The following is a 57,254-nucleotide window of genomic DNA, read 5'->3' on the forward strand; positions in this document are numbered from 1 at the left end:
TCGGGCACCGGCTCGCCGTCGGTCGCGAGCACGCTGCCGTCGGGGGCGAGGAGGCGGGCGCCCGTCATGCCGAACGCCTCGCGGGCGCGGCTCACGAGGGCAGGGACCGCGCTCTGCCCGCGCAGGACGCTGCCGGCGACCGTCGCGAGCAGCTCGGACTCGGCCGCGGCGCGCTGCGCGACGCGCGTGCGGCGCGCGGCCTGGTCGACGATCCAGCTCACGAGCACTGCGATGACGACGTAGAGCAGCACCGAGAGGGCGTGGTCGGGGTCGGCGATCGTGACGGTGTACAGCGGCGCGATGAAGAGGTAGTCGAGCGTGAGGCCTGACAGCACGGCGGCGAACACGGCCGGCCAGATGCCGCCCACGAGCGCGACGACGACGACGAGCAGCTGGTACGCCAGGACGTCGGTCGTGATCGAGGCGGGGCTCGACACGGTCACGAGCAGCCACGACAGAAGCGGCCCGCCGACGAGTGCGAGCGCGAAGCCGAGGAGCCGTCGCTTCGCGCTCAGGGCACCGCCCGTGATGCGAGGGAGATGGATGCCGCCGCCCGCCGCCGCGTGCGTCACGATGTGCACGTCGATGTCGCCGGATTCGCGGACGACGGTCGCGCCGATCCCCGCGCCCGTCAGGAGCGCCGCGATGCGGCCGCGCCGGCTGGCCCCGATCACGAGCTGCGTCGCGTCGACGGAGCGGGCGAACTCGACCAGGGCGCGCGGGACGTCGTCGCCGACGACCTGGTGGTAGGTGCCGCCGAGCGACTCGACGAGGGTGCGCTGCGCCGCGAGGGCGCCGGGCGTCGAGGAGCGCAGGCCGTCCTGGCTCGACACGTGCACCGCGAGCAGCTCGCCGCCGGCCGAGCGCGCCGCGATGCGGGCGCCGCGGCGGAGGAGCGTCTCGCCCTCGGGTCCGCCGGTCAGCGCGACGACGACGCGCTCTCGCGCCTGCCACGTGCCCTGGATGCCGTGCTCGGCCCGGTAGAGCTTGAGGGCGCTGTCGACCTCGTCGGCGAGCCAGAGGAGGGCGAGCTCCCGCAGCGCCGTCAGGTTGCCGAGGCGGAAGTAGTTCGACAGCGCCGCGTCGATGCGCTCCGCCGGGTAGACGAGCCCGGCGGAGAGCCGGTCGCGGAGCGACTGGGGCGCGAGGTCGACGACCTCGATCTGGTCGGCGCCTCGGACGACAGCATCCGGAACCGTCTCGCGCTGCGCGACCCCGGTGATCTGCTCGACGACGCTTCCGAGGGACTCGATGTGCTGGACGTTGACCGTCGTGATGACGTCGATACCATCGTCGAGGATCTGCTGCACGTCCTGCCAGCGCTTGGCGTGCGGCGAGCCCCCCGCGTTGGTGTGGGCGAGCTCGTCGATGAGCGCGATCTCGGGATGCCGCTCGATGACCGCCTCCACGTCGAGCTCGCTCAGCTCGACGTCACGGTGGCGGACGACGCGGCGCGGGACGACCGGCAGGCCGCGCGCCTGAGCCGCCGTCGCGTCGCGGCCGTGCGTCTCGAGCAGCCCGATGACGACGTCGCGCCCCTCCTCACCGAGGCGGCGCCCCTCCTCGAGCATCTCGTACGTCTTGCCGACGCCCGGAGCGGCGCCCAGCAGCACCCGGAGCTTTCCGCGCTTCATCTCCACCACCCGCGAGACTTCACGAATGTCACCATCCGCGGGCGAAAAGCGTGCATATGTGAAGTCTCGCCTGTCTTTCAGTCGAGCGCATCGAGCGCGTCGAGCCCTCGCGGAGACGGTGACCGCCGGGGCGCAGGTGACCGCGGGGTGCGGGTGCCGGTGGGGCACAGCATCCGATGCAACACCTCGCCGGTGCGCGGGGCGCCCGTCCTCACGCTTCGCATACGGTCCGGGCCGCCGCCCCTCACGGTTTCTGCGCGCGACCTAGGATGAGGCCCGAGGAGGGGCCATGGACGCGGATGCCGAGTCGGCGGCGCCGACGGATCCCGGTGCCGGACGGGCGAGTCCCGGCGCTGCCGCAGCGCACGCGGCGCCTGGCGCGGCGCCCGGTGCCGTCGTCGAACCCGTCGCGCCGCGGACTCAGCCGGATCGCCTCGTGGTCCCGGATGTCCTCCGCGGGATTGCGATCCTCGCGATGCTCATCGCCCACGCGGCACCGCTCGTGCGGTCGCTCCCGGAGCCCGTGCTGCTCGTGCAGGCGAACATCAACGACGTGGCATCCCCGCTCTTCGCGCTCGTCATGGGCATGTCGACGGCGATCGTCGTGCGCAAGGCGGGCCCGTCCTCACTGGAGCGGAGCCTCGTCGTCGGCCAGAACGCGATCCGCGGCCTCATCCTCGTCGGACTCGGTGTGTGGCTCAGCGCGTGGGGGTCGTGGATCGCGATCGTCCTGTCGTTCCTCGGCCTCGTCCTGATCATCGGCACCCCGCTCCTCCTGCTGTCGACCCGCTGGATCCTCGTGATCGCCGCCGCCGTCGTTCTGCTGAGCCAGCCCGTCAACGCGCTGATGGCTTCGCTGTTCACGACGTTCGACGGTGCGGTGCCGGAGCTCCTGCCCATCGACTGGCTCTTCACGAACTCGCACTACCGCGTGACGAACCTGCTGCCCTTCTTCCTCGTCGGGGCGGCGCTCCTGCGACACGGATTCCGCCGCGACACCGTGCTCCTCGGCATGGTCGGCGTCGCCCTGATGGCGTATCCGCTGCGGCCCCTGTACGAGGCCGGCGTCGCGCCGGCGCTCGGCGCGGACCTGCCGACCGTCATGGCCTGGACGCGCTCGGGCACGTGGCTCGACACGCTGCACGACGTCGGGCTCGTGTTCCTCGTGTACGCCGCGGTCGTCGCGCTCGCCGACGTGCGCTCGCCGCGGGCGGCCCGGATGATCGGGGCGGCGTTCGTCCCGTTCCGTGCGCTCGGATCGGTCTCGCTGTCGGTGTACGTGCTGCAGGTCGCGGTCGTCGCACTGATGGCGGCGCTGTCGCCCCTGGGCCAGGACAACCGCTGGCTCGAGTGGCTCGTGCTCGTCGTCGGAGTCAGCGCCGCCGGCATCCTGTGGTGGCGCTTCGTCGGCAAGGGTCCGATCGAGTGGGCGATCGGCATCGCCTCGGGGCGCTATCGGCTGCCGCGGCGGGCCCGGTAGGCCGGGGTTGTGCGCCCTGGGTCAGGCGCGGGCGAGCGCGTCCTCGAACGCGACCCACGCGAGCATCGCGCACTTGACCCGCGCGGTGTAGCGAGAGACGCCGCTCAGGGCTGCGGCATCCGAGAAGGTCTCCTCGTCGAGCTCGATCGTCCCGCGCGATCGCAGCGCTTCGCGGAAGCCGTCGACGAGGGCGGATGCCTCGGTCCGCGGCATCCCGTTCTCCTCCGCGACGAGCGACGCGAGCATCGAGGCCGACGCCTGCGAGATGGCGCAGCCGGCGCCCTCCCACGTGACGCCGCTCACGCGGTCGCCCTCGACGCGGACGCGCAGCGTGATCTCGTCGCCGCAGATCGGATTGCGCTGGTACGACGTCGCGACGCCCGGGCCCTCATCGACGAGGCCGAAGCCCACGCGTCGCTTCGAGTGGTCGAGGATGAGCTCCTGGTACAGCGAATCGAGGCCGCTCATCGGCCCGCCCCGAAGTACGCGCGCACGCCGGCGACGGCGTCGAGGAACGTGTCGACGTCGGCATCGGTCGTGTAGAGGGCGGCGCTCGCGCGGACGGATGCTGTCAGCCCGAAGCGGCGATGGAGCGGCTGGGCGCAGTGATGCCCGACGCGCACCGCGATGCCGCGGTCGTCGAGGAACTGGCCGACGTCGTGTGCGTGCACGCCGTCGACGTCGAAGGCCGAGAGGGCGACGCGCTCGACGCGCGGGTCGGCCGCGTCGCCGAGCAGGCGGATGCCGGGGATCGAGCGCAGGCCGTCGCGCAGGCGCCGCTCGAGGTGCCGCTCGTGCGCGTGCACGGCGTCCATCCCGACGGCCTCGAGGTACTGCACGGCGGCGGCGAGGGCGATCGCCTGCGAGACGGGTTGCGTCCCGGCCTCGAAGCGCTGCGGCGGCGGGAGGTACGAGGCTTCGTCGAGGGTCACGGTCGTGATCATGGAGCCGCCCGTGAGGAACGGCGGCAGCGCCTCGAGGACCTCGGGGCGGCCGTAGAGGCCGCCGATCGCGTAGGGGCCGAGCATCTTGTGCCCCGAGAACACCGCGAGGTCGACGCCGAGCGCCGGGAGGTCGAGCGGCAGGTGCGGCGCGGACTGGCACGCGTCGAGCACCGTGATGGCGCCGGCCGCCTGCGCGAGGGCGACGAGCTCGGCGACGGGATTGACGATGCCCAAGACGTTCGAGACGTGCGGGAAGGCGACGATGCGCGTGCGCTCGCCTATGAGGGATGCCGCGGCCTCGAGGTCCAGCATTCCGTCGTCCTGAACGGGGATGTGGCGCAGCGTCGCACCCGTGCGGAACGCGAGCTCCTGCCACGGGATGAGGTTCGCGTGGTGCTCGGTCTCGGTCACGACGATCTGGTCGCCGGCTTCGAGAGCGAAGCGGTCGGAGCCGCGGCCTGCGCTCGCGTTGCCGATGGCGTACGCGACGAGGTTGATGCCGGCGGTGGCGCCGCTCGTCCAGACGAGCTGCTCGGGCCGGGCGCCCACGAAGCCCGCGACCGTGACCCGCGCGTCTTCGAAGAGCTCGGTCGCCTCGGCCGCGAGGGTGTGCGCGCCGCGGTGGACGGCGGCGTTGGCGCCCGTGAGGAAGGCGACCTCGGCGTCGATGACGGCGCGGGGCTTCTGGCTCGTCGCCGCGGAGTCGAGGTACACGAGCGGTGCGTCGCCGATCCGGCAGCTCAGGATCGGGAAGTCGCCGCGGAGCGTCTCGGGCGCGAGGGTCGTCGTGGGTGCCGTGGTCACTGTTCAAGGCTACGCGTGACTTCTGGGCGCGGGGCGGGTCGGTCCGGGGCCCCTGCGGACTGGAACCGCTACGCGTGACTTCTGGGCGCGGGGCGGGTCGGTCCGCCGGCCGATCGCGCAACCAGCGCTACGCGTGACTTCTGGGCGCGGGGCGGGTCGGTCCACTCGCGGCCTCGATGGGCGGGGGCCTGGCTCCTAGGCGGCACCGCGAGAACGCGCGTATGTCCTCAATTCGGGGTCGGATGAGGACATAAGGGCGTTCTCGCGAGGGGTGCGGGAGGCGGACGGGGGTCAGCGCCGTCGGCGGACCCGGGGTCCGGTCTGGTCGGGCCGCTCGAGGCTCGACTTCTCCACGACGGGGACGCTCTCGGCCGACGGCTCGAACGGCCGGCCGGCGCGCTCCTGACCAGGGACGGGGCGGGAGCGGCGCCCGTAGATGAGCTCCGATGAGTCCAGCAGCCACGGCACGAGGGTGATCGTCACGCCGTGGATGAGCATGAGCTGCTGTCCGATGCGGCTCGCGCGGCGGTTGTGCAGGAGGCTCTCCCACCAGTGGCCCACGATGTACTGCGGCAGGTACACCGTCACGACCGAGGCGCCGTGCTTCTCGCGGTACTGCTGGATGAAGTCGGCGACGGGGCCGGCGTATGTGCGGTACGGCGACTCGATCACGACGAGCGGGATCGGCATGCGGTGCGCCTCCCACTCCTTCTGGATCGAGTCGGCCTCCTCCTTCGTGACGGCGACGTGGATCGCGAGCGTCTTGTCGTGCTTCGCGGCGAGGGCGTAGTCGATGGCCTTCGCGACGGGCTTCTGCAGCCGGTTGACGAGGATGAGCGCGATGTCGCCCGCCGCGCCGAAGTGGGCGTCGTCGTCCATGCGGATCTCGTGCTCGACATCCCGGTAGTACCGGTTGACGCCGACCATGAGGATCGCGAGCACGGGGATCGCGATGAAGACGAGGTACGCGCCGTGCGTGAACTTCGTGATCGTGACGATGACGAGCACGAACACGGTGAGCGTCGCGCCCAGGGTGTTGATGACGAGGCCCTTGATCGTCGACCTTCGCTCGGCTCCGGCCTTGGGGTCGCGCCGGGCCTCGATCCGCGTCGTCTCGCGCAGGAGGCGCCGCCAGTGCCGCACCATGCCGATCTGGCCGAGCGAGAACGACACGAAGACGCCGATGATGTACAGCTGGATGAGCGTCGTGAGGTTCGCCTGGTAGAGCACGATCACGCCGATCGCGACGATGCCCAGGATGATCATGCCGTTCGAGAACACGAGCCGGTCGCCGCGCGTGTTGAGCGCTTTCGGGGCGTAGCCGTCGCGCGCCAGGACGGCGCCGAGGAGCGGGAAGCCGTTGAAGGCCGTGTTCGCCGCGAGCAGCAGGACGGCCGCGGTCGCCGTCTGGATGATGAAGAACGGGATCGACCCCATGCCGAACGTCGCGGCCGCGACCTGGGCCATGAGGCTCGGCTGCGGCGTGGTGTCGCAGTCGAAGCCGATGAGGTTGCAGGGGTCTTCGGCATAGTGCACGCCCGAGATGAGCGCGAGGGCCGTGAGTCCCGCGAAGAGCAGGACGGCGATCGTGCCCATGAGCGCGAGCGTCGTCTGGGCGTTGCGGACCTTGGGCTTGCGGAATGCCGGGACGCCGTTGGCAACCGCCTCGACACCGGTCAGCGCCGAACAGCCGCTCGAGAACGCGCGGAGGATGAGGAGCAGCACCGCGGCCTGCGTGAGGGACTCCGCCTGGACGGCGTACTCCGCGCTGGAGGCGACGGGCGGGTTGCCCAGCAGGGTCTCGACGAGTCCGACGACGATCATGACGGCGACCGAGCCGATGAAGACGTAGGTCGGGATCGCGAAGAAGAGCGACGCCTCGCGCACGCCGCGCAGGTTCACGACGATGATCAGGATGACGAAGCCCACCGCGAGCTCGACGCGTGCAGGGTTGAGGAACGGCAGCGCCGAGATGATGTTGTCCACGCCCGACGACACCGAGACGGCCACCGTCAGGACGTAGTCGACGAGCAGGGCGGATGCCACGACCACGCCCGGGATCTCGCCCAGGTTCTTGCGCGCGACTTCGTAGTCGCCGCCGCCCGACGGGTACGCCTTGATGAGCTGGCGGTAGCTGACCACGACGACGATCAGGAGGACCACGACGGCTGCGGCGACCCACGGGCTGAACGCGAGGAAGGCCAGCCCTCCCGTCAGGAGGATCATGAGGAGCTCCTGCGGCGCGTAGGCGACCGACGAGAGAGCGTCGGAGGCGAAGATCGGCAGCGCCATCTTCTTGGGAAGCAGGTGCTCATCCATCGCCTCGGACGACAGCGGGTCGCCGATGAGGATGCGCTTGGCGATCGGGGATTCAGCTGCGCCGGGCTCGCGTCCGTCGGTTGTCACGGCGGGCGATGTTACTCGCATGGATACCGTGAACCCGCATCAGGAGGGGCATCCTTACGCTTTCCTCACGCCCCGTCGGCCCGACCCGCCGGCCGCGAAACTTCACGAACGAGGCCGGATTCCGGCGTGTCGAGCACCGTTCGTGAAGTCTCGCGAACGGTGGACCGGGTCGGCTCAGCCGAGGAACTCCCGTGCTGCGACGACGAGGGCGTCGACTCCGCGCTCGATCGTGGGGTGCAGGACCGGCGCGAAGAAGGGGGAGTGGTTCGTCGGGATGTCGCGCTCGAGCGTGCCGCCCGCGAGGGCCGCGGCGAAGGCCTCGGGGTCGACGCCGCCCCAGAACCAGTACACGAGCGGGACGCCGGCCTCGCGCGCGAACCACGAGACGTCCTCGCTGCCCGTGAACATCCCCGGGTCGACGACCGTGCCGTCGCCGAACGCCGCGTCGAACGCCTGTGAGAGGCGCGCCGTCGCCTCGACGTCGTTGATCGTCGGCGGAAGGGAGTGGTCGACGACGATCTCGGGATGCTGCTCCGCACCGGATGCCGCGGCCTCCGCGCGCACGATCCGCTCGACCTTCTCGAGCACGCGTGCACGCGCGGCGTCGTCGGGGTAGCGCAGGCTCAGCTCGAGCTTCGCCTCGGCGGGGATGATGTTGTTCTTCAGCCCCGCGTGGATCGAGCCGACGGTGACGACGGCGACGTCCCGCGGGTCGGTCTCGCGCGACACGATGGTCTGCAGGCGCATGACGGTCGCGGCGGCCATGACGACGGGGTCGATCGTCGAGTGCGGACGCGACCCGTGTCCACCACGGCCGAACAGGGTGACCGTGATGCCGTCGGAGGCCGCCATCTGCGTGCCGGAGCGCACGCCGATCGTGCCGGCCGGGAGCGGAGTGAGGTGCTGGCCCAGCACGATGTCGGGCTTCGGGAAGCGCTCCAGGACGCCGTCGGCGATCATCGCGTGAGCGCCGGCGCCGTACTCCTCGGCGGGCTGGAACACGGCGACGACGGTGCCCGACCATTCGTCCCTCGACCCCACGAGCCGCTCGAGGGCGCCGAGCAGCGCCGTCACGTGCATGTCGTGGCCGCACGCGTGCATGACCGGCACGTCCTGACCGGAGGGGTCCACACCCCGCGCCTTCGAGGCGTACGCCAGCCCCGTGCGCTCCTCGACCGGCAGCCCGTCCATGTCGGCGCGCAGCCAGACGACCGGTCCGTCGCCGTTCGCGATGACGGTCGCGACGCCCGTCTTGCCGAGGCCCTCCTCGAACTCCAGGCCGAGCTCGGCGAGCTTCTGCGTGACGATCCCCGCCGTGCGCGTCTCCTGGAACGACAGCTCGGGGTGCCGGTGCAGGTCGGTGTACAGGGCCTCGAGGTCGATCGTCATGCGGTCGAGCCTAGCGATCGGGCGCGGGCCCCTCCCCTGAGGCCGGCATCCGTTCGCGAACCCACCCCTTCGCCGCGACCCCACCCATTCCGGTGCGCAGAATCCGGTGGGTTCGCCAGGAAAGGGTGGGTTCGCCGGGAAAGGGTGGGTTCGCCGGGAAAGGGTGGGTTCGCCGGGAAGGGTGGGTTCGGGAGCGGAGGTGCCGGTCAGGGCGAGGGGAGGCGGGCCGTCGAGCCGCGGACGATGAGCTCGAACGGCAGGTCGGCCCGCGCCTGGCGCACGCCGGCCGCGGGACTGTCGAGCTCAGCGAGGATCGCGCCCGCCGCCCGCTCGCCCTGGCGGAGCGGGAACTGGTCGACCGTCGTGAGGCGGAAGAACGCGCCGAGCTCGTGGCCGTCGATGCCGGCGACCGAGAGGTCCTCCGGCACGCGGTAGCCGAGCTCGCGCGCCGCGAGGATCGCTCCGATCGCCATCTCGTCGGATGCAGCGACGATGGCCGACGGATTCGCGCCGGGCCGCCCCAGCAGCTGCTTCGCGGCCCGGAACCCGCCCTCGATCGTGAAGTCGGCCGGCTCGTACAGCTCCGGGCGGGCGGGGATGCCGGCATCCGCCAATGCCTGCTCGAACCCCCGCCGCCGGTGCGTCGGGATGTGGAAGTCGAGGTCGTACTCGGGACTCGCGCCGATGTGGGCGATCGCGCGGTGGCCGAGGGCGATCAGGTGCTCCGTCGCCAGCCGCGCGATCGCGACGTCGTCGACTGTGAGCGTCGTCAGGCGCGGGTTCGGCCCGCCGATCGCGATGACCGGCAGGTCGAGCTCGACGAGACGCTCGGTCTCCTCCTCGCCGAGCTCGATCGAGATCGCGATGACGCCGTCGACGCGCTGGCGCCGCAGGAACGTGTCGAAGATCTCGCGACGCTGATTCGGGTCGGCCGTCAGCTGGTACAGCGTGATGTCGTAGCCGAGGCGCTGCAGCGCCGTCGCCGTCCCGCTCAGGACCGTGCTGAAGAACCAGCGGTCGAGGAACGGGACGAGGACGCCGATGTTGCGCGTGCGCCCCGACGCGAGGCTCGACGCGGATGCCGAGACGACGTACCCGAGGCTCTTGGCCGCCGCCTCGACGCGCGCACGGGTCGGCTCCGAGACGTTGCCGCGTCCGCTCAGCGCCCGCGAGACGGTCGCCGTCGAGACGCCTGCCTCGCGAGCGACCTCGTCGATGCTGACCACGTCACCACACCCCTTCGCCGCCGAGCGGCGTGCCGATCAGTCGTCGGCGAGCCAGACGGCCGTGTCGGCCGGGAGCGTCTGCCCGGCGAGGGGGCCGCTCGACGCGATCACGATACCGTCCGGCAGTGCGACCGGCGCGTCACCGGTGTTCGCGACAACCGTGATCGTGCGGTTGCGGAACGCCAGGACGCCGTCGCGGCAGCCCTCAAGCCATTCGACGTCGCCCGCACCGAGGCCGCGTGCGCGTCGGGCCGCCAGCAGCGAGCGGTAGAGCGAGAGGGTGGATGCCGCGTCCCCCGCCTGCGAGTCGCGCGCGAGCGACGACCACTCGGCCGGCTGCGGCAGCCAGGACTCGCCCGACGGGCTGAAGCCGTACGCCGGCGCGTCGGACGTCCACGGGATCGGCACGCGGCAGCCGTCGCGGCCGTAGCGCTCGCCGCCCGTGCGGAACCACGTCGGGTCCTGGCGCGTGTCGTCGTCGAGCTCGATGACCTCGGGAAGACCCAGCTCCTCGCCCTGGTACAGGTATGCCGAGCCGGGGAGGGCGAGCATCACCGTCGTGGCGGCGCGGGCGCGCTGCAGGCCGAGAGCCGCGATGGGCTTGCCCGGCGACTTCGGCCCGATGCCGTGACCTTGCGGGTTCTCCGCCGTCAGCGCGAGGCGCGACGCGTGCCGCACGACGTCGTGGTTGGACAGGACCCACGTGCTCGGAGCGCCGACGCCGCGGTAGATGCGGAGCGACTCAGTCACCACCTCGCGCAGCGCCGCGGCATCCCACGGCGTCTCGAGGTACGCGAAGTTGAACGCCTGGTGCATCTCGTCGGGGCGCACCCACAGCGCCGTCTTCTCGGCCGTCGGCAGCCACGCCTCCGCGCACAGCGCACGGTCGCCGTCGTACTCGGCGAGCAGCTCGTGCCAGTCGCGGTAGATCTCGTGGACGCCGTCCTGGCCCCAGTAGGGCACATCGTCCTCGTCGCCGCCCATCGATCCGCCCTCGGGGTCGTGCTCGTGGTCGGGCAGGCCCTCGGCCTTGATGAGGCCGTGGGCGACGTCGACGCGGAAGCCGTCGACGCCGCGGTCGAGCCAGAAGCGCAGGATGCGGCGGAACTCGGCGCGCACCTCTTCATTCGTCCAGTCGAAGTCCGGCTGCGACGAGTCGAACAGGTGCAGGTACCACTGGCCGAGGGTCCCGTCGGCCTCGATGACGCGCGTCCAGGCCGGCCCGCCGAAGACCGACTCCCAGTTGTTCGGCGGCACGTCGCCGTCGAGACCCTTGCCGTCGCGGAAGAGGTACCGCGCGCGCTCCGGGCTGCCGGGCGCGGCCGCGAGCGCCTGCTGGAACCAGTCGTGCTGGTCGGACGAGTGGTTCGGCACGAGGTCGACGATGAGTCGGATGCCGCGGCCGTGCGCCTGCGCGAGCATCTCGTCGAAGTCAGCCAGCGTGCCGAAGAGCGGGTCGACGTCGCAGTAGTCCGAGACGTCGTAGCCGGCATCCTTCTGAGGTGAGCGCTGGAACGGGCTCAGCCACAGCGCGTCGACGCCGAGGTCCTTGAGATCGTCGAGCCGCGCCGTGATGCCGGGCAGGTCGCCGACGCCGTCGCCGGAGCTGTCCGAGAACGAGCGGGGGTAGATCTGGTAGATGACGGCCGTGCGCCACCATTCGGCTCCGGACGCGGCCGGGCGCGCGTCGACGAGGTCGATCTGGGTCGAAGTCATTCGTACAGGGTACTGCAAGCGCTTACATTCGCCATCCAGCACCCGTTCGGGCACAGGACGGACTTGTAGGGTGGCGCCGTGGCCGCTTCCGATCTCGCCCGCGCCGAGTCGCTCATCCGGACGATCCCGGACTACCCCGAGCCGGGTGTCCTGTTCCGCGACATCACGCCTCTGCTGGTGGATGCCGCGGCCCTCCGCACCTGCATCGACGCCCTCGTCGAGCCCTTCGCGGGCGAGTTCGACGTCGTCGCGGGGATCGAGGCGCGCGGCTTCCTGCTCGCGGGAGCCATCGCGATCGCCTCCGAGGTCGGCCTCGTGCCGATCCGCAAGGCGGGCAAGCTGCCCCGGCCCGCGGCATCCGTCTCCTACGCGCTCGAGTACGGCACCGCGACGATCGAGGCCCACGACGACCTGCACGAGGGAGCTCGCGTGCTTCTCGTGGACGATGTGCTCGCGACCGGCGGCACGCTCATCGCCGCGCACGAGCTCGTCGCCGCCCTCGGCGGCACGGTCGTGGGGACCGCCGTGCTCATGGAGCTCGACGCGCTCGGCGGGCGGGATGCCGTCGGCGACGTGCACTCGGTCTTCCACGCCTGAGGACAGCATCCGGGTCTCTCAGGCCCCTCGCTCAGGGGGTTCGTCTCCGTCGAACGCGCGCTCGGATGCTGTGAGATCCCGCATTCCACGGAGATGAACGTGAGCGCGCGAGGGGCCGGCCGCCCTCGGGAGGCGCGTTGCGGGCTCGTGACGGCGCGGTAAAACCCCGGCGACAGGCCTTTTGCGGGTGCGGTTGCATGCCTTAGCGTCGGCGCACGCCCGAATCGCAAAGCTGGGGACGAGGCGTCTCCCGGAAGCGCGGGGGACGTGCATCCGCAGACCTGCCAACAGGGCCAAGGACCGAGGGCAGTGTGCCCGGCGCCCCTCGGATGGACGGCGGCGGGGGCCCGGGAGACCGGATCAGCCCGGGCCCCGCCGACGCGGAGGGCCCCGCGTCTACCGGTCGTTGAGCGAGGAGCGCAGCGACGAGACGAAACGCGTCAGACGAAGGTCGGCAGGTCGAGCCACGCGTCGGGAGCGGCATCCGCTCCGTCTCGCGTGATCGTGCCCTCGATCAGGCCGTAGGGCCGGTCCGCCGCGTAGAAGACCTCGTTGGGGTTCTCGAGGCCGAAGGGCGACAGGTCGTAGACGAAGTGGTGCTTGTTGGGCATCGCGAACCGCACCTCGGCGATCTCGGGACGCGCCTCGATCGCGGCCTTGCCCATCGCGAAGAGCGTCTGCTGCAGCGCGAGCGAGTGCACGGTCGCGAAGGTGGACAGGAGCACGGCGGACACCTCGGCGTACAGGCCGTTGTAGTCGATGCCCGCCTCGACGGCCTCCGGCAGGAACCGCCACCGGCCCGTCACCGAGGTCGCCATGATGCGGTCGTCCGTCTCGAGGAGCGTCGTGTAGCGGTCGCGCGGGAAGCCGGCGAACTCGCTGCCCGTCGACTTGAGCACGGTGAGGTCCTTGATCCCGCCCGTGACGTGCGTCTGTCCGTCCACGACCTGTACGGCCGCCAGGCGCGTGCCCTGGCCGTTGCGGACGAAGGAGTGGTCGTGCGGCCTCCCGTCGACGAGGATCCGCTCCCACTCGTACTGCTCGGCCTGCCACAGGCCGCCCTCGATCCAGTCGAACTCGCTCGTGAAGTGGCCGGCGAGCGTCAGCAGGAACTCCTCGGGGGAGGTGATGCCGTGCTCCTTCGCGAACGCGAACACCGTGTTCTTCTGGGTGTCGGTCGCGACGACCTTGCTGTTGTCGCCCGTCAGGTACGAGTCGACGAGAGCCGCACCGCGCAGCTGCGACGTCACGCTCAGGTCGACGATCTCGTGCCGCGGGGTGTCGCGGACGATCCGCACGACGCGGTTCTCGGCCTTGCCGTACTTGTTGGCTCCGAGGCTCACCGAGACCATGACTAGCTCCCTCTGTAGGTCGAATACGCGAACGGGCTGAGCAGAAGGGGCACGTGGTAGTGCCGGCTCGATCCGTCGTCCGCGGCTTCGACGATGAAGGTCACGATGACGTAGGGGTAGAAGGTCGGGCTCCCGCGCTCGGCGAAGTACTCGCCCGTCAGGAACGTCAGGGTGTAGTCACCGGGCTCCAGCCGGTCGGGGCCGATCGCGAGGCGCCCGTCGGCGTCGGTCGTCCCGTGCGCGATGATCGTGCCGGGCGACTCGGCGAGCACGGCATCCCCCGAGGCCGCGGCGAGCACGACCCCGACCCCCGCCGCGGGCTCGCCCGTCGCGGCGTCCAGGATGTGGGTCGTGACGTGCGTCATGCGGGACTCCTCGTGGTGGCGGCATCCGTCACGGTCGCGCGGAGGCGCAGGACCGCGATCTCGGCGAGCTGGCCGAGCGCTTCGGCCGCTTCCGTCTCGTCGTCGTTGCCGAGTCTGCGCTGCAGCTCGGCGAGCATCTCGGCGGGCGAGCGGCCCGCCGCGCGGATGAGGAAGACGCGCCCGAACCGCTCCTCGTACGCCGCGTTGCCGGCCGCGATGGCCGCCGTCACGTCGTCCCCGGCCGTCGCCATCGACGCCTGTTCGCGACGGGATGCTGTCGCCTCGGCACCTGCACCGGCGGCGCGCTCGCCGATCCGCGGGTGGTGGGCCAGCGCCGCATCGAGATCCGCGCGGGTCCAGGCGGCCGCGGCCGTCGTGGCCGTTTCGGCGAGGTCGTCGACGGAGGCGTACGGGCGGCGGGCGATGACAGCATCCGTCCATGCCGGGATCGCCGCCCACACACCGACCGTCGCGGCGGCATCGGCCGCCTCGAGCGTGTTGAACTCGGCGAGCTCCATGACGTCACGCTAGTCGCCCGGCGTTTCCCGGGGGTTACGGCGTCAGCGCTCGGCGTGGACGATGAGCCACTGCGCGACGGCCGGCTCGCCGCCCGTGTTGTGGATGCGGTGCGGCCGGGAGCACGGGAAGCTGATGGCGTCGCCGGGGCGGAGGATGACGCGCTCCTCGTCGAAGTCGATCGTGAGCTCGCCCGAGATCATCGTGCCGACCTCGTAGCCGTCGTGCCGGAAGAGGTCGTCGTCGGCGTGGGCCGTGCTCCCCGGCGGATACGTCGACTCGAAGTAGTCGACGCCGGGGGTCCGGCCGGGGGAGAGGCGGCGGAAGGTCACCCCGCTGTCCAGGACGACGTTCGAGGCGTGCTCGGCGCGCTGCAGCGCGAAGCCGGATGCCGTCGCAGCCACCTCGGCCACGACGTCGTCGCGCGCGTCGAAGACCGCCGCGAGCGGCACGCCGAGCGCGTCGGTGATCGCGATGAGCCGCGAGACGCTGGGGTTGAGGACGCCGCGCTCGATCTGCGACACGGCGCTCGGCGAGATGCCCAGCGCGTCGGCGAGGGCGCGGGCCGACATCCCCTGCTGCTTGCGCAGGCGGCGCAGGCGGGACCCGACGTCGGACAGGGAGTCGACGCCCACCGAACCGGTCGCTGGAGCCATGCCTTGCATCCTAGGGCGGGTTCGGGCGGGCCTCCCAGAAGTGCGCACCGTCGGTAGTGCGTGAAGGGCCAACTTCACAAGGGTGTTACACGAACGAAACCAGGAGCGGGGCATGAAGCAATAGCTTCACTTCAGCACCACCAGGCCGCGGACTCCACGTCGTGGTCATGTTCATTGACCCGGGCCTCCGCCCGCTTCTCCTGGAAGGTACCCCCCATGACCCCTCCCGAAGAGTCCGCGCCCGTCGCGGCTCCGCCCACCAAGCCGCAGGACATCGTCGAAGCGGCAGGACACCCCGTCGGCTCCGGCAACATGAAGCCCGAGTACGACCCGCGCCTCGCGAACGAGGACCTCGCGCCGCTGCGCAAGCAGAAGTGGAACTGGTACAACATCTTCGCGTTCTGGATGTCGGACGTGCACTCCGTCGGCGGCTACGTGACCGCCGGCTCGCTCTTCGCCCTCGGCATCGCGGCGTGGCAGGTGCTCGTGGCCCTCGTCGTCGGCATCGTCATCGTGCAGGTGTTCGTCAACCTCGTCGCGAAGCCGAGCCAGAAGACGGGCGTCCCCTATCCCGTCGTCAACCGCGCGATCTTCGGCATCCGCGGCGCGAACATCCCCGCCATCATCCGCGGTCTCATCGCCATCGCGTGGTACGGCGTGCAGACCTTCCTCGCGGCCGAGTCGCTCAACATCATCTTCCTGAAGTTCGTCCCGGGCTCGGAGGCCCTGCTCGAGCCGTCGTTCCTCGGACTGTCGGCACTCGGCTGGATCTCGTACTCGATCCTGTGGGTCGCGCAGGTCGCCCTGTTCTGGAACGGCATGGAGGTCATCCGCCGGTTCATCGACTGGGCCGGCCCTGCCGTCTACGTCGTCATGATCCTGCTCGCCGGGTACCTCGTGACGCAGGCGGGCTGGGAGAACATCGACTTCAACCTGTCCGAACCCGGCTCGGAGCCCGCGACCTTCTGGGGCACGATCGGCCTCATGGCGATGGCGATCGGCATCGTCGTGTCGTACTTCTCCGGGCCGATGCTGAACTTCGGCGACTTCGCCCGGTACGGCAAGTCGTTCAGCCAGGTCAAGCGCGGCAACTTCTGGGGCCTGCCGGTGAACTTCCTGTTCTTCTCGCTGCTGACGGTCATCACGGCGGCGGCGACGGTGCCGGTGTTCGGCGAACTGATCGTCGACCCCATCCACACCGTGCAGGCGATCGACACGCCCTTCGCGATCCTCCTCGGCGGCCTGACGTTCGTCACGGCCACGGTCGGCATCAACATCGTCGCGAACTTCATCTCGCCCGCCTTCGACTTCTCCAACGTCGCACCGCACCGCATCTCGTGGCGCATGGGCGGCATGATCGCCGCGGTCGGCTCGGTGTTCCTCATGCCGTGGAACTGGTACTCCAACTCGACGGCGATCCACTATTCGCTGGGCCTGCTCGCCGCGCTCATCGGCCCGCTGTTCGGCCTGCTCATCGCGGGGTACTACGTCGCTGCCCAGCAGCGGATCAAGACCGACGAGATGTTCACGATGTCCGACAAGGGCGCGTACTGGTACCGCAAGGGCTACAACCCGAACGCGATCAAGACGCTGCTGTGGGCCGGCATCCCGACGATCATCCTCGCGATCTTCCCGAAGATGTTCGCCGACATGGGCCTGTTCGACATCTCGTGGATCGGCAACTTCACGTGGTTCATCGGGTGCGGCCTCGGCTACGGCTTCTTCGTCCTCTTCGAGAAGCTCGACCCGCGGGTCCCCACGTTCGCGGGCGAGACGGAGGCCATCTCGGACGGCACGCTCGACGGCGCCGCCGCCACGGCGGCGTCCGAGCCGGCTGCGGTCTCGGCCGAGATCCCCGTCGTGGCGGATCGCCCGTGAGGATCACCCTCCTGAATCCCAACACCTCCCGGGCGATGACCGCGAAGATCGCGGCCGCCGCCCGGGAGGTCGCGGGGCCGGGCGTCGAGATCGACGCGGTGTGCCCCGAGGCCGGAGCCGACGCCATAGAGAGCCACGTGGACGAGGTCTACGCCGCGCTCGCCGTCGTCGAGCTCATCGAGCGGGATCAGCGGCGCGGCGGCAGCGACGCGTACGTCATCGCGTGCTTCGGAGACCCGGGCCTGGATGCCGCGCGCGAACTCGTCGACGTGCCGGTGGTCGGCATCGCCGAGGCGGCGATGCACGTCGCCGCGATCTCGGGCAGGTCCTTCGGCGTCGTGACGACCCTGAGCCGGACGCTCGGCCGCGCGCAGGATCTCGTCGTCAGGTACGGGATGACCTCGGCCTGCGTCTCGCTCGCGGGCTCCGGCATCCCCGTCCTCGACCTCGAGGACACGACCTCAGCGGCATTCGAGACGATCGCGGGACTCTGCGCCGACGCCGTCGCGGGCGGCGCGGACGTCGTCGTGCTCGGCTGCGCCGGGATGGCCGACCTGTGCCATGAGCTCTCGGCGCGGGTCGGGGTGCCGGTCGTGGACGGCGTCGCCGCGGCAGTCGGGCTCGCGACGGGCATGGCGCGGATGGGCGCGGGCACGAGCAAGCGCGACGAGTACGCCGAGCCGCCCCGCCGCCCGCGGGCGGCCGCCGCGCGCGACTGGGCGGAGCGGGCCGGAAGCGAGGAGATGCTCGAAATCGAGGAGCGAAGAGCGGGTTCCCCTCCTCGTTTCGCACCATCTCCTCTGTTTCGCGCATGACGGGGCGCGAAAAGGCCCGGGGCCGGGACGCGGATCGGGTAACACCCGGGAAACGCTGCCGGTCTAGCGTGAGCGCATGACCGGATCCACGACCCTCGCCGCCCGGCGAGCCTTCGTCGACGGCGCCTGGACCGCGGCCACGGTGCGCATCGAGGAGGGCGTCATCGCCGCGATCGAGCCGTTCGACGCGGCAGCCGCCGACCTCGTCCCCGACGACGCCGTCCTGCTGCCCGGGCTCGTCGACTCGCACGTGCACCTGGACGAGCCGGGCCGCACGGAGTGGGAGGGGTTCGCGACGGGGACGGCCGCCGCGGCGGCCGGCGGGGTCACGACCGTGCTCGACATGCCGCTGAACTCCGTCCCCGTCACGACGACCGTCGCCGCGGTCGCGGCCAAGCGGGCCGCTGCGGCCGGCAAGCTCGCCGTCGACCTCGGCTACTGGGGCGGCGCCGTGCCGGAGAACCTCGGGAGCCTCCGGGCGCTCGCCGACGCGGGAGTCGTCGGCTTCAAGTGCTTCCTCTCCCCGTCCGGGATCGACGAGTTCGGGCACCTCACCTCGGCCCAGCTCGAGGAGGCGCTCGCCGAGATCGCCGAGTTCGACAGCATCCTCATCGTGCACGCGGAGGATCCGGCGCACCTCCACGGCGACGGGCCCCTCGGCCGGAGGTACGCCGACTTCCTCGCCTCGCGCCCGCCCGCGAGCGAGGACGCCGCGATCCGCACCGTGATCGAGGCATCCCGCCGCACGGGCGCCCGCGCGCATATCGTGCATGTCTCGGACGGCACGGCGCTCGACGCCGTGCGCGCCGCCAAGGCCGACGGCGTGCGCCTCACGGTCGAGACGTGCCCGCACTACCTGACGCTGCGCGCCGAGGATGTTCCGGACGGGGATGCTGCCTTCAAATGCTGCCCGCCGATCCGCGACGCCGCGAACCAGGACCTCCTCTGGGCAGGCCTCCTCGACGGCACGATCGACGCGATCGTGAGCGACCATTCACCGTCCACCCGCGCACTCAAGGAGCAGGGCGGCGGCGACTTCGGCCTCGCGTGGGGCGGGATCGCGGGCCTGCAGACCGGGCTCGCCGCGGTGTGGACCGAGGCGCGCACGCGCGGCATCCCGCTCGAGCGGATCCTGCCGCTCTTCACGAGCGGGCCTGCGCGGATCGGCGGACTCGGGACGCGCGGGACGCTCGCCGTCGGCGAGCCGGCACACCTCGCCGTGTTCCGGCCGGATGCGCCGTGGACGGTGCGGGCGGCCGACCTCGAGTACCGCAACAAGCTCTCGCCGTGGGACGGCGCGACGCTTCATGGCCGTGTCGAGGCGACCTGGGTGCACGGCGCGCTCGCGTACGACGGTGCTGTCGTGGCCCGGAACGGGCGTGAGATCCTGGCGTCCACCGCCGCCGAGGCTGGCGCAGCCGCGACCACCGCGGCAGCGGCACCCGGCACGCAAGCCGCCGGGGCGCCCGGCGCGCAAGCCGCCGGGGCGCCGGGCGCCGAAGCCCTCGCCGAAGAAGGAGCACTGTGACCGTCGAGATCCTCCAGCCGGGCACGGGCGAGGTGCCGGGCGACCACTACCTGCGCTCGACGCCCGAGACGGTGCTGTGGGGCCGACTGCCGTGTGCGACGGATGCCGCCGTCCTCACGATCACGCCGGGCGCGACCGTCACGGTCGACACCGTGAGCCACGAGGGCATCCTCGAGGACCAGGGGAAGGACCCCCTGGCCTATTTCGGCCGGCACGGCGTGGACGCGGCATCCGTGCTCGAAGACGCCGTCGAGATCGCCGCGGCGGTCTCGCGCGACCCCGCGGCGGACGGGCCGCACATCGTGACGGGGCCGATCCGCGTCGAGGGAGCCGAGCCCGGCGACCTGCTCAGGATCACGGTCGAGCGGCTCGTGCCGCGCGTGCCGTACGGCGTCATCTCCAACCGGCACGGCAAGGGCGCGCTCGTCGGTGTGCTGCCCCGCAGCGAGGGCAGCGTCAGCGTCTTCACCCCGGTCGAGGAGCGCGGCGGCGCGCTCGTCGGCGTCCTGCCGATCCAGGACGGCGGCGAGCGGGTCGTCGAGTTCCCGCTCGCGCCGTTCCTCGGCACGATGGGCGTCGCCGTCGCGTCGGACGAGCGGCCGCACTCCGTGCCCCCGGGGTCGCACGGCGGCAACATCGACATCAAGCTCCTGACCGAGGGCTCCGTCCTGTACCTGCCGGTCCAGGTGCCGGGCGCGCTCGCGTACCTCGGCGACCCCCACTTCGCGCAGGGCGACGGCGAGGTCGCGCTCACGGCGCTCGAGGCATCCCTCCGCGCGACGCTGCGGTTCGACGTCGTCCCCCGCGCGCAGGCGCTCGCGGCCCTCGGCGACGTCACGGGACCGCTCGTGCGCACGGCTGAATACCTCGTGCCGACGGGGCTCGACCCCGACCTGAACGTCGCGATGCGCAACTGCGTGCACGCGGCGATCCGGCTCATCTCGGCGCGCTGGGGCATGGAAGAGCACCTCGCGTACGCCTATCTCAGCGCAGCGACGGACTTCGACATCTCGCAGGTCGTGGACATCGTGTGCGGCATCCATGCCCGCATCCGCCTCGCCGACTTCGCCGGCGTGGCCCGCCCCGGGGAGGCCACCGATGTCTGACGCGAACGCCCTCCCCGACGACCTGTTCACCGCCTTCGAGGACTATGAGCGCGCCATCCTGTCCAACGACCTCGACGCGCTCGACGCCGCCTTCGCACCGGGACCCGACACGATCCGCGGCGACGGTGCGGGCCTGCTCGTGGGCCACGACGCCATCAGTGCGTTCCGGGGCGTGCGGGGCGGCGTGCCCCCGCGGACGATCGAGCGCGTCGAGTACCGGCCGCTGAGCGAGGATGCCGCGCTCATCGTGTCGGTGTCGCGCTACCTCGGCGGCGGCACGGGCCTGCAGACGCAGCTGTGGGAGCGCATCGCCGGGCGCTGGCTCATCACGGCAGCGCACGTCACGCCGCGCGCGCAGGCGCTGGACCGATCGGTGTGGCGCACGGTCGGGGATCCGCTGTACCAGGGCGCCTGGGAGGGGCCGCTCGCCGGACTCACCGTCGCGGTCAAGGACCTCTTCGCGATCAAGGGCTACCGGATCGGCGCGGGCAACCCCGCCTTCCTCGCCGAGGCGCGCGCGGAGTCGACGACCGCGCCCGCCGTCGGCGACCTCCTGCGCGGCGGCGCGTCGCTGCGGGGCATCGCGCGCACGGACGAGTTCGCGTACAGCATCGCGGGCGACAACGTCCACTACGGCACTCCGCCCAACGGCGCGCTGCCGGGTGCGCTGCCCGGCGGCTCCTCGAGCGGACCGGCCTCGGCCGTCGCGACGGGCCAGGCCGAGATCGGGCTTGCGACCGACACGGCGGGGTCGGTCCGCGTGCCGGCCTCGTACCAGGGGCTGTGGGGGCTGCGCACGACGCACGGCCTCGTGCCGCGGCAGGGCCTCCTGCCGCTCGCGCAGTCCTTCGACACTGTCGGCTGGCTCACGCGCGACGGCGCGACCCTGCAGCGGGTCGTGGACTGGTGCCTCAGCTACGACGGATCCGAGTCGACCGAGAGCGTGTACGGCGAGTCCGGCGCGGACCTGCCGTGGCGCCTGTTCGTCCCCGAGGAGGTGCTCGCGGCCGTCGAGCCCGAGACGCGCGCCGCCTTCGAGGGGCTGATCGTCAGGGTCGCGGCATCCGACGACCCGCCCTTCTTCGCCCGCGTCGCGCTCGGGAGCCTCGACGAGTACTTCGAGCCCTTCCGCACCGTCCAGGCGGCGGAGGCCTGGCGCAACAACGGCGAGTGGCTCCGCGAGCATCCGGATGCTGTCGGCCCCGCCGTCGCCGAGCGCTTCCGCCTCGCATCCGCGGTGACGCCCGAGGCCGAGGCATCCGCTCGCCGCGCGCTCGAGCCGCTGCGCGAGCAGGTGCAGGGGCTCGTGGCGAACGCCGTGCTCATCATGCCGACCGTGCCCGGGCCCGCGCCGCTGCGCACGCACGGCGGAGAGCACGTCGACGCCGTGCGGCAGGCGACGCTGCGCATGACGACGCCCGCCGCCGTCGCGGGCCTGCCCGCCGTCTCGGTGCCGCTGCTCACCGTGCCGTCCCGCCTGGGGCCGGCTCCCGTCGGCGTGTGCCTCGTCTCGCGCGCGGGCACCGACATCGCGCTCGTGCGCCTCGCCCGCCGCCTCGCGCGCATCGTCGCCGACCCGACCCTGCCGGAGCTGTCATGAGTCGCATGTCCACCCCGCCCGCCCGTCGAACCCACCCGCTTCTGCCGAGCCCACCCGTTTCCGCTGCCCGGAGCGGGTGGGTTCGGCGAGAAGGGGTGGGTTCGGCATCGCTGCGGCGCGCCCAGGAGAGAGAGGTCTCATGAACATCCCCGGACCGATCGATCCGCCCGCGCGGCTGCTCATGGGGCCCGGGCCCATCGGCGCCTACCCGAGCGTCCTGCGCGCGATGTCGGCGCCCCTCGTCGGGCAGTACGACCCCTTCATGACGGCGACGATGACCGAGACGCAGGAGCTGTACCGCGGCGTGTGGGCGACGGCGAACGACGCGACGCTCCTCATCGACGGCACGTCGCGCGCCGGCATCGAGGCTGCGCTCGTGTCGCTCATCCGTCCCGGCGACCGCGTGCTCGTGCCCGTCTTCGGACGCTTCGGCCACCTCCTCGCCGAGATCGCCGAGCGCGCGATGGCCGAGGTGCACACGATCGAGACGGACTGGGGCCAGGTGTTCCCGCCCTCGGTCATCGAGGAGGCGATCGTGCGGGTCCGCCCGGCGCTCCTGGCCCTCGTGCAGGGCGACACCTCGACGACGATGAACCAGCCGCTCGACGAAGTCGGCGCGATCTGCGCGAAGCACGGGGTGCTGTTCTACACGGATGCGACAGCATCCCTCGGCGGCAACGCGTTCGAAGCCGACGCGTGGGGACTGGATGCCGCGACGGCAGGCCTGCAGAAGTGCCTCGGCGGGCCGTCAGGATCGGCGCCCCTCACGCTCTCGGACCGCGCCTTCGAGATCGTCCAGGCGCGCAAGAAGATCGAGGCCGGAATCCGCGAGCCCGGCGACCCCTCGGCGCCCGACTTCGTGAGGTCGAACTACTTCGACCTCGGCATGATCCTGGATTACTGGGGTCCGCGCCGCCTCAACCATCACACCGAGGCCACGTCGATGCTCTACGCGGCGCGCGAGTGCGCGCGCGTGCTCCTGCTGGAGGGGCGGGATGCCGTCATCGAGCGGCATCGGGTCGCCGGCTCCGCGATGCTCGCGGGCGTGCAGGCGCTGGGTCTCACCGTCTTCGGCGACCTCGGCCACAAGATGAACAACGTCGTCGCGGTCGAGATCCCCGAGGGCGTGCCGGGGGACGCCGCGCGCGCCGCGCTCCTCGACGACTTCGGCATCGAGATCGGGACTTCCTTCGGCCCGCTCCACGGCCGCGTGTGGCGCATCGGCACGATGGGCTACAACGCCCGCAAGGACGCCGTGCTCACGACGCTCGCCGCCCTCGAGGCGACGCTCGCGCGCTTCGGCGTCGCCGTGCCTGCAGGCGCGGGCGTGGATGCCGCGACCGACATATACGCGGGTGCAGCGTGAGCAGCGGCTGCGCGTGGGGCCCGGAGGCCGGATGATCCCCCGCCTCGATGCCACTCCCGACCAGATCGCCTCGGCCGCCCGGCGGGTCATGGCGCGCTGCGACGAGCTCGCGCGCGTCACGTCGACGCCCGGTCGCATCGAGCGCGTGTACCTCTCGCCCGAGCACGCGCGCGTGAACCGCCTCGCCGCCGAGTGGATGCGCGAGGTCGGCATGACGACGAGGCAGGATGCCGCGGGCAACCAGGTCGGACGGCTCGGGCCGCCCGACGCCCCGGCGCTCCTCCTCGGCTCGCACCTGGACACCGTCCCCGATGCGGGCCGGTACGACGGCATCGCGGGCGTGCTCATGGCGCTCGAGGTCGTGCGCCTCCTGCGCGCGCCCGGTCCGGACGGCACGTGGCTCTCGCCCTTCCCCTTCGCGCTCGAGGTGGTCGCCTTCTCGGACGAGGAGGGCACGCGCTTCGGCAAGGCCCTCCTCGGCTCGTCGGCCGTCGCGGGGTCGTGGTCCGACGAATGGTGGAGCCTGACGGATGCCGAGGGCACGACCGTGCGCGAGGCCTTCCTCGACTTCGGACTCGACCCCGGGCGCATCGACGAGGCCGCCCGGCGCCCGTCCGACCTCGTCGGCTACCTCGAGGCGCACATCGAGCAGGGGCCCGAGCTCGACCGCCGCGGCGAGTCGCTCGCCGTCGTGTCGTCGATCGCGAGCGCGCGGAGGTTCCAGCTGCTCGTCGAGGGCGAGGCGCGGCACGCGGGCGGCACGCCCTACGACATGCGTCGCGACGCGCTCCTGGGCGCATCCGAGGCGGCGCTCGCCGTCGAGACGATCTGCCGCGCCGAGCACCACATCATCGGCACGGTCGGGCAGCTCGAGGCCTTCCCCGGGGCGGTCAACATCGTGCCCGGCGAGGCCCGGTTCAGCCTCGACCTGCGCGGCGAGTTCGACGGCGAGCGAGACCGCGTCTGGAACGCGATCGCGCGCGAGCTCGACGCGATCATGGGCCGCCGCGGCCTGCGCTGGAGCGCGCGCGAAGTGCACAGCGCCCCCGCCGTCTTCTGCGCGCCGCTCCTGCAGGAGGTCATCGGCGCCGGCATCGCCTCGACCGCGCCCGTCGCGCCTCCCGTGACGCTCTTCAGCCCCGCGGGGCACGACGGCATGGCGATCGGCGCCATCACGGACGTCGGGATGCTGTTCCTCCGCAACCCCGACGGCATCAGCCATCACCCCGACGAGGCCGTCTCGACCGATGACGTGGGCCTCGGCATCCGGGCCCTCGCCGAGGCCGTGCTGCACCTGGCCGCCGAGCCGACCTGACCCGAAGGGCCAGCGCGTTTCGTCTCGGTCGCTTCGCTCCCTCGCTCAACGACCGTGATCGGTCGTTGAGCGAGCGAAGCGAGACGAAACGCCGGCGCCGGGCGCACACGTTCAACGTCCCATCTATCGATTCCTTTGCATTACCGATCGATAAACGATAGATTCCTGCTGTTACTCGACGGAGGAGGGTGTGATGGGAAAGGCAACCGTGGTGATCCTGCAGGTCGTGATCGCGCTGGCGCTCGCCGGTTCGCTCGTCGTGCAGACGTTGATCGTGCCGGCCGTGTGGCGGGACCTCGAGGGAACCGCCCAATGGTCCCGGATCACCTTCGTGACGCTCCTCGTGGCGGCCGTCCTCACGATGCAGGTGTTCGCCGTCTGCATCTGGATGCTGCTGACGAGGGTTCGCAAGGGCTCGGTGTTCTCGGAGTCGTCGTTCCGGTACGTCGACGTCATCGTCTGGGCGTTCGCGGCCGCCGCCGTCATCGTGTTCGCGATCGCGGTCATGCTCGCGCCGGGCGGGGCGGCACCCGGCATCGTCGGCCTCATCTGCGGTGCCGCACTCGTGCTCGGGGGCATCGCGCTGCTCGTGGTCGTCATGAAGACACTCCTCAGGCAGGCGATCGAGCGCGGGAACGAGGCCCGGGCCCTGCGTGCCGAGCTGGACGAGGTGGTCTGAGTGCCCATCGTCATCGACGTGGACGTCATGCTCGCGCGCCGAAAGATGGCCGTCGGCACGCTCGCCGAGCGGATCGGCATCACGCCCGCCAATCTCGCGGTCCTCAAGAACGGACGTGCGAAGGCCGTGCGCTTCACGACCCTCGACGCCCTGTGCGAGGTCCTCGACTGCCAGCCCGGCGACATCCTCCGCTGGGAGCCCTCCCCGCCTGCGCAGGAGGTCTGACGGGCCCTTCCCAGTGGCGCGGTCGCGGCACGTCCCCGTTCGCAACTCAGGCTGGATCGACCCCGCCGGCTCTCAGAGGCGGTTTCGCGGCGTGTCGCCGCTGGCCAGCCTGAGTTGCGAACGCAGTCCGGCCCCTACCGAGGCAAGGTGGCGGGCGGTGGCGTTTCGTCTCGGTCGCTTCGCTCCCTCGCTCAACGACCGCAAACTCCCGGTCGTTGAGCGAGCGAAGCGAGACCAAACGCCACCCCGAGCCCGCCGTCAGGTCAGGCGGGTCGACATCCCGAGCTGGGCGAGCACGGCGTTCTCGACGATCTGGACGACGTTGTAGAGCACGAGCGTCAGCAGTGTGATGACCGCGACCGATGCCCACAGGTCGTCGAAGCGCGCGGAGGCGCTGAACTTCTGGATCATCCCGCCGATGCCGGTGCCCGTCGACAGCCACTCCGCCAGGAGCGCGCCCGTCACGGCGCCGGGCACCGACACGCGCGCCGCCGCGAACAGCGACGGCGCCGCGCCGGGGAAGTTGACCTTCCGCATCGCGGTCGCCCGCATCCCGCCGTACACGTGCACGAGGTCCAGGCTCTGCGGCGTCGCGCGGCTCAGGCCGTACAGGACCGACGCGAGCGCGGGGAAGAGCACGACGATGCTCCCGATGACGGCGACGGATGCTGTCGACCCGCGTCCGGTGATGAGGATGATGACGGGGGCCAGGGCCACGAGCGGGACGCTGCGCAGCAGGAGCGCGAGGGGCATGACGCCCGCCTCGACGGCCTTGGAGAGCGAGAAGGCGATCGCCAGCGCGATGGCTGCCAGCATCCCGACGACGAAGCCGATCGCGGCATCCTGCATCGTCTGGGCGAGCAGGGGCGCGAGCTCCGCGCGGTTCTCCGCGGCATCCTCACCCGTGAAGAGATGCTCGAAGACCTGAAGCGGGCCCTTCGCGACGTAGGGCGAGATGCCCGTGAGGCTCACGACCGCCTGCCACAGGAGCAGGATCACGACGATGCTCACGAGGGAGTAGCCCGTCGAGCGGAGGACGGTCCGCTGGATTCCGCGGCTGCGCATCAGGCCGCCCTCCCCGAGACCCACGGCGTCACGGCACGTGCCACCAAGCCCACGACGAGATACCCCGCCAGGGCGATGAGAGCCGTCAGGAGGAAGACGGCCCACACCCGCGCCGAGTCGAGGTCGCCCTGCAGCTTGATGAGGGTGATGCCGACGCCGCGGTCGATCGCACCCATGTACTCGCCGAGCACGGCGCCGAGGAAGGCGCTCGGCACGGCGATCTGCAGGGCGTTGAGGATCGACGGGAGCGCAGCGATGAGCCGGACTTTGCGCAGCTGCATGAAGCGCGAACCGCCGTAGACGCGCACGACGTCGAGGCTCGCCCTGTCGGCGGCCTTGAAGCCGAGCACGGCGCCGACGACCGTCGTGAAGAACACCGCGAGGGCCGCGAGGAAGATCGCCGTCGAGCTGGGGTCGCCGGGCCGCTTCGCACCGCCCAGCGTCACGATCGCGATGCCGCCGACGGCGACGACGGGAAGGCAGTAGCTCACGACCGCGACCTGCATCACGATCGGCTCGATCCGCGGGATGACGAGCACCGTGGCCGCGAGGAGGAGCGCGACGCCGTTGCCCCACGCGTACCCGATGATGGCCTCCGAGATCGTGACCTGGAAGACCGTCCAGTAGGGCGCGAGCCCGTCCGAGACGATCGTCTGGAGCACCGTGAGCGGCGAGGGCACGGGCGTGTAGTCGGTGCCCGCGGGGGGCGTGAAGACCGTCGCCGCGAAGATCCACCACGCGACGACGAGCACGACGGCTCCGATGACGGCCGCGAGCCAGGTCGGCATCGCCCGGCGGCGCATCAGGCCTCCGCGGCGGCGCGGCCGTCGGCGCCGAAGAGCAGCTCGGACGCGCGGTCGACGAGCTCGTGGAACTCGGGCGTGCGCTGCATCTCGGGCAGGCGCGGGCGGGGGAGGTCGATCTCGATGATCTCCTTGACGCGGCCCGGCCGCGGCGACATGACGGCGACGCGGTCCGACAGGAAGATCGCCTCCGTGATGCCGTGCGTCACGAGGAGCGTCGTCGCGGGCTTCTCGGTCCAGATGCGCAGGAGCTCGAGGTTGAGGTTCTGGCGCGTCATGTCGTCGAGCGCGCCGAAGGGCTCGTCGAGGAGGAGGACGGAGGGCTTGAGGGCGAGCGCGCGGGCGATCGAGACGCGCTGGCGCATGCCGCCGCTCAGCTGCGCGGGGCGGGACTTCTCGAAGCCCGTCAGGCCCACGAGCCCGATGAGCTCGTCGATGTACGCCTTGTCGACGCTGCGGCCGGCGACCTCGAACGGCAGCCGGATGTTGCTCTCGACGGTCCGCCACGGCAGCAGCGCGTGGTCCTGGAACGCGATGCCGAGCTCACTCGCGGCGCGCAGCTCGTGCGGCGTCTTGCCGTCGACCCGGACCTCGCCCGACGACGGCGACTCGAGGTCGGCGAGGATCCGCAGGATCGTCGACTTGCCGCAGCCCGAGGGGCCGAGGAGGGCGAGGAACGATCCCTGGTCGGTGTGCAGGTGGGTGTCCTGCAGCGCCGTCACGGTGCGACCGCGCCCCGTGCTGAAGGTCTTGCTGAGACCGTCGATCCGGATGCCGGTGCCCGTCTGGACACCGGCATCCGGCGCGGTGGTGCGCTCGATCATGATCAGGGGAGGTAGTCGATCAGGTCGGGGTTCTCGGCGTAGATCTCATCGATGATCGTCGTGTCGAAGAGGTCCTCGACGTCGACGTCCCAGCCGGCTGCGGCGAGCGAGTCGATCGTCTGCTCCTTGAGCTCGTCCGAGATCGTGAAGAGGCCGCTCGCCTCGGTCTCCTCGGTCGAGATGAGCAGCTTCTCGGCCTCAAGGCCGAGGGCCGTCTTCTCCGGGTCGAGGTCGCCGAACACGGCCTCGAGACCGTCCGCCGACTCATCCGCCGCCTGGTTGTAGTACTTCGTGATGAGCGACACGGTCTCGTCGGTCGACTCCGTGAAGACGTCGCTCCAGCCCTTGATCTCGGCGATGAGGAACGCCTTCAGGAGCTCCTTGTTCTCGGCGAGGTACTGGTCGGTGACGCTGTAGGTCTCGGCGACGTACGGGACGCCGTTCTCGGCGTAGGCGAGGTTCGTCGTCTCGTAGCCCGCGAGTTCCACGGTGATGGCCTCGTTGGTGAGGTACGCCATGAAGCCGTCGACATCGCCGTTCATGAGCGGCGTCGGGTCGAAGTCGACGGGGACGACGGTGACCTCCGACGGGTCGATCCCGTTGGCGTTGAGGAGCGCTGCGAAGACCGAGGCGTTGGAGTCCTGCACGCCGATCTTCTTGCCGATGAGGTCCTCGGGCGTCTGGATGTTCCCACCGTCGGCGAGGGACAGGATCGTGAACGGGTTCTTCTGGAACGTCGCGCCGATGATCTTCAGCGGCGCATCCTGCTCGGCGATCGCCGCGCCGATCGAGGCGGCATCGCTCAGCGCGACCTGGACCGTGCCGGACAGGAGCTTCGCGACGCCCGTGTCGGGGCCCGAGATGCCGATCACGTCGGAGAAGCCGGCCTCGTCGTAGTAGCCGTTCTCGTACGCGTAGAACTCGCCGGCGAACTCCTCGTTCTTGATCCACGAGTACTGGACGCTGATCTCGCCGTAGGAGGCGGCCTCGCCGTCGCTCGATCCGGGCTCGGAGGTCGCGCCGGACGACGCGCACGCCCCGAGGGCGAGGCTCGACGCGGCGAGGCCGACTGCGAGGGCGAGGAGGCGACCGCGGATGCCGCGGCGCGCTGCTGTGCTGTGTGATGCCATCGGGAACCCTTTCAGGGTGGGAGCTGTCCGCCCGACGCTATTCCCCGCACGTTTCCGCACGTGCGCACACGTGTTTCCGCGGTGTGACACTCAGACCGAGGGGATGTCGGACTCAGGGTCGCGGCATCCCGCGGGTGTTCCGCGCAGCCCGCCAGACCCGATCGCGGGAGAACGGCTGCTCGAAGACCCGCGTCCCGAGCGCGCGCGAGATGGCGTTGCCGATCGCGGGCGCGACGGGGTTGTACGGTGACTCGCTCATCGACTTCGCGCCGAAGGGCCCCAGGTCGTCCGACGTCTGGGCGAAGTACACCTCCGTCACGGGCACGTCCGCCATCTGCGGCACGCGGTACTGCCGGAACACGGGGTTCAGCACCTGGCCGTCCTCGACGAAGACCTCCTCGTACAGCGCGCTGCCGAGGCCCTGCGCGGCCCCGCCCTCGACCTGGCCGCGGCACTGCGCCGGGTTCATGACGAACCCGGCATCCGCGGCCTGCACCGACTGCAGCACCCGCACGGTCCCCGTCTCGGGCTCGACGGCGACCCGCGCGGCGTGCACGTTGAAGACGAGGGATCGGACGTCGCCGAACTCCCGCCCGTCTGCGACGAGTCCGTCGGCGCTGCGCTGGGACTCGGGGGCGGCCTCGACGATCCGCGCGAACCCGACGAGGCCCGCGGGCGTGCGCACGCCGTCCTCTGCGAGGACGCACTCCTCGGCGGGGGCTCCGGACAGCTCGGCCGCGATCGTGACCATCCGCTCCCGCAGCGTCGTGCACGCGGCGTGCAGCGCCTTGCCCGCCACCGTGATCCCGGCCGACGCGAACGCGCCGGTGTCGTGGCGGACGGCATCCGTATCGGAGCTGCGCAGGTCGAGGCGGTCGAAGGATGCCGCCAGCACCGTGGACGCGATCTGGCGGTGCACCGTGGTGGTGCCGTTGCCGAACTCGGCCGTGCCGGCTGCGAGCAGGTAGGTGCCGTCGGGGCGGAGCGTCGCCGTCGTGTGCGAGATGTGGCCGCCGGGGGCCATGGTGGACAGCATCCCGAGCGCCATGCCCTCGCCCGTGAGCCAGCCGGACGGCGCCGACACGCCGTTGCCGCGGCGCAGCGCCGCCTCGGCGAGGTCGAGGCACTGGTCGAGGCCGTAGCTGCCCCACACGAGGTCGTCCTCGTAGTCGTCCTCGGTCTCGTGGAGCGAGTCGCCCTCCTGCACGACGTTGAGCCGTCGGATCTCGAAGGGGTCCATGCCGAGGCGCTCGGCGAGCATGTCCATCGCCGATTCGACGCCGAGCATGACCTGGCCCAGGCCGTAGCCGCGGAAGGCGCCGGAGGGGACGTTGTTCGTGTAGACCACCTCGGCGTCGACCCGCTTGACGGGGCTCTTGTACACGGCGATCGACTCGGCGCAGCCGTGGAACATGACGCCGATCGCGTGATTGCCGTACGCGCCCGTGTCGCTCAGGACGTCGACCTTCATGGCGGTGAGGAGTCCCTCGGCGGTCGCGCCGAGCGACACCGAGACGCGCATGGGATGCCGCACCGACGCGCGGCGGAACTCGTCGGTGCGCGAGAACTCGTACGCGACAGGCCGGCCCGTGCGCAGCACCGCGAGGGCGACGAGGTCCTCCGCGAAGATCTCCTGCTTGCCGCCGAACCCGCCGCCCACCCGCGCCGCGAAGACGCGGACGCGATCGCGGTCGAGGTCGAACAGGTGCGCGAGCTCGTTCCGCGTGAGGAACGGCACCTGCGTGCTCGATCGGATGACGAGCCGCCCGTCGTCGTCGAGTCGGCCGATCGCGCCGTGCGTCTCGAGCTGCGCGTGTGTCACGCGCTGCGTCTGCCACGTGCCGCGCACCGTGACGGCGGACTCCGCCAGCGCCTGGTCGACGTCTCCGCCGAAGCCGTCGTGGAGCGTCGCGATGACGTTGCGGGATGCCTCGGCGACTCGATCGGCGGGGGTCAGGTGCGGGTGCACGAGCGGAGCGCCCGGCTGCCGGGCCTGCTCAGGGTCGAACACGGCGGGCAGGACGTCGTACTCGACGCGGATGCGGCGCAGAGCCTCCTCCGCCGCGGCGCCCGTCTCTGCCACGACGGCCGCGACCCGCTGGCCGATGTGCCGGACGACGTCGTCGAGCAGGCGGAGGTCGTCGGGATCGTCCTCGCGGTGCTCGTGGCGGGCCGAGGAGTAGCGCTTGGCCGGGGCATCCTCGTGAGTGAAGACCGCGACGACTCCGGGGACGGCAAGGGCTTCGGCGGTGTCGATGGACGTGATGCGGGCGTGCGCGTGGGGCGACCCCAGGACGCGGAGCACGAGGGCGCCGGGCACGGTCGTGTCGAACGTGAAGGGCTCGAGGCCCTGCACGACGCGCCGGGCGGCCTCGGGGACGACCGAGCGGCCGACGCCCTGGTCCGGACTGCCGGGCGTGGGCGCCGCGCTCGCGCGTTTCGTCTCGGTCGCTCCGCTCCCTCGCTCAACGACCGGAGGGTTCGACCCCGCCGATCCGGTCTCGTGGACAGGCCCGAGGACCGATTCCGTGATCGCATCGCGGATGGGGCGGTAGCCCGTGCAGCGGCACAGGCTGCCCTTCATGCGGCGGTCGAGGTCGGGCAGGTCGTCCGCGGTGAGGCTCGATGCGGTGACGCTCATGCCGGGCGTGCAGAACCCGCACTGGAAGCCGAAGTGCTCGACGAGGGCCTCCTGCACGGGGTGCAGGGCGTCGCCGGGCGCGAGGCCCGCCGCCGTCGTGACGCTCGCGCCTTCTGCCCGAACGGCGGGGATGATGCACGAGTGCACGGGCTCGCCGTCGAGGATCACGGCGCACGCCCCGCAGTCGCCCGCGTCGCACCCCTTCTTGACCTCGAACCGGCCGTGCTCGCGAAGGAGCGTGCGCAGGCACTGACCCGGGCGCGGCTCGGCGTCGAGGGGCTCGCCGTTGACCTCGAGCCTCATGCGGCGGGCCCTTCTGCGAGCTCGGCCCGGATCCGCTCCGCGAGCACCTCTGAGACGGCGCGCCGCCAGTCCGCTGCGCCGAGCGGGTCGGTGTAATAGCCGGGTGCGGCCTCGACGTCTGCTGCGAGAGTCTCAGCATCCGGGAGCGACGCGTAGCGCAGCACGACCGGCCGCAGCGTCGCGGCCGTGACGCCGAACACCGCGGACCCGTCCTCGTCCACACGCCCTGTGACGACCGCCCCGGACCGGCCGAGTTCCGCGAGCGCGATCTTGCGCAGGACCGCCCGCGAGCGCAGTGCCGCCGCGGGCAGCTCGACGGCCCGCAGCACGTCGCCGGCCGCCAGGCCGTTCGTGCCGTTGCCCGTCACGAGGTCGGCCACGGGGAGGCGGCGCTCGCCGCCGTCGGGCGTCCAGACGACGGCGACGCCGTCCAGGGCTGCCGCCAGCGAGACCATCGCGCCGGCGGCGAACGACCGGCACACGTTGCCGCCCACCGTCGCCGTGTTCCAGATCTTGAAGGATGCCAGGAGGGCGTTCGCGGCATCCGGGATCATCGCCGTCGCGGTCCACTCGGGCGGTCGGGGCGGATGGGCGGCGCGATCGCGGGACCACGCGACCAGGCGCGCGATCGTGCATGTCGCGCCGATCCGCAGTCCCGCGTCGGCGACCTCGAGGTCGGGCCAGCCGAGCGTGGTGAGGTCGACGAACCCCGTCGTGGCGGGCTGAGGCTCGCTCATGAGCCACGTGCCGCCCGCGATCAGGGTCTCGCCCGGGGCGAGCGCGAGGTCGTCGCGCGTACGCGCTCGCCGGTAGGTCGTGACGGTGTCGATGTCCACGGATGCCTCGCTACAGCCGGGCCGCGAGCTCGCGCGAGGCGGCCGCGACCTCGTCCGCGATGATGGGCTCCTCGGCGGTCGCGAGCTCGCCGTCGACGACGATCGCCCGGCCGCCGACGAGGAGCCGGTGGAGGGGCGGCATCGCGCCCAGGCCGAGGGCTGCGACCGGATCGAGGATGCCGGCGTGCTCCACCCCGTCGACGCGCCAGACGGCGATGTCGGCGAGCTTGCCGGGTTCGAGTGAGCCGATCTCGGCGTCCCGGCCCAGCACGCGCGCGCCCCCCATCGTCGCGACGCGCAGGCCGTCGCGGACGCTGAACGAGTCGGCGCCCGTACGGAGGCGGTTCATGAGCACGGCCTCGCGGATCTCGATGCCCAGCTGCCCCGACTCGTTGGAGGCGGCGCCGTCGACGCCGAGCCCGACGGGCACGCCCGCGCGCAGCAGATCGCGCACGGGCGCGATGCCGGCCGCGAGACGGCCGTTGGACGAAGGGCAGTGCGCGACGCCCGTGCCGGTCGCGGCATATCTCTCTATCGCGCGCTCGTCCAGATGCACGCAGTGCGCCATCCAGACGTCGTCGCCGAGCCAGCCGAGGTCTTCGAGGTACTGCGTCGGGGTCTTGCCGAAGCGCTCGGCGCAGTAGGCGTCCTCCTCGACGGTCTCGGACGCGTGCGTGTGCAGCCGCACGTCGAGGCTCCGCGCGAGCATGGCGGCTTCGCGCAGGAGGTCGGCCGTCACGGAGAACGGCGAGCACGGTGCGATCGCGACGTGCACGAGCGACCCGAACGACGCGTCGTGCCATTGCTCGACGGAAGCCTCCGAGGCGCGGAGCGCGGCATCCGTCGTCTCGACTGCGAAGTCCGGCGGCAGGCCGCCCTGCGAGGCACCGAGGTCCATCGACCCGCGCGTCGCGTGCAGGCGCACGCCCACGCGCGCCGCGGACTCCACGATCGCTCCGACGATGTCGCCCGAGCCCTTGGGGAAGATGTAGTGATGGTCGCCGACCGTCGTGCAGCCGGACCGCGCGAGCACCGCCATGGCTCCCGCCGCTCCCGCACGGGTCAGATCCGCGTCGATGCGCGACCACAGCGGGTACAGAGCAGTGAGCCAGTCGAAGAGGATCGCGTCCTGCGCGTAGCCGCGCGTGAGCCACTGGTACAGGTGATGGTGCGTGTTGATCAGGCCGGGCGTGACGAGGCATCCGCGCGCATCGATGATCTCGGCATCCTCGCGCTGCTCGGCCGCTGTCGGCCCTGCCCCGACCGTCGTGATGACGCCGTCGTCGATGACGACGTGCCCTGCCCTGTGCTCGGTGCCGACGGGGTCGACGCTTGCGACGAAGCCGCCTTCGATGATGGTGCGCACGTGGATCCTGTCGGTCTCGGTCAGCGTCGGGGCGTCGTCGTGGTCTGCGGGTTCTGGGATGTCGAGCAGTATGCCGCTGGGGGAATGTCCGGGATCTCGTTGCGGCGGTGCAGCGGTCCCGCCGTCTCGCGCAGCGGCAGGCCGGACCCGCCGTGGCGCGAGGCGACGATCTCGGCGACGACCGACACGGCCGACTCGAGCGGAGCCGCACCGCCGACGTCGAGTCCCAGGGGGGAGTGCAGGCGAGCCTGCGTCACGTCGTCGACCCCGGCCTCGCGCAGGAGCGCGGCGCGATGCGCGACCGTCGAGCGCGCACCCATCGCTCCGACGAAGCCGACGGGCAGCGCGAGGGCGGCCCGGATCGCCGGCACGTCGATCCGCTCGTCGTGCGTCAGGATGCAGACCGCCGTGCGTGCGTCGAGGGTCTCGGGGTCGAGCGCCGCGAGGTATTCGTGCGGCAGGGCGACGACGACCTCGTCGGCCTCGGGGAAGCGCTCGGGTGTCGCCATGAGCTCCCACACATCGCACACCGAGACCGCGAAGCCCGCCGCCGAGCCGACGCGGCACAGCGCCGCGGCGTGCTCGCCCGCGCCGAGGATGATGAGCCGCGGACGCGGCGCGTGCGAGAGCACGAGCACGCCGTCCGCCGTCAGGACGCTCTCGCGGTACGCGACGGCGTGTCCGACGGGCTGTCCGACGGGCGAAGCGGGATCGCCGCCAGGCGCGACGATGCGGACGCGCGGATCGCCCGCGACGTCGAGTGCGATCGTGACGGGGAGATCGGATGCCGCGGCCTCGAGCGCCGCGCGGGCGGCGGCGTCCGCCGGCGAGAGGCGGTAGCCCACGACGTCGACGGAGCCGCCGCACGCGAGCCCCGCTGCGTGCGCGGTCTCGTCGCTGAAGCCGAAGCTCGCCGTGCGGGTCGATCCCGTCGCGAGGACGGCGAGGGCGAGCGCGACGGCCTCGGACTCGACGCATCCGCCCGAGATCGACCCGATGACCCGCCCGTCGCGCGTGACCGCCATCGACGCGCCGACACCGCGCGGCGCGCTGCGCGCGACCCGGATCACCGTGACGACTGCGACGTGCTCGCCCGCCGCCAGGACGGGGAGCACTTCGCCTGCCAACTCGAGCATGCAGTCACGCTACGCCCGACGTGTTTCCTGCGCGCTACGCTGTCGTGACCATGAGCGAAGCCGCCCCGGTCGCCTCTGGGCTCGTGCTCGCCGCGGGCGCCGGCACGCGCTTCGGCGGCCCGAAGGCGCTCGCCCGACTGCCCGACGGAACGCCCTGGGTGGCCCGTGCCGTGCAGGCCCTGACGGATGCCGACTGCCGCCGCGTCGTCGTCGCGCTCGGCGCTGCCGCGGTCGAGGCGCGACTTCTCGTGCCGGAGGATGCCGAGATCGTCGAGGTGCCGGACTGGGCAGAGGGACTCAGCGCGACGCTCCGCTCGGGGCTGCGCGCCGCGAGCATCGAGGGGACGGATGCTGTCGCCATCGTGCCCGTCGACACCCCAGCCATGCCCGCCGCCGCTGTGCGCCGGGTGCTCGCCGCAGGTACCGGCGGCCGCGCGGCGGTCGTGCAGGCCGTGTATCGGGGCGTGCCGGGGCATCCCGTCCTGATCGGCGCCGACCACGTCGAGCCGCTCCTGGCGACCCTGTCAGGTGACCGCGGCGCCCGCGCCTACCTCGTCGCGCAGGGCGCGCTCGAGGTCGAGTGCGCCGACCTCTGGTCCGGCGCCGACATCGACACCCGCTGATCCGGGCCGCGCTCACCCGGTCCCCGGGCTCGTCGACGGGCCGGAAGAGGATCGAGGTGCCCGGTCGTTGAGCGAGGCCGCCGAAGGCGCCCGAGACGAAACGCTCGAGCCCGGCGTGCGCGCCGCGTCGGAGGCGTTTCGTCTCGCTCCGCTCGCTCACCGACCGGGCAGCCGCGCGTCAGCCGATCACGACGTTCTCGGGCTCCTCGCCCCGCGCAAGCCGCTCGATCTGGCTGCGGACGAGCCGGGCGATCCGCGGGCGCATCGCGCTGGACGCGCCGCCGACGTGCGGCGAGATCAGCACGCCCGGCAGCCCCCACAGCGGGTGCCCCTCCGGGAGCGGCTCGGGGTCGGTGACGTCGAGCGCGGCGCGGATGCGGCCACGCTCGACGTGGTCGACGAGCGCATCCGTGTCGATGAGCGGGCCGCGGCCGACGTTGACGACGAGCGCCCCGTCGGGGAGGGCGGCGAGGAACGCGTCGTCCACGATGTGCCGCGTCGCGTCGCCGCCCGGCAGCGACACGATGACGATGTCGGTGCGGGGGAGCAGCTCGGGCAGCTCGCCGACGGCGCGGACCAGCATCCCGTCCTCTTCGCGCGTGCGGCTCGCTACGGGCGTGAACTCGACTTCGAAACCGGACAGGCGTGCCGCGATCGCCTTGCCCACACCGCCGTAGCCGAGGAGCAGGATGCGCCGGTCGGCCAGGCTCTCGGCGAAGACCGGAGACCAGCGCCCGTTCGCCGTGTCGACAGCGAAGGCGTCGACCCGCCGCTGCGAGGCGAGCGTGAGGGCGACGGCGAGCTCGGCCGTCGACGTCTCGTGCACCGAGGCCGCGTTGGCGAAGCGCAGGCCCTCGGGCAGCACGTCCTCGACGCCCTCGTACCCGATGGACTGGCTCTGCACGAGGCCGACACGCACGCCCTCGAGCCGCTCGAGGACCGTTGCCATCTTCATGTACGGCGGCACCACGAGGTCGAACGCATCACGCGGGCTCGGATCGTCCATCGGCCACACGACCACCTCCACGCCCTCGGGAAGAGGGTGGATGTCGCGGACGAGCTCTTCGGTCGGCACTGAGACGATGAGCGGGCGGATGCTGTCGGTCACGCCTCAACGCTAGCGGCGCGGCGCGGCTCCGGACGCCCGTCGCGGGCCGGCGATAGCCTCCACCCAGCGGACCACCCAGCCCGGGACGCGGCCGCAGAGGAGGCGACGATGCTGGTTCCCGAGATCAACTACTGGGCCGTGCTCATCGCGACGGCGTCGAGCATGGTCGTCGGATCGATCTGGTACACGCCGAAGGTGTTCGGCACGCGGTGGGCGAAGCTCGCGAACGTCGACATGGATCGCCCCGGGGCGAGCGCCGTGGTGCCGATCATCGTGACGGTCGTCGTGAGCTTCGTGACGGCATGGGTGCTCGCCGGAGCCGCCGCCATCGCGTGGCACTTCTACGGCGGCAGCTGGCTGTGGGGCGCGGTCGTCACGGCCGCAACGCTGTGGGCCGGCTTCACCGCGGCCAGGTTCATCACGCACGACGCGTTCGAGGGCCGCCCCGCCGCACTCACGACGATGAACATCGCGCACGAGCTCGTGACGGTGCTCGTCATGGCGCTCATCATCGGCGTCTGGCCGCCGGCCGGCACCGTCTGACCCGATCCGAAATCAGGCGATTCTGCAGAATCAGGCGATCGGATCGATCCAACGTCCTGATCTCGGCCGATACGCCTGAATTCGGGCCCCACGCGCCCGAACCCTCGACGGGAGGGGCCGAGCCGAGAGGCGAGACGGGATGCTGTCGCGCTACGCCGCCGCGCCGACGACGGCCGCGATGGCCGACGTGAAGAACGACAGGCCGTCGACGCCCGAGCGCATCGCGGCCGCGGTGTCGGGGCCGAAGCCCGGCTCGACCGCGTGCTCGGGGTGGGGCATGAGGCCCACGACGTTGCCGCGCTCGTTGGTGAGGCCCGCGATGTCGTCGACGGAGCCGTTCGGGTTGATCCCGACGTAGCGGAAGGCGATGAGGCCCTCGCCCTCGACGCGCTTGCGCGTCTCGTCGTCGGCGATGTAGCCGCCGTCGCCGTTCTTGAGGGGGATGACGATCTCCTGGCCCTCGGTGAAGTCGCTCGTCCACGCCGTCGAGGCGTTCTCGACGCGCAGGCGCTGGTCGCGGCAGATGAACTGCTGGTGCGCGTTGCGGATCAGGCCGCCGGGGAGGAGGTGGGCCTCGACGAGCACCTGGAAGCCGTTGCAGATGCCGAGGATCGGCATGCCCTTGGCCGCGGCATCCTTCACCTCCGACATGATCGGCGCGAGGGCCGCGATGGCGCCCGCCCGCAGGTAGTCGCCGTAGCTGAAGCCGCCGGGTAGCACGAGGGCGTCGACCCCCTGGAGGTCGTGGTCGCCGTGCCACAGGGCGACGGGCTCGCCGCCGGCCACGCGGATCGCGCGCTGCGCGTCGCGGTCGTCGAGCGAGCCGGGGAAGGTGATGACGCCGATGCGGGCGGTCACTCGACCACCTCGATGCCCACGACGTCCTCGATCACCGAGTTCGACAGGACGTCGTCCGCGACCTGGCGGACGGTCTCGAGGAGGGCCTCGTCGACCTCGCCCTCGACGGCGAGCTCGAAGCGCTTGCCGATGCGGACGCCGTTGAAGCCTTCGATCCCCAGACGGGTGAAGGCGCCGGCGACGGCCTTCCCCTGCGGGTCCAGGAGCTCGGCCTTGGGCATGACGTCGACGACGATGGTGGGCATTGGGGGATCCTCCTGGCGGCCGCCTGCGGGCCGCAGCTGTCGGTCAGGGGGCGACGGGCGCAACGAGGACTCGAGACGCCGGATGTCGCGGGAGGGTGTGCCACTCCAGTCTACGGCCCGTCGCCGCCCGCCCTTCCCCGCATGTCGCCGAGCACCGTGATCCGGTCGTGACCGAACCGTGACCAAACCGTGGGAGCGCTCCCTTGACATCCATGGGAGCGCTCCCGTAACGTCCCGTGACAGATGTGAGAGCGCTCCCACGCAAAGCCTCCTCGCATCCTCTGGGGGCACCTGTTCCATGCCCTGTACCCGCACCGCAACACCAGAAAACACAAAGGAGTGACCGTGAGTTCACACGCGTTCCGGCGGACCCTGACCGCCGTCGCAGCAGTCTCCGCGTCGGCCATCGTCCTCGCCGGCTGCAGCCAGGGCGGAACGCCCGAAGCGACTTCGGACGAGCCCACCGAGCTGACCCTCGCGACGTTCAACGACTTCGGCTACACGGACGAGCTGCTCGCAGAGTTCACCGAGGAGACCGGCATCGAGGTCGTCCACAACAAGGCCGCGACGTCGAACGACGCCCGCGCGAACTTCTTCCAGAAGCTCGGCAAGGAAGGCCTCGCCGACGTCGAGGCGGTCGAGATCGACTGGTTCGCCGAGATGATGCAGTACGCCGACCTGCTCGCGCCTGCCGGTGACGACGTCAAGGGCCGCTGGCTCGACTGGAAGGAGGCGTCGGCCACCGACGCCAACGGCAACCTGGTCGCCTACGGCACCGACATCGGCCCGCAGGGCATCTGCTACCGCAAGGACCTCTTCGAGGCGGCAGGGCTCCCGACCGACCGTGCCGAGGTCGCCGGGCTCTTCACGACGTGGGACGACTTCTTCGAGGTCGGCGCCCAGTACAAGGAGGCCACCGGCAAGCCCTTCATCGACTCGGCGAACGCCGTGCTGCAGGGTCTCGTCAACCAGATCGAGATCACGTACGAGGAAGAGGACGGCACGATCGTCGCGACCGAGAACCCCGACGTCCGCGAGGCGTACGACACGGTCGTCGAGAAGGCTGTCCCGATCGCGGCCTACTCGGGCCAGTGGAGCGAGGACTGGTTCGCATCGCTCGCGAGCGGCGAGTTCGCCGCCATGCTGTGCCCCGGCTGGATGCTCGGCGTGATCTCGGGCAACGCGCCTGACACGACCGACTGGGACATCGCCGACGCGTTCCCCGGCGGCGGCGGCAACTGGGGCGGCTCGTACCTCGTCGTGCCGGCCAACGGCGCCAACACCGAGGCTGCGGCGAAGCTCGCCGCGTGGCTGACCTCGCCTGAGACGCAGATGAAGGCGTTCGCCAACGCCGGCACGTTCCCGAGCCAGATCGAGGCCCTCGAGAGCGACGAGCTCGCGGCGGCGACGAACGACTACTTCCAGGGTGCCCCGACCGGTGAGATCCTCACCAACCGGGCGAACGCGATCACGGTCGCGCCGTACAAGGGCCCGAAGTACTTCCAGTACCACGACGCTCTCCAGAACGCTGTGACCCGCGTCTTCGACGGTCTCGAGGACCAGGAGACCAGCTGGAACACCTGGGTGACCGAGGTCTCGGCCTTCTAAGGCCCGCCCTCACCGGGGTGCGGGGCGCGCAAGCGCTCCGCACCCCCGCCATACCCGACCTCTTCCCGAAGGACGTCAAGTGACCACCACAGATTCGCGCCCCGCGGCGCGGGCCGAGGCATCCGATCTGCCGCCCCGCCAGCCCCGCGTGCTCTCGTTCTCGCAGCGACTGAGCAAGTGGGATCTGAGGATCTCGCCCTACCTCTACATCTCGCCGTTCTTCATCCTCTTCGCTCTCGTCGGGCTCTTCCCGATCGGCTACACGGCCGTGATCTCGTTCATGGACTGGGATCTCGTCCGCAACTCCGGGACGTTCGTCGGCTTCGACCAGTACATCTGGATCCTCACGCAGCCCCACTTCTGGACGGCGCTGCGCAATACGTTCAGCATCTTCCTGCTGTCGACGATTCCGCAGCTGATCGCGGCCCTCTTCATCGCCGCAGTGCTCGACCGCAACCTCCGCGCCAAGACGTTCTGGCGCATGAGCGTCCTGCTCCCCTTCGTCGTCGCGCCTGTCGCGGTCGGCCTCATCTTCACGGCGATCTTCGCCGACAACTTCGGACTCGTGAACACGTGGCTGGGCAACCTCGGGCTGCCCGGCATCCCGTGGCACAAGGACCCCTTCTGGAGCCACGTCGCGATCGCGACCATGGTGAACTACCGCTGGACCGGCTACAACACGCTGATCCTGCTGGCGGCCATGCAGGCCGTGAACCGTGACTACTACGAAGCTGCGACCGTCGACGGCGCCGGACCCGTCCGCCAGTTCTTCTCGATCACGCTGCCCTCCCTCAAGCCGACACTCATCTTCGTCATCATCACCGCGACGATCGGCGGCCTCCAGATCTTCGACGAGCCGCGCGTCTACGACCAGTTCGGCCGCGGCGGCGCGGGCCAGCAGTGGCTCACGATTGCGCTCTATCTCTACGACATCGGCTGGGGCCAGTGGAACTTCGGCCGCGCGGCCGCGATGGCCTGGATCCTCTTCCTGATCATCGTCCTCGTCGGTGTCGTCAACCTGCTCCTGACCCGCACCTTCGTCCGTGACGAGGGGCTGCGCTCGGAGCTCACGAAACGTCAGCAGAAAGAACTCGCCAAGCAGGCCAAGAAGGAGGTGTCGGCATGAGCCTCAGTGCACCGCCGCCCGTCGCGATCGTCGAGAGCATCCCGAACGAGCCGAAGCGCCTCCGCAATGAGCGCCGTGCCACGCGGATCCGCGGCTCGCGGCCGACCTTCTGGACGTACCTGATCCTCACGGTCGTCTTCCTCGTCGGCATCTTCCCGCTGTACTGGTCGTTCATCATCGGGTCGGGGGATGCTTCGAGCCTGCGCCGCCCGTTCGGCTGGGTGCCCGGCGCGAACTTCTTCGCCAACGTCGCCGCTGTCGCGGGCAACGAGGCCGTCAACTTCTGGCCGGCGCTGTGGAACTCGATCTACAGCTCCGCCCTCATCGCGGCGGCCGTCGTCATCACATCGACACTGGCCGGCTGGGCGTTCGCGAAGCTGAAGTTCCACGGTGGCCCGGCCCTGCTCGTCTTCGTCGTCGCGACACTTGCCGTGCCGGCGCAGCTCGGCGTCGTCCCGCTGTACATCCTCTTCTCCGACCTCGGCTGGACGGGTCAGATCGGTGCCATCATCCTGCCGGCCATCACAAGCGCGTTCGGCGTGTTCTGGATGACGCAGTACCTGCGCCAGGCCGTGCCGGACGAGCTGATCGAAGCCGCGCGCGTGGACGGGGCATCCATGATCCGCACGTTCTGGACCGTCGGCGTCACCGCCGCCCGTCCGGCCGCCGCGATGCTGTTCCTCTTCACCTTCGTGGGCGCGTGGAACAACTTCTTCTGGCCGTTCATCGTGCTCGACCGGCAGAACCCGACGCTCCCGGTCGCGCTCTCGCTCCTGCAGTCGAACTACTTCGTCGACTACTCCGTCGTGCTCGCCGGCGTCGTGCTCGCGACGATCCCGCTGCTCCTGCTCTTCATCTTCGCCGGCAAGCAGCTCGTGAGCGGCATCATGGCAGGTGCGGTCAAGGGATGACGTCGCTGACCACCTCCTCGCCGCTCGCGGCGCACGGCGCAACGCCGGAAAACGACACCTCTGTGAACAAGGACCCCCAGCCCATGACTGAGACCGACGCTCGCTCCTTCCCGACCGACTTCCTCTTCGGCGCGGCCACCGCCGCGTTCCAGATCGAGGGCGCCGCGCTCGAAGACGGCCGCCGCGCCTCCATCTGGGATGCGTTCTGCCGAGTGCCGGGCGCCGTCATCAACGCCGACAACGGCGATGTCGCGTGCGACCACTACCACCGGTACCCCGAGGACGTCGCGCTCATGAAGAGCATGGGCCTGCAGACGTACCGCTTCTCGACGTCGTGGTCGCGCGTGCGGCCCGACGGCGGTGCGCTGAACCCCAAGGGCGTCGACTTCTACAAGCGCCTCGTCGACGAGCTGCTCGGCGCCGACATCCTGCCGTGGCTGACGCTCTACCACTGGGACCTGCCGCAGGCGCTCCAGGACAAGGGCGGCTGGGCCGACCGCGACACCGCCGACCTGTTCACGGAATACGCGCTCGACATGCACGACGCGCTCGGCGACCGCGTCAAGGTCTGGACGACGCTCAACGAGCCGTGGTGCTCGTCGTTCCTCAGCTACACCGCGGGCCTGCACGCCCCCGGCCACTACAGCGTCGAGGAGGGCCTCCTCGCGTCCCACCACCTCCTGCTCGGACACGGCCAGGCTGTGCGCGCGCTCCGCGAGCGGGATGCCTCGCTCGACCTCGGCATCACGCTCAACCTGACGGTGGCCGAACCCGCCGACCCGTCCAAGCCCGAGGACCGCGAAGCCGCGCGGCTCATCGACGGCCAGTTCAACCGCTGGTTCCTCGACCCGGTGTTCCTGGGCGCCTACCCGGCCGACATCGTCGAGGACATCCGCGCCGTCGACCCCGACGCGATCGCGGCGCTCGAGAGCGCCATCCGCCCGGGCGACCTCGAGGCCATCGCGACCCGCATCGACGCGCTCGGCGTGAACTACTACCACGGGGAGCTCGTGGGCGGCACGCCGTCCCCCAACCCCCCGACGGGAGGCGACGCGCCGACAGATCGACCCGGACGCTCGCCGTACCCCGTCTCGGAAGGCGTCCACTGGTACGACCGAGGTCTGCCCCGCACGTCGATGCACTGGGAGGTGCAGCCGGAGGGCCTCACGACGCTGCTCAAGCGGGTGTCGGACGAGTACGCCGCACCGGCCGGCACCGTCCTGTACGTCACCGAGAACGGCGCGGCCTACGACGACGAGCCCGTCGTCGAGGACGGCGAGACGCGCGTCCACGACCGCGAGCGCGCCGACTTCCTCCGGGGCCACGTCGGGGCGATCCTCGACGCGATCGAGCAGGGCGTGGACGTCCGCGGCTACTTCTACTGGTCGATGCTCGACAACTTCGAGTGGGCCTGGGGTTATGAGAAGCGGTTCGGCATCGTCCGCGTCGACTACGAGACGCAGGAGCGTGCGCTGAAGGACAGCGGACGGGAATACGCTCGAATCATCGCCGCACGGGCGATCGACGCGGAGCTTTCCGAAGCCCGCCTGTAGCCTCCGGGGGGAGCTGGTCGTATGAGCACTGAAGCGCGGCACGGGCCCATCACGATCGAGGAGGTCGCCGCCGCCGCGGGGGTCTCGCGGTCCACCGTCTCTCGCGTCGTCAACGGCTCGACCTCGGTGAGCCCGAGTGCGCTCGAGTCGGTGCAGCGCGCCATCGCCGATCTGCACTACGTGCCCAATCGCGCGGCGCGGTCGCTGGCGAGCCGTCAGACGCAGGCGATCGCGCTCGTCGTGCCCGAGGACACGACGCGGTTCTTCGGCGACCCGTTCTTCGCGGCGATCGTGTCCGGCATCAACGCGCGGCTCACGCGGTCGGACTACGTCCTGAACCTCTTCATCGCGAGCGACGACCCGGGCGACAAGACGACGAGCTATCTGCGCAGCGGAGCCGTCGACGGCGCCATCATCGTGTCGCACCACACGAGCGACACGTTCATCGACCGCATCGCCGCCGCCGTCCCCGTCGTCTACGGCGGCCGGCCCGTCCGCGAGCGCGAGCGCGACTACTACGTCGACGTCGACAACGTGAGCGGGGGGCGGGATGCTGTCACCCACCTGATCGAGCGGGGTCACCGCCGCATCGGCACGATCACCGGACCACTGACGATGCCCGCGGGCGTCGACCGCCTGGAGGGGTTCCGGCAGGCTCTCGCGGCGGCCGGGCTCGAGGAGGGACCCGTCGAGGAGGGCGGCTTCACGGCCGACGGCGGAGCCGACGCGATGCGGCGCATGCTCGAGCGCGGCCCCGTGCCGGACGGGCTCTTCGTCGCGAGCGACCTCATGGCGCGGGGTGCGCTGTCGGTCCTCGCGGCCGCGGGCCTGCGCGTCCCGGAGGACGTCGCGATCATCGGGTTCGACGACTCGCCCGTCGCGACGTCCGTCACGCCGCAGCTCACGACGATGCGCCAGCCCTCGTTCCAGCAGGGCGAGGTCATGGCCAGCACGCTGCTCGACATCCTCGCGGGAGGAAGCCCCCGCCACGTCACGATCCTCGACACGGAGCTCATCGTCCGCGACTCCGTCTGACGGTCTGCGGGCGGCCGGGATCCGCGCCACCAGCGACCCGATCCCCGAGCGTGTCGAGGGGTCGAACCCGAGTCCGCGCTCCTACCTGAGGTACGTTCCCCGAGCTCGTCGAGGGGTCGATCCCGAGCCCGCGCTCCTACCTGAGGTACGTTCCCCGAGCTCGTCGAGGGGTCGATCCCGGGTCCGCGCTCCTACCTGAGGTACGTTCCCCGAGCTCGTCGAGGGGTCGAACCCGAGCCGACGAGAACCCCGGGTGCACGTTCGACGCCTCGACAGGCTCGGCGACCGCGTCTGCACGGGCGTCGGGTTGCGGTCCGGCCGATTCTCCGACGCCCATGCCACTCGGGGCACAATGGCGTCATGACGCCGACGCCGGAGGCCCCCCGATGAGCCATCACGTGCGGGTGGTGTACTGCACGCAGTGCGCCTGGATGCTGCGCGCTGCGTGGGTCGCGCAGGAGCTGCTCACGACCTTCCAGGACGAGCTCACCGGCGGCGGCGCGACGCTCGTGCCGGGCACCGGAGGGATCTTCGAGGTCTACGCCGACGACGAGCGCGTGTGGTCGCGCACCGCCGACGGCGGGTTTCCCGACATCGTCGAGCTCAAGCGCCGCGTCCGGGACCGCATAGCACCCGGCCGCGCGCTCGGTCACGCCGATCGCGCGGCGCGTCCCCGGACCTGACGCCTCAGCGTCCCGGCGAGGTCGCGAGGATCGCGTTGTTCCACGGGTCGTCGAAGGCGAGCGTCCGGCCGTCGTCGCGCACGGCGAAGCCGTGGTGGCGCAGGCGCTCCTCGAGCGCTCCGAGCGCGTCGCCGTCGGGCAGGGCGAGGTCGACGCGGCCGAGTCCCAGGGCGGGCATGCGCGGGCCGGCGCCGCGCGAGTTCCACACGTTCATCGCCATGTGGTGGTGGTATCCGCCGGCGCTCACGAAGACGGCCTGGCTGCCGAGCGCCGCCGTCTCGTCGAACCCGAGCGCATCGACGTAGAAGGCGCGGGCGGTCGCGACATCCCCGACAGACAGATGGACGTGACCGACGGATGCCGCGTCCCCCGCCGTGTCGCCCGCCAGCGCGCGCTCGGTGAGGTGCTCCTGCAGGAAGCCGTTCGGGTCGAGGAACAGCGTGTCCATCTCGACCCGGCCGTGCGTCCACGACCACGCCGTCCGGGCGCGGTCCCAGTAGAGCTCGATGCCGTTGCCCTCGGGGTCGGTGAAGTAGAACGCCTGGCTCACGAGGTGGTCGGCGCTGCCCGTGAACGTGCCCGGGGCGTTCCGCGCGACGGAGTAGAGGGCGGCCGCGAGTGCCTCCTGCGTCTGGAAGAGGATCGCCGTGTGGAACAGCCCCGCCGAGCCGGGCGTCGCAGCGCGCAGGGCGGGCTCGTGGCGGAGCACGACGACGGGTCGGCCGGCCCGGCCCAGCTCGACCGTGTCGCCCTCCGCACTGAGCACGTCGAGCGTCACGACGTCGCGGTAGTACCGCGTCATGCCGTCGAGGTCGCCGACGAGCAGCGTCACGGCGCCCATCGCGGTGTCGGCGGCGAGCCGTTCGCCCGAGGTTGCGGTCACTTCATGCATGTGAATACACAACGCGACAGCATCCGCCGTTCTTCCCTCGTCGGCGCGGAGGAGATCGTCAGCGGACGTCGATGCCCTGCGGGTCGCCGCCCAGCGGGCCGACGGCGGGGATGGGGCCGCCGTCGTCGGCTCCGGTCTTGCGCCAGCGGGCGATCGCGTTGCCGAGGTGATAGATCAGCAGCGCCGCGCCGGCTGCGATGACGATCGCGCCGAGCTGGAAGTCGCCCCACTGGATCGAGAAGCCCGCGATCGCCATGACGAGCGCGACCGCGCCGGTGTACTGGTTGACGGGGCGAGAGAAGTCGACGCGGTTGTCGACCCAGATCTTGATGCCGATGATGCCGATGAGCCCGTAGAGGGCTGTCGTCACGCCGCCGAGCACTCCGGGCGGCACCGAGTTGAACACGGCGCCGATCTTGGGGGAGAGGCTCAGGAGGATCGCCGTGGCGCCCGCGACCCAGTACGCGGCGGTCGAGTAGACGCGCGTCGCGGCCATGACGCCGATGTTCTCGCCGTAGGTCGTCGTGCCCGAGCCGCCGAAGAAGCCGGCGACGGTCGTCGCGACGCCGTCGGCGATGAGCGCCCGGCCGGTGTGCTGGTTGACGGAAGGGTCCGTCATCGTCGCGACCCCGCGCACGTGGCCGACGTTCTCGGCGATGAGGACGAGCACGACGGGCAGGAACATCGCGATGACAGACCAGGTGCCGGGCGACACGAAGTCGGGGAACTGGAAGGTCGGCAGCCCGATCCACGCGGCCTCCTCGACCGCCGAGTAGTCGATCTCGCCGGCGATCGTGGCCGCGATGTAGCCGACGATGACGCCGAGCACGATCGAGATGCGGCCCAGGAACCCGCGGAACAGGACGCTGAAGAGGATGACGGCGACGAGCGTGATGGTGCCGGTGAGCGGCTGCTGCTGGAAGTTGTCCCACGCGACGGGCGCGAGGTTGAAGCCGATGAGCGCCACGATCGCACCGGCGACGACGGGCGGCATGAGCTTGTCGATCCAGCCCATGCCGGCGAACTGCACCACGAAGCCGATCGCAGCGAGCAGGATGCCGACCGCAACGATTCCCGCGAGCGCGGACCCCGTGCCCGCGATGGCCGTCGCCGCGGTGACGGGCGCGATGAACGCGAACGACGAGCCGAGGTAGCTCGGCAGCTTATTGCGGGTGATGAGGAGGAACAGGATCGTGCCCACGCCGGAGAACAGCAGCGTGGTGCTCACGGGGAAGCCGGTGAGCACCGGCACGAGGAACGTCGCGCCGAACATCGCGACCACGTGCTGCACGCCGACCGCGACGGTCAGGCCCCAGCTCAGGCGCTCGTCCGGCTTCACCACCTTGCCGGGTGCGACGGTGCGGCCGTTGCCGTGCAGAGACCAGGTGGGCATGGCGGACTCCTCGAGGTGTCGAGCTGGGATCGCTTCACGATACCTGGGAGTTCGCTGGGAGCGGGGCGACCCCGCGGCGCGGCAGCATCCGTCTTGCGCCGTGATGTCGAGATCGCCGCATCGCAGGACGGAGGGGCGGGGATGCTGTGGCGTCGCGGTCATCTGCGACGTCACGGCGCGGCAGCCCAGCGCCCGCCGCGGACGTCAGGCCGAGGTCAGCAGCTCGAGCAGCTCGCGGTAGCGCGCAGCCGTGCGCTCCACGATCTCGGGCGGGAGCTCGGGCGGCGTCCCGTTCTTGTCCCACTTCGCGGCGAGCCAGTCGCGGACGATCTGCTTGTCGAAGCTCGCCATGCGCTCGGCCGGGGTCGTCCCGGTGCGCCAGGCCTTGGCATCCCAGTACCGTGACGAGTCGCTCGTGAGCACTTCGTCGGCGAGCGTCAGGACGCCCGCGCCGTCGACGCCGAACTCGAACTTGGTGTCGGCGAGGATCAGGCCGTGCGCCTCGGCGGTCCGGGCCGCGCGCGCGTAGATCTCGAGCGACAGGTCGCGCAGCTGCGCCGCACGGTCGGCGCCGACGAGCTCGACGGTCTGCTCGAACGAGATGTTCTCGTCGTGCTCGCCCATGGGCGCCTTGTAGGCGGGCGTGAAGAGCGGCTCCGGCAGCCGGTCGCCGTCGCTCAGGCCCTCGGGAAGCGGGATGCCGCACACCGTGCCCTGCGCCCGGTACTCCGCCCAGCCGGAGCCCGTGAGGTATCCGCGCACGACGCACTCGACCGGGAGCATCTCGAGGCTCCGCACGACCATCGCGCGCCCGCGGACGGCTTCGGGGATGAGCGGCTGCAGGTCGTCCGGGGTGTTCGGCCCGCCGTCGGGGCCGTCCGTCAGCACCGCGGACGCGGCGAGGTGATTCGGGATGCTGCGCCCGCCGTCGCCGCCGGCGAGCCGGTCGAACCACCACAGGCTGAGGGTCGTCAGCAGCACGCCCTTTTCGGGGATACCGGGGGAGAGGACGTGGTCGAAGGCGCTCACGCGGTCGCTCGCGACGACGAGCATGCGGTCTCCGCCGTCCTCGGGGACGTAGAGGTCGCGGACCTTGCCGGAGTAGACGTGCCGCCAGCCGGGAAGCTCGAGGGGGGATGTCACCTGGCCATTATCCCGGGCGCGGACCCGTGGCCGATCCCCGCGCGTGTCGGGGGGTTGAACGAGAGCCGCCGCGCCACGATCCCGGAGCGTGTCGAGGGGTCGAGACTCGGCCCGCCGCGGCAGGCCGGCTACGGGGTGATCTCGTCGAGGTAGGCGAAGGCCTCGGCCATGAGCGGGCCCCAGTTCTCGGCGGCCGAGGTCGGCACGACGAGCCACTCGCGCGCGGGGCGGCCGCGCATCTCCATGCGGGAGGCGACTCCCGACGCCTCGATCTCGTCGGCGCGCGCCTCGGGCACCTTGACGACGAGGCCCCCTGCGAAGCCGACGAAGGCGAAGACCTTGCCGCGAATCCGCAGTCCCTCGCTCCCGAACATCGCGCCGATGTCGACGCCGTCCCGCGTGAGGTACTCCTCGGCGAGCGGATCGAAGATCGCGAAAGCCCGTTCGCGCTCGGCGTCGTCCTTCATGGGGCTCACGGTAGTCGCGGGGAGCGACATCCGGTATCGGACCAGCGGGAGCGTCACAACCCGCGCACGGCATCGCGACGGCTCGTATCGTGATCGGCATGAGCCGAACGCACATCCGGGACTTCCACGACGACGATCTCGACGGGATCGTGCGGCTGTGGGAGGCCGTCCACGATGCCGTGACGACGCCCGTCTACTCCCTCGCCGAGGTCATCGCCTCGTGCCAGGCGGACCACGCCGTCGTCGCGGTGCGCGGCGACCGGATCGTCGGCGCCGCGGTCGGCCGTGCGGCTCACGCACAGGGCTGGATCGTCTTCTTCGGGACCATCGAGCAGGATGCCGCGAACCAGGTGGGGGCCGCGCTGCTGGACGCCCTCGAGCGGCGCATGGCGACGCTCGGCCTGTCGAAGCTGTCGGTGCTCGTCGCGGGCGACGGCGGGGGCCTGGACGCGCTGACGCAGAACGGGTTCGGCCTGCAGCACCGCCTGCGCTACCTCGAGCGTCAGATGCCCGTGCAGCGGCGCGAGCTCGATCTGCTCAAGGAGGTCGGCGGCCGCATCATGCCGAGGCACCTGTGGGAGGCCGTCGCCGGCATGCGGCACGAGAAGGACCTGCTCGAGGAGCGGCTCGTCACCCCGCTCGCGCGTCCCGACCTCGCCGAGCGGTTCGGCGTCGTACCGCCCCGCGCCGTCATGCTCTTCGGCCCGCCCGGCACCGGCAAGACGACCTTCGCCAAGGCGGTGGCATCGCGCCTGGACTGGCCGTTCGTCGAGGTCTTCCCGTCACGCCTCGGCGATTCGCCGAAGGGCATGGCCGCGGGCCTGCGCGCCACGTTCGAGAGCATCGGCGAACTCGAGCACGCCGTCGTCTTCATCGACGAGGTCGAGGAGATCGCCTCCCGTCGCCGCGGCGATCCGCCGTCGCCGACGCAGGGCGTGACGAACGAGCTGCTCAAGCTCGTCGCCGAGTTCCGCGAACGCGAGGGCCGGCTCCTCATCTGCGCGACGAACTTCGTGCGCTCGCTGGACGCCGCATTCCTCCGCCACGGGCGCTTCGACTACGTCATCCCGATCGGGCTGCCGGACGCCGAGGCCCGGCGTGCGATCTGGACCCGGTACGTCCCGGCCGACGTGGCCGCGACGGTCGCCTTCGACCGGCTCGTCGAGGCGAGCGCGGGGCTCACGCCGGCCGACATCGAGTACGCCGCCCGGCGTGCGTCGCAGAGCGCACTGGCCCAGGCGCTGCGAGACCCGAGCGGTGCCGAGGGCGAGGCGCTCGCGACGTCCGACTACCTCGAGGCTCTCGGCGCGACCCGCGCGACCGTGTCGGACGAGACCGCGGGCGAGTTCGTCGACGACATCGACTCGTTCGCGCGGCTCTGACCTCGATGCGTGACGGTGCCTCGGATCGGCTCCACCCCGTCGCCGAGCCTGTCGAGGCGTGAACTCGAGCGCGGTCGGCGGGCCCGGCTCTAACGACCCCGGCCGCGCTCGTGCGCCCAGATCGCGAGCTCGACGCGGTTGCGGGCGCCGAGCTTGGCCATGATGCTCGCGAGATGCGTCTTCACGGTGCTGAGCGAGATGTGCAGCTCCGTCCCGATCTCGGTGTTGCCGAGGCCGCGGGAGACCGCTTCGAGCACCGCCTCCTCGCGATCGGTCAGCGGGCTCGAGGGCTGCACGACGGCCTCGCGCGGCGTTCCCGAGAACGCCTCGATGAGCCGCACCGTCACGGTCGGGTCGATGAGCGCGTCGCCTCGTGCCGCGGCGCGCACCGCCTCCGCGAGCATCGTGGCGCCGGCATCCTTCAGCAGGAAGCCCCGCGCTCCCGCCCGCAGCGCCGCGTAGACGTACTCGTCGAGATCGAACGTCGTGATGACCACGACCGGGATCGGATCGGCCACACCCGGGCCCGCGAGCGCGCGCGTCGCTCCGAGACCGTCGAGGGCCGGCATCCGGATGTCGACGAGGCACACGTCCGGCCGGATGCTGTGCGCCAGCGCGACCGCCTGCGCACCGTCCGCCGCCTCACCGACGACCTCGATGTCCGGCTGTGCGTCGAGGATCATCCGCAGGCCCGTGCGCACGAGGTCCTGATCGTCCGCGATGAGGACGCGCACCGTCACGTCGTCCAGGCCTTCCGTGGCAGCAGCGCCTCGACCGTCCAGCCTCCTGCGGCGTCCGGCCCCGCCTCGCAGGAGCCGCCGAGCAGTGCGGCGCGTTCGCGCATTCCGCGGATGCCGAAGCCGGGGCTCGCCGCGCCGGCAGGTGCGCCGTCGTCGTGGACCCGCAGTCGCACGCCCTCGGTGCCGACCCTGACGTCGACGTCGACCTGCGTCGCGTTGCGCGCGTGCCGCCGCGCGTTCGTCACGGCCTCCTGAGCGAGCCGGAACGCCGCCGCCGCGACGGCGGGAGGCACGAGGCCGGCGTCGCCCTCGATCCGCACGCCGACGGCCGGGGCATCCGTCCGCTCGAGCGTCCTGATGTCGGCGAGTCCGGGTGTCGGTGCGAGCTCGGCGGCGTCGGTGGTCCGCAGGACGCCGACCATCGCCCGCATCTCGCGAAGAGTCCGGGATGCCTCGCCCTCGATCGTCCGCAGGACGTCGGCCGTGGCATCCGGGTCCGTCGCCGCGACGGTCGCGCCCGCCTGCGCCTGGATCGCGATCGCCGAGACGTGGTGGGCGACGGTGTCGTGGAGGTCGCGCGCGAGCTGCTCGCGCTCGACGAGGCGCACGCGCTCGAGCTCCCGGGCGCGCGCGGAACTGCGCCAGCGGAGGGCGATGCCGAGCGTCGCAGTCGTGACCGCGACGGCGACGCCGCCGATGACGTCGGCCGGGGTGGGGGATCCCGACACGAACGTCAGGACGATGCCGATCGCGACGAGCGCGCCGCCGAGCACGATGGCCCGCCCGGACCCCCAGCGGAACACGGCGTAGAGCAGGATCAGGAAATAGGCCGTCGTGTAGAACTGCGGGTCGCCGCCCGTCGCGAGGCTCACGGCCGTGCCGATCGTGAAGGCGGATGCCAGCATCGTGAGGGGTCGCTGACGTCGCCACAGCAGGGTGACCGCGAGCACCGCCAGCACGACGGCCCAGAGCCAGCGCCACGGGACCTCGGGGCGAAGGGATGCCTCGACCACCGCGAGCATGGGGACGACGCCGACGAGCACCCAATCCCGCCAGACCCGGCGAGGGGGCGCAGGCGATGCCGCGGGAGCGTCCCAGAGCGCGCGGACCGGGCTCGTCATGCCCTCATGATAGGTGCGCACTCGCGGCGGCACCCCGGCTCGCGGCGGCACCCCGGCTCGCGGCGGCACCCCGGCTCGCGGCGGCACCCCGGCTCGCGGCGGCACCCCGGCTCGCGGGACGGGCGCCCGCCCGTGCGCGGCGGCGGATGACGACCTCGGCGACGGCGAGGTTGAGGGCCCATCCCGCGGCCATGAGGACGGTGTGCATGACGGGGCTCGGCGTGCCGATGAGCAGAGTGAACGCGAGGAACGTGAGGACCTGCGTGCCCGCGCCGAGCCCGATCGCGTACGCGCGCGTCATCCAGGCGCTGTGGGTCGGGACGTCGCCGCGCCGGATCGCGAGGAAGGCGTAGACGATGGCGGCGGCCATCGCGACGGCGAGCACGATCCGGATCGCGGACAGGCCGGGCCCCGTGACGGATGCCGGGAGGTCGTAGAACAGCGTCATCCACAGTGCCGACAGGGCCGAGGCCAGGCCGGCGGGCGCGACGATGCGACCCGAGGTCCGGTGCCACCGCCGGCGGCGCAGCGACGGCGCGAACTGCAGCGCGCCGAGCAGGAGGAACAGGCTCGAGCCCACGATGTGCACGACGACGGGCACGGGCGAGTCGAAGAACCGCGCATTGTCCTCGGTCACGGTCGCGCCGGTCGTGAGCTGCGTCAGACGGGAGGCTCCCGCGATCATCGGGACGAGGCTCAGCGCGATGAGCCCGGCGGGGGCGAGCCATTCGGTGCGGCGCCTCGAGGTGCGGGGCGGGGCGGCGGTGATCGTCATGCGGCCATGCTCCCGATTCGGGATGCCGCGCCGCATCGGCCTCTCGGCTCGACTTCCTCGGCCGATCGGCCGATCCCGGCGCGCGTGGCTTCGGACCCTCGACGGGCCCGGGGACCGTGCCGCTCGGGAGGAGTTGTGGCCGTGGGAAGGTGCCGCACGCGGTGTGGGACCTCCGAACGGGCACACGCCTCGGGAAGGCCCGGCCGGCTCGGCGGCCGTCCCGGGGCTGACCCGCCCTCGATCGCTGGGCTTGGCGAGCGTCGAACTCGAGCGCGACGTCCCGAGTGGCTCGGCACCACCCGGCTGAGCGCGCGGCGGCCTCGATCAGCAGATCGTCCGCGACAGCCCCGCCGACCGAACGTGTCTCACTACTCGCGACTCGGCGCCGCGCCAGGTCGCCGGAACTGTGACACGGGACGTGGGCACCGCCGGGAAGAGGGACGGGTGACCCCTCGACGGGCCCGGGGACCGTCCCGCTCGGGAGGAGTTGTGGCGGTGGGGAGGTGCCGCACGCGGTGCGGGACCTCCGATCGGGCACAACGCCTCAGGGGCGTCTCACCGGTGCGACCCCTCGACCTGCTGGGGGACCGTACCCGGCGCGCCCCGAAGTCCCGGGTCCACACCCTCAGGCCGGACATTGGGAGTGCGCGCGGCGTCCGCCCCTCCGGGAACGCCGCGCGCAGGTCACAGGACCCAGGAGGCCAGTGCGTCCGGGTTGCCGAAGCGGTGCGCCGTGATGCTCACGGCCTGCTCGTGCACGAAGGGCAGCAGCTCGATGCGACCCGCCCGCGTGACGGGGCCGTCGAACACGGCGATGTCGGGGCGACCCGCCGCAGCGCGGTCGAGCACCGCCGCCGGGGCGCCCAGCAGGCGCACACGGGGCCGGGGCAGCGCCGCGAGGCGCGCGTGGGCCGTCTCGGCATCCTCCACGGCGACCGGGATGCCGCTCCTGCGGATCTCGGCTGCGACGGGCGCCGGCAGCGCCTCGGCGACCGACAGACGCACCGTGGCGCCGGCCCGGACGGCCGCGGCCGCGACCCGGACGATCTCGGCGAGGCGGACGCCCGCCTCCGCGCGGATCTGCGTCTCGGCCGGCAGGTACCGGAAGACGTTCCGCTCGGCCGCGAGGCCCGAGCGGTCGCGCAACGCGCCGAACTCCTCCGACCAGGCGGCGGAATCGGATGCCACGGCCTCCGTCAGCCAGGCTCCCTCGTCCTCCGAGAGCGACGGCGAAGCGGCGGCGACGATCGCGTCGGCCGGCGAGGGTCGGGTGGCGACAGCATCCCGCACCGGCGCGTCGGTCCAGCGGCCGAGGCCCGCGAGGTAGTTGGGGCCGCCGGCCTTGAAGCCCGCGCCGACGACCGACTTCTTCCAGCCGCCGAAGGGCTGGCGCTGCACGATGGCACCCGTGATCCCGCGGTTGACGTAGAGGTTGCCCGCCTGCACGGAGGCGAGCCACTGCCGCACCTCGGCCGCGTCGAGCGAGTGCAGGCCCGCCGTCAGGCCGTAGTCGACCTCGCTCTGGATCGCGATCGCCTCGTCGAGGGTCGCGGCCGTGATGATGCCGAGGATGGGGCCGAAGTACTCCGTGAGGTGGTACTCCGAGCCGCGGCGCACGCCGTCGCGGACGCCCGGCGTCCAGAGCTTCGACGCTTCGACAGACTCAGCGGCCGAGGGGAGCGCGCGCGGCTCGATGAGCCACGACTCGCCCTCGCCGAGCGTCGTGAGCCCCTCGAGGAGCTTGCCCGAGGGGGGCGCGATGACGGGTCCCACCTGCGCGGTCGGGTCGGTCGGCAGCGCGACGTGCAGCGACCGCACGGCGTCGACGAGCTGCGTGCGGAAGCGGCGCGACTGCGCGACCGAGCCCACGAGGATGACGAGGGATGCCGCGGAGCACTTCTGGCCCGCGTGCCCGAATGCCGAGTGCACGACGTCCTTGACCGCGAGGTCGAGGTCGGCGCTCGGCGTCACGATGATCGCGTTCTTGCCGCTCGTCTCGCCGAGGAGGCGGAGGTCCTGGCGGAAGCCGCGGAACAGCTCGGCCGTCTCGTACCCGCCCGTGAGGATGACCTGATCGACGGCGGGCGATGCGACGAGGCGCTCGCCGAGCGACGAGTCGCTCAGCTGGACGAGCTGCAGGACGTCCTTCGGGACGCCCGCCTCCCACAGCGCCTCGACCATGACCGCACCGCAGCGCCGCGCCTGGCGTGCCGGCTTGATGACCACGGCCGAGCCCGACGCGAGCGCCGCGAGCGTGGACCCCGCCGGGATCGCGACGGGGAAGTTCCACGGCGGCGTCACGAGCGTGACGTCGGCGGGTGTGAAGTCAGCGCCGTCGACCTGGTCGAGCTCACGGCCGCGTTCGGCGTAGTAGTGCGCGAAGTCGATCGCCTCGGACGCCTCGGGGTCGGCCTGGTCGATGGTCTTGCCCGCCTCCGACGCCATGACCTCGAGCAGGTCGGCGCGGCGCGCCTCGAGCACCTCTCCCGCGCGGTGCAGGATCGCGGCGCGCGCGTCGGCGCCGAGCGCCTGCCACTCGGCGGCGGCCGCGCGTGCGGTGTCGAGTGCCGCGTCGACGGCTGCGGCATCCGTCAGCACCGCCGCGTCGGCGGTCGCGACGCCGAGCTGCGAGCCCGGCACGCGCGACAGGATGTCCAGGCCCCACGCGCGGTTCGCCGTGACGGCCGGGTCGGTGTCGGGCGTGTTGGCGAAGCCCTTGCCGGGGTGCGGCGCCGGCGCGAGGGCGCGGTTCTGCACGCGGTGGGACGGCGGGATGCTGTCATCCAGCGCGCGCAGCGACGCGAGGAAGCGGTCGGTCTCACGCTGGAGCATCGCCGGGTTCGAGTCGAGCTCGAACAGCGCAGACATGAAGTTGTCGCTCGAGGCGCCCTCTTCGAGGCGGCGGATCAGGTACGCGATCGCGACGTCGAACTCGCGCGGGTGCACGACCGGCGTGTAGAGGAGGAGCCCGCCGACCTCGCGTCGCACGACCTCGGCGATCGACTCGGCCATGCCGAGGAGCATTTCGTACTCGACGCCCGCCGTGACTCCGCGCTCCTTCGCGAGCAGCCAGGAGTGGGCGATGTCGAAGAGGTTGTGACCGGCGATGCCCAGGCGCACGTTCTCGATGCGGTCCGGCTCGAGGGCGTAGTCGAGGATGCGCTTGTAGTGGGTGTCGCTCTCCTGCTTCGTCGACCACGTCGCGAGGGGCCAGCCGTGGATCTCGGCATCCACCCGCTCCATCGACAGGTTCGCGCCCTTGACGAGGCGCACCTTGATGCCGGCGCCGCCACGCGCGCGGCGGGCCGCGGCCCACTCCTGGAGCCGGATCATCGCCGCGAACGAGT

The 57,254-nt window shown here is 71.6% G+C and carries 50 protein-coding genes (2 of these 50 cut by a window edge); 20 read left to right on the plus strand and 30 right to left on the minus strand.

Annotated elements, in window-relative coordinates; all coding sequences use genetic code 11:
• A protein-coding gene (locus ABZ477_RS09130; protein ID WP_360131234.1) for an ATP-binding protein crosses the window boundary here: on the minus strand, positions 1-1,634 show its 5' portion. It extends 883 nt beyond the left edge of the window; only the first 1,634 of its 2,517 coding nucleotides appear in the window; it begins with the start codon at positions 1,632-1,634; its stop codon lies beyond the left edge, outside the window.
• 289 nt (positions 1,635-1,923) lie between these two features.
• On the opposite strand from ABZ477_RS09130, the gene ABZ477_RS09135 reads away from it, so the two are divergent.
• Positions 1,924-3,114, plus strand: coding sequence for a heparan-alpha-glucosaminide N-acetyltransferase domain-containing protein (locus ABZ477_RS09135; protein WP_360131237.1), 1,191 nt, complete (start codon positions 1,924-1,926; stop codon positions 3,112-3,114).
• Between the two features lie 21 nt (positions 3,115-3,135).
• Here ABZ477_RS09135 and sufU read toward each other — a convergent pair whose 3' ends face one another.
• From sufU to ABZ477_RS09165, 6 genes are all read right to left on the minus strand, one after another.
• Positions 3,136-3,582, minus strand: a complete 447-nt coding sequence (sufU, locus tag ABZ477_RS09140) for a Fe-S cluster assembly sulfur transfer protein SufU (protein ID WP_360131240.1) — start codon at positions 3,580-3,582, stop codon at positions 3,136-3,138.
• The gene (locus ABZ477_RS09145; RefSeq protein ID WP_360131243.1) at positions 3,579-4,862 is read right to left on the minus strand and encodes a SufS family cysteine desulfurase; all 1,284 of its coding nucleotides are present in this window, start codon (positions 4,860-4,862) and stop codon (positions 3,579-3,581) included. Before ABZ477_RS09145 ends, sufU begins: the two co-directional genes overlap by 4 nt.
• Positions 4,863-5,153: 291 nt before the next feature.
• Positions 5,154-7,289, minus strand: coding sequence for an APC family permease (locus ABZ477_RS09150; protein WP_360131246.1), 2,136 nt, complete (start codon positions 7,287-7,289; stop codon positions 5,154-5,156).
• Between the two features lie 153 nt (positions 7,290-7,442).
• On the minus strand, positions 7,443-8,657 hold the full coding sequence (locus ABZ477_RS09155; protein ID WP_360131249.1) for an amidohydrolase: 1,215 nt from the start codon (positions 8,655-8,657) through the stop codon (positions 7,443-7,445).
• Between the two features lie 206 nt (positions 8,658-8,863).
• Complete coding sequence (locus ABZ477_RS09160) at positions 8,864-9,883, minus strand: LacI family DNA-binding transcriptional regulator (RefSeq protein WP_360131252.1); 1,020 nt, start codon at positions 9,881-9,883, stop codon at positions 8,864-8,866.
• A 36-nt stretch (positions 9,884-9,919) separates the two neighbouring features.
• Entirely contained in the window at positions 9,920-11,599 is a 1,680-nt protein-coding gene (locus ABZ477_RS09165; RefSeq protein WP_360131255.1) for a glycoside hydrolase family 13 protein, read from the minus strand.
• Positions 11,600-11,677: 78 nt separating this feature from the next.
• Here ABZ477_RS09165 and ABZ477_RS09170 point away from each other — a divergent pair, with 78 nt between their 5' ends.
• Complete coding sequence (locus ABZ477_RS09170) at positions 11,678-12,196, plus strand: adenine phosphoribosyltransferase (RefSeq protein ID WP_360131258.1); 519 nt, start codon at positions 11,678-11,680, stop codon at positions 12,194-12,196.
• Positions 12,197-12,636: 440 nt separating this feature from the next.
• Here the strand turns inward: ABZ477_RS09170 and pucL are convergent, their stop codons facing one another.
• From pucL to ABZ477_RS09190, 4 genes are read right to left on the minus strand one after another with little or no spacing between them, the layout of a single operon-like run.
• Positions 12,637-13,548: a factor-independent urate hydroxylase gene (pucL, locus tag ABZ477_RS09175; protein WP_360131261.1), complete on the minus strand. Its 912-nt coding sequence runs from the start codon at positions 13,546-13,548 to the stop codon at positions 12,637-12,639.
• Between the two features lie 2 nt (positions 13,549-13,550).
• Complete coding sequence (gene uraH / locus ABZ477_RS09180) at positions 13,551-13,913, minus strand: hydroxyisourate hydrolase (RefSeq protein ID WP_360131264.1); 363 nt, start codon at positions 13,911-13,913, stop codon at positions 13,551-13,553.
• Positions 13,910-14,431 carry a 2-oxo-4-hydroxy-4-carboxy-5-ureidoimidazoline decarboxylase gene (gene uraD, locus ABZ477_RS09185; protein WP_360131268.1) on the minus strand — a complete coding sequence of 174 codons (522 nt, stop codon included), beginning with the start codon at positions 14,429-14,431 and terminating at the stop codon, positions 13,910-13,912. The genes uraH and uraD overlap by 4 nt, the downstream gene beginning before the upstream one ends.
• Before the next feature lie 42 nt (positions 14,432-14,473).
• Positions 14,474-15,085 carry an XRE family transcriptional regulator gene (locus tag ABZ477_RS09190; RefSeq protein ID WP_360131271.1) on the minus strand — a complete coding sequence of 204 codons (612 nt, stop codon included), beginning with the start codon at positions 15,083-15,085 and terminating at the stop codon, positions 14,474-14,476.
• 216 nt (positions 15,086-15,301) lie between these two features.
• On the opposite strand from ABZ477_RS09190, the gene ABZ477_RS09195 reads away from it, so the two are divergent.
• The 9 genes from ABZ477_RS09195 to ABZ477_RS09235 all read left to right on the plus strand — a co-directional run bounded on the left by ABZ477_RS09195 (position 15,302) and on the right by ABZ477_RS09235 (position 25,597).
• Positions 15,302-16,963 (plus strand): NCS1 family nucleobase:cation symporter-1, encoded by a 1,662-nt coding sequence (locus ABZ477_RS09195; protein ID WP_360131274.1) that lies wholly within the window; start codon positions 15,302-15,304, stop codon positions 16,961-16,963.
• Positions 16,960-17,778, plus strand: coding sequence for an aspartate/glutamate racemase family protein (locus ABZ477_RS09200; RefSeq protein ID WP_360131278.1), 819 nt, complete (start codon positions 16,960-16,962; stop codon positions 17,776-17,778). The genes ABZ477_RS09195 and ABZ477_RS09200 overlap by 4 nt, the downstream gene beginning before the upstream one ends.
• 76 nt (positions 17,779-17,854) lie before the next feature.
• The gene (gene allB, locus ABZ477_RS09205; RefSeq protein ID WP_360131282.1) at positions 17,855-19,306 is read left to right on the plus strand and encodes an allantoinase AllB; all 1,452 of its coding nucleotides are present in this window, start codon (positions 17,855-17,857) and stop codon (positions 19,304-19,306) included.
• Positions 19,303-20,412: an acetamidase/formamidase family protein gene (locus tag ABZ477_RS09210; RefSeq protein WP_360131287.1), complete on the plus strand. Its 1,110-nt coding sequence runs from the start codon at positions 19,303-19,305 to the stop codon at positions 20,410-20,412. Before allB ends, ABZ477_RS09210 begins: the two co-directional genes overlap by 4 nt.
• A complete protein-coding gene (locus tag ABZ477_RS09215; protein WP_360131290.1) occupies positions 20,405-22,012 on the plus strand; it encodes an AtzH-like domain-containing protein in 1,608 nt (535 codons plus the stop codon). Before ABZ477_RS09210 ends, ABZ477_RS09215 begins: the two co-directional genes overlap by 8 nt.
• A gap of 139 nt (positions 22,013-22,151) precedes the next feature.
• Complete coding sequence (locus ABZ477_RS09220; protein WP_360131293.1) at positions 22,152-23,378, plus strand: alanine--glyoxylate aminotransferase family protein; 1,227 nt, start codon at positions 22,152-22,154, stop codon at positions 23,376-23,378.
• 31 nt (positions 23,379-23,409) lie between these two features.
• Positions 23,410-24,693, plus strand: a complete 1,284-nt coding sequence (locus tag ABZ477_RS09225) for an allantoate amidohydrolase (protein ID WP_360131296.1) — start codon at positions 23,410-23,412, stop codon at positions 24,691-24,693.
• Between the two features lie 193 nt (positions 24,694-24,886).
• Positions 24,887-25,372 (plus strand): DUF2975 domain-containing protein, encoded by a 486-nt coding sequence (locus tag ABZ477_RS09230; protein WP_360131300.1) that lies wholly within the window; start codon positions 24,887-24,889, stop codon positions 25,370-25,372.
• Positions 25,373-25,597, plus strand: a complete 225-nt coding sequence (locus ABZ477_RS09235; RefSeq protein ID WP_360131303.1) for a helix-turn-helix transcriptional regulator — start codon at positions 25,373-25,375, stop codon at positions 25,595-25,597.
• A gap of 258 nt (positions 25,598-25,855) precedes the next feature.
• Here ABZ477_RS09235 and ABZ477_RS09240 read toward each other — a convergent pair whose 3' ends face one another.
• The 8 genes from ABZ477_RS09240 to ABZ477_RS09275 form a co-directional block, all read right to left on the minus strand.
• Positions 25,856-26,662, minus strand: coding sequence for an ABC transporter permease subunit (locus ABZ477_RS09240; protein ID WP_360131306.1), 807 nt, complete (start codon positions 26,660-26,662; stop codon positions 25,856-25,858).
• Positions 26,662-27,465 (minus strand): ABC transporter permease subunit, encoded by an 804-nt coding sequence (locus ABZ477_RS09245; RefSeq protein WP_360131309.1) that lies wholly within the window; start codon positions 27,463-27,465, stop codon positions 26,662-26,664. Before ABZ477_RS09245 ends, ABZ477_RS09240 begins: the two co-directional genes overlap by 1 nt.
• Positions 27,465-28,289 carry an ABC transporter ATP-binding protein gene (locus tag ABZ477_RS09250; RefSeq protein ID WP_360131312.1) on the minus strand — a complete coding sequence of 275 codons (825 nt, stop codon included), beginning with the start codon at positions 28,287-28,289 and terminating at the stop codon, positions 27,465-27,467. Before ABZ477_RS09250 ends, ABZ477_RS09245 begins: the two co-directional genes overlap by 1 nt.
• Before the next feature lie 2 nt (positions 28,290-28,291).
• A complete protein-coding gene (locus ABZ477_RS09255; RefSeq protein WP_360131315.1) occupies positions 28,292-29,419 on the minus strand; it encodes an ABC transporter substrate-binding protein in 1,128 nt (375 codons plus the stop codon).
• Between the two features lie 112 nt (positions 29,420-29,531).
• Positions 29,532-32,363, minus strand: a complete 2,832-nt coding sequence (locus ABZ477_RS09260) for a molybdopterin cofactor-binding domain-containing protein (RefSeq protein WP_360131318.1) — start codon at positions 32,361-32,363, stop codon at positions 29,532-29,534.
• Positions 32,360-33,199 (minus strand): FAD binding domain-containing protein, encoded by an 840-nt coding sequence (locus tag ABZ477_RS09265; RefSeq protein WP_360131321.1) that lies wholly within the window; start codon positions 33,197-33,199, stop codon positions 32,360-32,362. The genes ABZ477_RS09260 and ABZ477_RS09265 overlap by 4 nt, the downstream gene beginning before the upstream one ends.
• A 10-nt stretch (positions 33,200-33,209) precedes the next feature.
• Positions 33,210-34,565 carry an 8-oxoguanine deaminase gene (locus ABZ477_RS09270; protein WP_360131324.1) on the minus strand — a complete coding sequence of 452 codons (1,356 nt, stop codon included), beginning with the start codon at positions 34,563-34,565 and terminating at the stop codon, positions 33,210-33,212.
• Between the two features lie 20 nt (positions 34,566-34,585).
• On the minus strand, positions 34,586-35,701 hold the full coding sequence (locus ABZ477_RS09275; protein ID WP_360131327.1) for an XdhC family protein: 1,116 nt from the start codon (positions 35,699-35,701) through the stop codon (positions 34,586-34,588).
• A gap of 50 nt (positions 35,702-35,751) precedes the next feature.
• Here ABZ477_RS09275 and ABZ477_RS09280 point away from each other — a divergent pair, with 50 nt between their 5' ends.
• Positions 35,752-36,324 (plus strand): NTP transferase domain-containing protein, encoded by a 573-nt coding sequence (locus tag ABZ477_RS09280; protein WP_360131330.1) that lies wholly within the window; start codon positions 35,752-35,754, stop codon positions 36,322-36,324.
• Positions 36,325-36,502: 178 nt separating this feature from the next.
• Here ABZ477_RS09280 and ABZ477_RS09285 read toward each other — a convergent pair whose 3' ends face one another.
• Complete coding sequence (locus ABZ477_RS09285; protein ID WP_360131332.1) at positions 36,503-37,432, minus strand: 2-hydroxyacid dehydrogenase; 930 nt, start codon at positions 37,430-37,432, stop codon at positions 36,503-36,505.
• A gap of 111 nt (positions 37,433-37,543) precedes the next feature.
• On the opposite strand from ABZ477_RS09285, the gene ABZ477_RS09290 reads away from it, so the two are divergent.
• Positions 37,544-37,975, plus strand: a complete 432-nt coding sequence (locus tag ABZ477_RS09290; RefSeq protein ID WP_360131973.1) for a DUF1761 domain-containing protein — start codon at positions 37,544-37,546, stop codon at positions 37,973-37,975.
• A 150-nt stretch (positions 37,976-38,125) separates the two neighbouring features.
• On the opposite strand, the gene purQ is transcribed toward ABZ477_RS09290, so the two are convergent.
• Both purQ and purS read right to left on the minus strand, forming a co-directional pair.
• Positions 38,126-38,833 (minus strand): phosphoribosylformylglycinamidine synthase subunit PurQ, encoded by a 708-nt coding sequence (gene purQ / locus ABZ477_RS09295; RefSeq protein WP_360131335.1) that lies wholly within the window; start codon positions 38,831-38,833, stop codon positions 38,126-38,128.
• Complete coding sequence (gene purS, locus ABZ477_RS09300) at positions 38,830-39,078, minus strand: phosphoribosylformylglycinamidine synthase subunit PurS (protein WP_360131338.1); 249 nt, start codon at positions 39,076-39,078, stop codon at positions 38,830-38,832. The genes purQ and purS overlap by 4 nt, the downstream gene beginning before the upstream one ends.
• A 345-nt stretch (positions 39,079-39,423) precedes the next feature.
• Between purS and ABZ477_RS09305 the strand changes: the two genes are divergently transcribed.
• The 6 genes from ABZ477_RS09305 (at position 39,424) to ABZ477_RS09330 (ending at position 45,994) form a co-directional block, all read left to right on the plus strand.
• Entirely contained in the window at positions 39,424-40,686 is a 1,263-nt protein-coding gene (locus tag ABZ477_RS09305) for an ABC transporter substrate-binding protein (protein WP_360131341.1), read from the plus strand.
• A gap of 79 nt (positions 40,687-40,765) precedes the next feature.
• Positions 40,766-41,812 carry a sugar ABC transporter permease gene (locus ABZ477_RS09310; RefSeq protein WP_360131344.1) on the plus strand — a complete coding sequence of 349 codons (1,047 nt, stop codon included), beginning with the start codon at positions 40,766-40,768 and terminating at the stop codon, positions 41,810-41,812.
• Complete coding sequence (locus tag ABZ477_RS09315) at positions 41,809-42,723, plus strand: carbohydrate ABC transporter permease (RefSeq protein ID WP_360131347.1); 915 nt, start codon at positions 41,809-41,811, stop codon at positions 42,721-42,723. The genes ABZ477_RS09310 and ABZ477_RS09315 overlap by 4 nt, the downstream gene beginning before the upstream one ends.
• Before the next feature lie 83 nt (positions 42,724-42,806).
• A complete protein-coding gene (locus ABZ477_RS09320) occupies positions 42,807-44,276 on the plus strand; it encodes a family 1 glycosylhydrolase (RefSeq protein WP_360131350.1) in 1,470 nt (489 codons plus the stop codon).
• A 21-nt stretch (positions 44,277-44,297) separates the two neighbouring features.
• Positions 44,298-45,311 carry a LacI family DNA-binding transcriptional regulator gene (locus ABZ477_RS09325; protein WP_360131353.1) on the plus strand — a complete coding sequence of 338 codons (1,014 nt, stop codon included), beginning with the start codon at positions 44,298-44,300 and terminating at the stop codon, positions 45,309-45,311.
• A 386-nt stretch (positions 45,312-45,697) separates the two neighbouring features.
• A complete protein-coding gene (locus ABZ477_RS09330; protein ID WP_360131356.1) occupies positions 45,698-45,994 on the plus strand; it encodes a SelT/SelW/SelH family protein in 297 nt (98 codons plus the stop codon).
• Positions 45,995-45,998: 4 nt separating this feature from the next.
• Here the strand turns inward: ABZ477_RS09330 and ABZ477_RS09335 are convergent, their stop codons facing one another.
• The 4 genes from ABZ477_RS09335 to ABZ477_RS09350 all read right to left on the minus strand — a co-directional run bounded on the left by ABZ477_RS09335 (position 45,999) and on the right by ABZ477_RS09350 (position 49,889).
• Positions 45,999-46,886, minus strand: coding sequence for a VOC family protein (locus tag ABZ477_RS09335; protein WP_360131359.1), 888 nt, complete (start codon positions 46,884-46,886; stop codon positions 45,999-46,001).
• Positions 46,887-46,944: 58 nt separating this feature from the next.
• Entirely contained in the window at positions 46,945-48,279 is a 1,335-nt protein-coding gene (locus ABZ477_RS09340) for a solute carrier family 23 protein (RefSeq protein WP_360131362.1), read from the minus strand.
• Positions 48,280-48,483: 204 nt separating this feature from the next.
• Entirely contained in the window at positions 48,484-49,422 is a 939-nt protein-coding gene (locus tag ABZ477_RS09345; protein WP_360131365.1) for a phosphoribosylaminoimidazolesuccinocarboxamide synthase, read from the minus strand.
• A 128-nt stretch (positions 49,423-49,550) separates the two neighbouring features.
• Positions 49,551-49,889 carry a TfoX/Sxy family protein gene (locus ABZ477_RS09350; protein WP_360131368.1) on the minus strand — a complete coding sequence of 113 codons (339 nt, stop codon included), beginning with the start codon at positions 49,887-49,889 and terminating at the stop codon, positions 49,551-49,553.
• 98 nt (positions 49,890-49,987) lie between these two features.
• Here ABZ477_RS09350 and ABZ477_RS09355 point away from each other — a divergent pair, with 98 nt between their 5' ends.
• Positions 49,988-51,271, plus strand: a complete 1,284-nt coding sequence (locus ABZ477_RS09355; protein WP_360131371.1) for an AAA family ATPase — start codon at positions 49,988-49,990, stop codon at positions 51,269-51,271.
• An 89-nt stretch (positions 51,272-51,360) separates the two neighbouring features.
• Here the strand turns inward: ABZ477_RS09355 and ABZ477_RS09360 are convergent, their stop codons facing one another.
• The 4 genes from ABZ477_RS09360 to ABZ477_RS09375 all read right to left on the minus strand — a co-directional run.
• Complete coding sequence (locus ABZ477_RS09360) at positions 51,361-52,011, minus strand: response regulator transcription factor (protein WP_360131374.1); 651 nt, start codon at positions 52,009-52,011, stop codon at positions 51,361-51,363.
• Positions 52,008-53,132 carry a histidine kinase gene (locus ABZ477_RS09365; RefSeq protein WP_360131376.1) on the minus strand — a complete coding sequence of 375 codons (1,125 nt, stop codon included), beginning with the start codon at positions 53,130-53,132 and terminating at the stop codon, positions 52,008-52,010. The genes ABZ477_RS09360 and ABZ477_RS09365 overlap by 4 nt, the downstream gene beginning before the upstream one ends.
• Before the next feature lie 4 nt (positions 53,133-53,136).
• The gene (locus tag ABZ477_RS09370) at positions 53,137-53,907 is read right to left on the minus strand and encodes a DUF2306 domain-containing protein (RefSeq protein ID WP_360131379.1); all 771 of its coding nucleotides are present in this window, start codon (positions 53,905-53,907) and stop codon (positions 53,137-53,139) included.
• 684 nt (positions 53,908-54,591) lie between these two features.
• Positions 54,592-57,254 carry the 3' portion of a bifunctional proline dehydrogenase/L-glutamate gamma-semialdehyde dehydrogenase gene (locus ABZ477_RS09375; protein WP_360131382.1) on the minus strand. 796 nt of this gene lie beyond the right edge of the window, so the window shows 2,663 of its 3,459 coding nt (coding positions 797-3,459); its start codon lies off the right edge, out of view — the gene reads right to left on this strand; its stop codon occupies positions 54,592-54,594.

The sequence above is a fragment of the Microbacterium sp. NPDC019599 genome (assembly GCF_040632175.1).
In the GTDB taxonomy this organism is placed as follows: Bacteria; Actinomycetota; Actinomycetes; order Actinomycetales; family Microbacteriaceae; genus Microbacterium.

Bases quoted from the DNA above. Each gene is read 5' to 3' on its own strand.
- ABZ477_RS09250 (WP_360131312.1), bottom strand. From the start codon at position 28,289: ATGATCGAGCGCACCACCGCGCCGGATGCCGGTGTCCAGACGGGCACC.
- uraD (WP_360131268.1), bottom strand. From the start codon at position 14,431: ATGGAGCTCGCCGAGTTCAACACGCTCGAGGCGGCCGATGCCGCCGCG.
- ABZ477_RS09225 (WP_360131296.1), top strand. From the start codon at position 23,410: ATGATCCCCCGCCTCGATGCCACTCCCGACCAGATCGCCTCGGCCGCC.
- ABZ477_RS09195 (WP_360131274.1), top strand. From the start codon at position 15,302: ATGACCCCTCCCGAAGAGTCCGCGCCCGTCGCGGCTCCGCCCACCAAG.
- ABZ477_RS09280 (WP_360131330.1), top strand. From the start codon at position 35,752: ATGAGCGAAGCCGCCCCGGTCGCCTCTGGGCTCGTGCTCGCCGCGGGC.
- ABZ477_RS09340 (WP_360131362.1), bottom strand. From the start codon at position 48,279: ATGCCCACCTGGTCTCTGCACGGCAACGGCCGCACCGTCGCACCCGGC.
- ABZ477_RS09215 (WP_360131290.1), top strand. From the start codon at position 20,405: ATGTCTGACGCGAACGCCCTCCCCGACGACCTGTTCACCGCCTTCGAG.
- ABZ477_RS09150 (WP_360131246.1), bottom strand. From the start codon at position 7,289: ATGCGAGTAACATCGCCCGCCGTGACAACCGACGGACGCGAGCCCGGC.
- ABZ477_RS09315 (WP_360131347.1), top strand. From the start codon at position 41,809: ATGAGCCTCAGTGCACCGCCGCCCGTCGCGATCGTCGAGAGCATCCCG.
- ABZ477_RS09240 (WP_360131306.1), bottom strand. From the start codon at position 26,662: ATGCGCAGCCGCGGAATCCAGCGGACCGTCCTCCGCTCGACGGGCTAC.
- ABZ477_RS09155 (WP_360131249.1), bottom strand. From the start codon at position 8,657: ATGACGATCGACCTCGAGGCCCTGTACACCGACCTGCACCGGCACCCC.
- ABZ477_RS09165 (WP_360131255.1), bottom strand. From the start codon at position 11,599: ATGACTTCGACCCAGATCGACCTCGTCGACGCGCGCCCGGCCGCGTCC.
- pucL (WP_360131261.1), bottom strand. From the start codon at position 13,548: ATGGTCTCGGTGAGCCTCGGAGCCAACAAGTACGGCAAGGCCGAGAAC.
- ABZ477_RS09275 (WP_360131327.1), bottom strand. From the start codon at position 35,701: ATGCTCGAGTTGGCAGGCGAAGTGCTCCCCGTCCTGGCGGCGGGCGAG.
- ABZ477_RS09220 (WP_360131293.1), top strand. From the start codon at position 22,152: ATGAACATCCCCGGACCGATCGATCCGCCCGCGCGGCTGCTCATGGGG.
- ABZ477_RS09255 (WP_360131315.1), bottom strand. From the start codon at position 29,419: ATGGCATCACACAGCACAGCAGCGCGCCGCGGCATCCGCGGTCGCCTC.
- ABZ477_RS09245 (WP_360131309.1), bottom strand. From the start codon at position 27,465: ATGCGCCGCCGGGCGATGCCGACCTGGCTCGCGGCCGTCATCGGAGCC.
- ABZ477_RS09365 (WP_360131376.1), bottom strand. From the start codon at position 53,132: ATGACGAGCCCGGTCCGCGCGCTCTGGGACGCTCCCGCGGCATCGCCT.
- ABZ477_RS09355 (WP_360131371.1), top strand. From the start codon at position 49,988: ATGAGCCGAACGCACATCCGGGACTTCCACGACGACGATCTCGACGGG.
- uraH (WP_360131264.1), bottom strand. From the start codon at position 13,913: ATGACGCACGTCACGACCCACATCCTGGACGCCGCGACGGGCGAGCCC.
- purS (WP_360131338.1), bottom strand. From the start codon at position 39,078: ATGCCCACCATCGTCGTCGACGTCATGCCCAAGGCCGAGCTCCTGGAC.
- allB (WP_360131282.1), top strand. From the start codon at position 17,855: ATGACCGGATCCACGACCCTCGCCGCCCGGCGAGCCTTCGTCGACGGC.
- ABZ477_RS09230 (WP_360131300.1), top strand. From the start codon at position 24,887: ATGGGAAAGGCAACCGTGGTGATCCTGCAGGTCGTGATCGCGCTGGCG.
- ABZ477_RS09190 (WP_360131271.1), bottom strand. From the start codon at position 15,085: ATGGCTCCAGCGACCGGTTCGGTGGGCGTCGACTCCCTGTCCGACGTC.
- ABZ477_RS09135 (WP_360131237.1), top strand. From the start codon at position 1,924: ATGGACGCGGATGCCGAGTCGGCGGCGCCGACGGATCCCGGTGCCGGA.
- ABZ477_RS09370 (WP_360131379.1), bottom strand. From the start codon at position 53,907: ATGACGATCACCGCCGCCCCGCCCCGCACCTCGAGGCGCCGCACCGAA.
- ABZ477_RS09260 (WP_360131318.1), bottom strand. From the start codon at position 32,363: ATGAGGCTCGAGGTCAACGGCGAGCCCCTCGACGCCGAGCCGCGCCCG.
- ABZ477_RS09335 (WP_360131359.1), bottom strand. From the start codon at position 46,886: ATGCATGAAGTGACCGCAACCTCGGGCGAACGGCTCGCCGCCGACACC.
- ABZ477_RS09325 (WP_360131353.1), top strand. From the start codon at position 44,298: ATGAGCACTGAAGCGCGGCACGGGCCCATCACGATCGAGGAGGTCGCC.
- sufU (WP_360131240.1), bottom strand. From the start codon at position 3,582: ATGAGCGGCCTCGATTCGCTGTACCAGGAGCTCATCCTCGACCACTCG.
- ABZ477_RS09350 (WP_360131368.1), bottom strand. From the start codon at position 49,889: ATGAAGGACGACGCCGAGCGCGAACGGGCTTTCGCGATCTTCGATCCG.
- ABZ477_RS09330 (WP_360131356.1), top strand. From the start codon at position 45,698: ATGAGCCATCACGTGCGGGTGGTGTACTGCACGCAGTGCGCCTGGATG.
- ABZ477_RS09320 (WP_360131350.1), top strand. From the start codon at position 42,807: ATGACTGAGACCGACGCTCGCTCCTTCCCGACCGACTTCCTCTTCGGC.